General features: G+C 60.2%; 61 protein-coding genes and 1 pseudogene (2 of these 62 running past the window's edge). 29 read left to right on the forward strand and 33 right to left on the reverse strand.

The features are described from left to right. The 4 genes from D8U70_RS21940 to D8U70_RS21960 form a co-directional block, all read right to left on the reverse strand. On the reverse strand, positions 1-346 hold the start of the coding sequence (locus D8U70_RS21940) for a dienelactone hydrolase family protein (protein WP_122508032.1). 371 nt of this gene lie to the left of the window's left edge; the window shows 346 of its 717 coding nt (coding positions 1-346); the start codon lies at positions 344-346; its stop codon lies beyond the left edge, outside the window. Positions 347-528: 182 nt separating this feature from the next. Further along, the gene (locus D8U70_RS21950; protein ID WP_130929710.1) at positions 529-1641 is read right to left on the reverse strand and encodes a succinylglutamate desuccinylase/aspartoacylase family protein; all 1113 of its coding nucleotides are present in this window, start codon (positions 1639-1641) and stop codon (positions 529-531) included. A 200-nt stretch (positions 1642-1841) separates the two neighbouring features. Next, the gene (locus D8U70_RS21955) at positions 1842-2621 is read right to left on the reverse strand and encodes an ABC transporter substrate-binding protein (protein ID WP_071172858.1); all 780 of its coding nucleotides are present in this window, start codon (positions 2619-2621) and stop codon (positions 1842-1844) included. A gap of 304 nt (positions 2622-2925) precedes the next feature. Further along, positions 2926-3354, reverse strand: coding sequence for a rhodanese-like domain-containing protein (locus D8U70_RS21960; protein ID WP_122508034.1), 429 nt, complete (start codon positions 3352-3354; stop codon positions 2926-2928). A 101-nt stretch (positions 3355-3455) separates the two neighbouring features. On the opposite strand from D8U70_RS21960, the gene ftrA reads away from it, so the two are divergent. From ftrA to D8U70_RS21980, 4 genes are all read left to right on the forward strand, one after another. Then, on the forward strand, positions 3456-4430 hold the full coding sequence (ftrA, locus tag D8U70_RS21965) for a transcriptional regulator FtrA (protein WP_130929711.1): 975 nt from the start codon (positions 3456-3458) through the stop codon (positions 4428-4430). Positions 4431-4559: 129 nt separating this feature from the next. Then, entirely contained in the window at positions 4560-5780 is a 1221-nt protein-coding gene (locus D8U70_RS21970) for a colicin E3/pyocin S6 family cytotoxin (protein WP_122703837.1), read from the forward strand. Between the two features lie 14 nt (positions 5781-5794). After that, positions 5795-6034: a pyocin S6 family toxin immunity protein gene (locus D8U70_RS21975; protein WP_073471254.1), complete on the forward strand. Its 240-nt coding sequence runs from the start codon at positions 5795-5797 to the stop codon at positions 6032-6034. An 8-nt stretch (positions 6035-6042) separates the two neighbouring features. Further along, entirely contained in the window at positions 6043-6378 is a 336-nt protein-coding gene (locus D8U70_RS21980) for a hypothetical protein (protein WP_073471255.1), read from the forward strand. 58 nt (positions 6379-6436) lie between these two features. Here the strand turns inward: D8U70_RS21980 and D8U70_RS21985 are convergent, their stop codons facing one another. Then, on the reverse strand, positions 6437-6775 hold the full coding sequence (locus D8U70_RS21985; protein WP_041477007.1) for an FKBP-type peptidyl-prolyl cis-trans isomerase: 339 nt from the start codon (positions 6773-6775) through the stop codon (positions 6437-6439). A 131-nt stretch (positions 6776-6906) separates the two neighbouring features. On the opposite strand from D8U70_RS21985, the gene D8U70_RS21990 reads away from it, so the two are divergent. Next, positions 6907-7953 carry a M4 family metallopeptidase gene (locus tag D8U70_RS21990; protein ID WP_016775215.1) on the forward strand — a complete coding sequence of 349 codons (1047 nt, stop codon included), beginning with the start codon at positions 6907-6909 and terminating at the stop codon, positions 7951-7953. A 14-nt stretch (positions 7954-7967) separates the two neighbouring features. Then, positions 7968-8279, forward strand: a complete 312-nt coding sequence (locus D8U70_RS21995) for a protealysin inhibitor emfourin (protein ID WP_041477010.1) — start codon at positions 7968-7970, stop codon at positions 8277-8279. Position 8280: 1 nt separating this feature from the next. Here the strand turns inward: D8U70_RS21995 and D8U70_RS27805 are convergent, their stop codons facing one another. Continuing rightward, on the reverse strand, positions 8281-8793 hold the full coding sequence (locus tag D8U70_RS27805) for a hypothetical protein (protein ID WP_163032914.1): 513 nt from the start codon (positions 8791-8793) through the stop codon (positions 8281-8283). Positions 8794-8880: 87 nt separating this feature from the next. Beyond that, positions 8881-9189, reverse strand: coding sequence for an RcnB family protein (locus D8U70_RS22005; RefSeq protein WP_122703833.1), 309 nt, complete (start codon positions 9187-9189; stop codon positions 8881-8883). Positions 9190-9673: 484 nt separating this feature from the next. Here D8U70_RS22005 and D8U70_RS22015 point away from each other — a divergent pair, with 484 nt between their 5' ends. Both D8U70_RS22015 and D8U70_RS22020 read left to right on the forward strand, forming a co-directional pair. After that, positions 9674-10966: an MFS transporter gene (locus tag D8U70_RS22015; RefSeq protein WP_016775219.1), complete on the forward strand. Its 1293-nt coding sequence runs from the start codon at positions 9674-9676 to the stop codon at positions 10964-10966. Positions 10967-10978: 12 nt separating this feature from the next. After that, entirely contained in the window at positions 10979-11749 is a 771-nt protein-coding gene (locus D8U70_RS22020; RefSeq protein WP_122612173.1) for a substrate-binding domain-containing protein, read from the forward strand. Here D8U70_RS22020 and D8U70_RS22025 read toward each other — a convergent pair. Then, positions 11739-12653 carry a LysR family transcriptional regulator gene (locus D8U70_RS22025; RefSeq protein ID WP_016775221.1) on the reverse strand — a complete coding sequence of 305 codons (915 nt, stop codon included), beginning with the start codon at positions 12651-12653 and terminating at the stop codon, positions 11739-11741. The genes D8U70_RS22020 and D8U70_RS22025 overlap by 11 nt on opposite strands. 249 nt (positions 12654-12902) lie before the next feature. Between D8U70_RS22025 and D8U70_RS22035 the strand changes: the two genes are divergently transcribed. Continuing rightward, complete coding sequence (locus D8U70_RS22035) at positions 12903-14711, forward strand: monovalent cation:proton antiporter-2 (CPA2) family protein (protein ID WP_125918665.1); 1809 nt, start codon at positions 12903-12905, stop codon at positions 14709-14711. A gap of 121 nt (positions 14712-14832) precedes the next feature. On the opposite strand, the gene hcnC is transcribed toward D8U70_RS22035, so the two are convergent. The 4 genes from hcnC to D8U70_RS22055 form a co-directional block, all read right to left on the reverse strand. Next, entirely contained in the window at positions 14833-16092 is a 1260-nt protein-coding gene (gene hcnC, locus D8U70_RS22040; RefSeq protein ID WP_130929714.1) for a cyanide-forming glycine dehydrogenase subunit HcnC, read from the reverse strand. After that, on the reverse strand, positions 16085-17494 hold the full coding sequence (hcnB, locus tag D8U70_RS22045; protein WP_130929715.1) for a cyanide-forming glycine dehydrogenase subunit HcnB: 1410 nt from the start codon (positions 17492-17494) through the stop codon (positions 16085-16087). Before hcnB ends, hcnC begins: the two co-directional genes overlap by 8 nt. Beyond that, on the reverse strand, positions 17491-17805 hold the full coding sequence (locus D8U70_RS22050; RefSeq protein ID WP_016775225.1) for a (2Fe-2S)-binding protein: 315 nt from the start codon (positions 17803-17805) through the stop codon (positions 17491-17493). Before D8U70_RS22050 ends, hcnB begins: the two co-directional genes overlap by 4 nt. Before the next feature lie 238 nt (positions 17806-18043). Further along, entirely contained in the window at positions 18044-18583 is a 540-nt protein-coding gene (locus D8U70_RS22055; protein WP_130929716.1) for a hypothetical protein, read from the reverse strand. A gap of 490 nt (positions 18584-19073) precedes the next feature. On the opposite strand from D8U70_RS22055, the gene D8U70_RS22060 reads away from it, so the two are divergent. After that, entirely contained in the window at positions 19074-19439 is a 366-nt protein-coding gene (locus D8U70_RS22060; protein WP_130929717.1) for a hypothetical protein, read from the forward strand. Between the two features lie 13 nt (positions 19440-19452). After that, a pseudogene (locus D8U70_RS22065) lies at positions 19453-19811 on the forward strand (DUF6124 family protein). Positions 19812-19990: 179 nt separating this feature from the next. Here D8U70_RS22065 and D8U70_RS22070 read toward each other — a convergent pair. Continuing rightward, the gene (locus D8U70_RS22070) at positions 19991-20920 is read right to left on the reverse strand and encodes a hypothetical protein (protein WP_016775227.1); all 930 of its coding nucleotides are present in this window, start codon (positions 20918-20920) and stop codon (positions 19991-19993) included. Positions 20921-21228: 308 nt separating this feature from the next. Here D8U70_RS22070 and D8U70_RS22075 point away from each other — a divergent pair, with 308 nt between their 5' ends. Beyond that, positions 21229-21912 (forward strand): response regulator transcription factor, encoded by a 684-nt coding sequence (locus D8U70_RS22075; RefSeq protein WP_016775228.1) that lies wholly within the window; start codon positions 21229-21231, stop codon positions 21910-21912. Further along, on the forward strand, positions 21890-23284 hold the full coding sequence (locus tag D8U70_RS22080; protein ID WP_071171796.1) for a HAMP domain-containing sensor histidine kinase: 1395 nt from the start codon (positions 21890-21892) through the stop codon (positions 23282-23284). The genes D8U70_RS22075 and D8U70_RS22080 overlap by 23 nt, the downstream gene beginning before the upstream one ends. Before the next feature lie 131 nt (positions 23285-23415). Here the strand turns inward: D8U70_RS22080 and D8U70_RS22085 are convergent, their stop codons facing one another. The 4 genes from D8U70_RS22085 to D8U70_RS22100 all read right to left on the reverse strand — a co-directional run bounded on the left by D8U70_RS22085 (position 23416) and on the right by D8U70_RS22100 (position 26142). Next, positions 23416-23826, reverse strand: a complete 411-nt coding sequence (locus tag D8U70_RS22085) for an SRPBCC family protein (RefSeq protein WP_130899254.1) — start codon at positions 23824-23826, stop codon at positions 23416-23418. Between the two features lie 21 nt (positions 23827-23847). Next, positions 23848-24645: an SDR family oxidoreductase gene (locus D8U70_RS22090; RefSeq protein ID WP_071171794.1), complete on the reverse strand. Its 798-nt coding sequence runs from the start codon at positions 24643-24645 to the stop codon at positions 23848-23850. A 358-nt stretch (positions 24646-25003) separates the two neighbouring features. Then, a complete protein-coding gene (locus D8U70_RS22095; protein ID WP_071171793.1) occupies positions 25004-25672 on the reverse strand; it encodes an HAD-IA family hydrolase in 669 nt (222 codons plus the stop codon). A 56-nt stretch (positions 25673-25728) separates the two neighbouring features. Beyond that, positions 25729-26142 carry a response regulator gene (locus tag D8U70_RS22100; RefSeq protein WP_071171792.1) on the reverse strand — a complete coding sequence of 138 codons (414 nt, stop codon included), beginning with the start codon at positions 26140-26142 and terminating at the stop codon, positions 25729-25731. A 198-nt stretch (positions 26143-26340) separates the two neighbouring features. On the opposite strand from D8U70_RS22100, the gene D8U70_RS22105 reads away from it, so the two are divergent. Beyond that, positions 26341-27282 (forward strand): class I SAM-dependent methyltransferase, encoded by a 942-nt coding sequence (locus D8U70_RS22105; protein WP_130929718.1) that lies wholly within the window; start codon positions 26341-26343, stop codon positions 27280-27282. A 37-nt stretch (positions 27283-27319) separates the two neighbouring features. Here the strand turns inward: D8U70_RS22105 and D8U70_RS22110 are convergent, their stop codons facing one another. Next, entirely contained in the window at positions 27320-28099 is a 780-nt protein-coding gene (locus tag D8U70_RS22110; protein ID WP_130929719.1) for a helix-turn-helix transcriptional regulator, read from the reverse strand. Positions 28100-28210: 111 nt separating this feature from the next. Between D8U70_RS22110 and D8U70_RS22115 the strand changes: the two genes are divergently transcribed. Together D8U70_RS22115 and D8U70_RS22120 are read left to right on the forward strand one after the other, a co-directional pair. Next, complete coding sequence (locus D8U70_RS22115; protein ID WP_110645520.1) at positions 28211-29314, forward strand: polyamine ABC transporter substrate-binding protein; 1104 nt, start codon at positions 28211-28213, stop codon at positions 29312-29314. A gap of 73 nt (positions 29315-29387) precedes the next feature. Continuing rightward, on the forward strand, positions 29388-30512 hold the full coding sequence (locus tag D8U70_RS22120; protein WP_130929720.1) for a P1 family peptidase: 1125 nt from the start codon (positions 29388-29390) through the stop codon (positions 30510-30512). Between the two features lie 57 nt (positions 30513-30569). Here D8U70_RS22120 and D8U70_RS22125 read toward each other — a convergent pair whose 3' ends face one another. The 3 genes from D8U70_RS22125 to D8U70_RS22135 form a co-directional block, all read right to left on the reverse strand. Beyond that, positions 30570-31256, reverse strand: a complete 687-nt coding sequence (locus D8U70_RS22125; RefSeq protein ID WP_110645518.1) for a GNAT family N-acetyltransferase — start codon at positions 31254-31256, stop codon at positions 30570-30572. Between the two features lie 87 nt (positions 31257-31343). After that, positions 31344-31901, reverse strand: coding sequence for a YceI family protein (locus tag D8U70_RS22130; RefSeq protein WP_130929721.1), 558 nt, complete (start codon positions 31899-31901; stop codon positions 31344-31346). Between the two features lie 74 nt (positions 31902-31975). After that, entirely contained in the window at positions 31976-33334 is a 1359-nt protein-coding gene (locus D8U70_RS22135; protein WP_110645517.1) for an MATE family efflux transporter, read from the reverse strand. A gap of 199 nt (positions 33335-33533) precedes the next feature. Here D8U70_RS22135 and D8U70_RS22140 point away from each other — a divergent pair, with 199 nt between their 5' ends. Both D8U70_RS22140 and D8U70_RS22145 read left to right on the forward strand, forming a co-directional pair. Further along, entirely contained in the window at positions 33534-34103 is a 570-nt protein-coding gene (locus D8U70_RS22140) for a chorismate mutase (protein ID WP_073471275.1), read from the forward strand. 124 nt (positions 34104-34227) lie between these two features. After that, a complete protein-coding gene (locus D8U70_RS22145) occupies positions 34228-34707 on the forward strand; it encodes a phage infection protein (RefSeq protein WP_130929722.1) in 480 nt (159 codons plus the stop codon). 74 nt (positions 34708-34781) lie between these two features. On the opposite strand, the gene D8U70_RS22150 is transcribed toward D8U70_RS22145, so the two are convergent. Then, positions 34782-35117, reverse strand: a complete 336-nt coding sequence (locus tag D8U70_RS22150; RefSeq protein WP_024013386.1) for a hypothetical protein — start codon at positions 35115-35117, stop codon at positions 34782-34784. A 177-nt stretch (positions 35118-35294) separates the two neighbouring features. Here D8U70_RS22150 and D8U70_RS22155 point away from each other — a divergent pair, with 177 nt between their 5' ends. Next, entirely contained in the window at positions 35295-36950 is a 1656-nt protein-coding gene (locus D8U70_RS22155; protein WP_073471277.1) for a diguanylate cyclase, read from the forward strand. A gap of 203 nt (positions 36951-37153) precedes the next feature. Here the strand turns inward: D8U70_RS22155 and D8U70_RS22160 are convergent, their stop codons facing one another. Together D8U70_RS22160 and D8U70_RS22165 are read right to left on the reverse strand one after the other, a co-directional pair. Further along, complete coding sequence (locus tag D8U70_RS22160) at positions 37154-37534, reverse strand: cytochrome c family protein (protein WP_130929723.1); 381 nt, start codon at positions 37532-37534, stop codon at positions 37154-37156. Between the two features lie 40 nt (positions 37535-37574). Then, positions 37575-38906, reverse strand: coding sequence for a PLP-dependent aminotransferase family protein (locus D8U70_RS22165; protein ID WP_130929724.1), 1332 nt, complete (start codon positions 38904-38906; stop codon positions 37575-37577). Positions 38907-38995: 89 nt separating this feature from the next. On the opposite strand from D8U70_RS22165, the gene D8U70_RS22170 reads away from it, so the two are divergent. Next, the gene (locus tag D8U70_RS22170) at positions 38996-39889 is read left to right on the forward strand and encodes a DMT family transporter (protein WP_130929725.1); all 894 of its coding nucleotides are present in this window, start codon (positions 38996-38998) and stop codon (positions 39887-39889) included. Between the two features lie 3 nt (positions 39890-39892). On the opposite strand, the gene D8U70_RS22175 is transcribed toward D8U70_RS22170, so the two are convergent. Then, on the reverse strand, positions 39893-40708 hold the full coding sequence (locus tag D8U70_RS22175) for an AraC family transcriptional regulator (protein WP_130929726.1): 816 nt from the start codon (positions 40706-40708) through the stop codon (positions 39893-39895). Positions 40709-40839: 131 nt separating this feature from the next. Between D8U70_RS22175 and D8U70_RS22180 the strand changes: the two genes are divergently transcribed. Next, the gene (locus D8U70_RS22180; protein ID WP_110645511.1) at positions 40840-41358 is read left to right on the forward strand and encodes a carboxymuconolactone decarboxylase family protein; all 519 of its coding nucleotides are present in this window, start codon (positions 40840-40842) and stop codon (positions 41356-41358) included. A 187-nt stretch (positions 41359-41545) separates the two neighbouring features. Beyond that, on the forward strand, positions 41546-43777 hold the full coding sequence (locus D8U70_RS22185; protein WP_130929727.1) for a response regulator: 2232 nt from the start codon (positions 41546-41548) through the stop codon (positions 43775-43777). Here the strand turns inward: D8U70_RS22185 and D8U70_RS22190 are convergent. Further along, positions 43745-45190: a SulP family inorganic anion transporter gene (locus D8U70_RS22190; RefSeq protein WP_041477048.1), complete on the reverse strand. Its 1446-nt coding sequence runs from the start codon at positions 45188-45190 to the stop codon at positions 43745-43747. The two genes, D8U70_RS22185 and D8U70_RS22190, sit on opposite strands and share 33 nt — an antisense overlap. Positions 45191-45349: 159 nt before the next feature. Between D8U70_RS22190 and D8U70_RS22195 the strand changes: the two genes are divergently transcribed. Next, entirely contained in the window at positions 45350-45694 is a 345-nt protein-coding gene (locus tag D8U70_RS22195) for a hypothetical protein (protein ID WP_130929728.1), read from the forward strand. On the opposite strand, the gene D8U70_RS22200 is transcribed toward D8U70_RS22195, so the two are convergent. The 6 genes from D8U70_RS22200 to D8U70_RS22225 form a co-directional block, all read right to left on the reverse strand. Next, entirely contained in the window at positions 45661-46677 is a 1017-nt protein-coding gene (locus tag D8U70_RS22200; RefSeq protein WP_130929729.1) for a hypothetical protein, read from the reverse strand. The genes D8U70_RS22195 and D8U70_RS22200 overlap by 34 nt on opposite strands. A 99-nt stretch (positions 46678-46776) precedes the next feature. Continuing rightward, positions 46777-47310 (reverse strand): cysteine hydrolase family protein, encoded by a 534-nt coding sequence (locus tag D8U70_RS22205; protein WP_071172880.1) that lies wholly within the window; start codon positions 47308-47310, stop codon positions 46777-46779. A 66-nt stretch (positions 47311-47376) separates the two neighbouring features. Beyond that, positions 47377-49104, reverse strand: coding sequence for a gamma-glutamyltransferase (ggt, locus tag D8U70_RS22210; protein ID WP_130929730.1), 1728 nt, complete (start codon positions 49102-49104; stop codon positions 47377-47379). 148 nt (positions 49105-49252) lie between these two features. Then, positions 49253-49840 (reverse strand): NUDIX domain-containing protein, encoded by a 588-nt coding sequence (locus D8U70_RS22215; RefSeq protein ID WP_024013397.1) that lies wholly within the window; start codon positions 49838-49840, stop codon positions 49253-49255. A 97-nt stretch (positions 49841-49937) separates the two neighbouring features. After that, positions 49938-50573, reverse strand: coding sequence for a lytic polysaccharide monooxygenase auxiliary activity family 9 protein (locus tag D8U70_RS22220; protein WP_130929731.1), 636 nt, complete (start codon positions 50571-50573; stop codon positions 49938-49940). A gap of 207 nt (positions 50574-50780) precedes the next feature. After that, complete coding sequence (locus D8U70_RS22225; protein ID WP_024013399.1) at positions 50781-51221, reverse strand: hemerythrin domain-containing protein; 441 nt, start codon at positions 51219-51221, stop codon at positions 50781-50783. 152 nt (positions 51222-51373) lie between these two features. On the opposite strand from D8U70_RS22225, the gene D8U70_RS22230 reads away from it, so the two are divergent. Beyond that, the gene (locus D8U70_RS22230; protein WP_073471289.1) at positions 51374-51799 is read left to right on the forward strand and encodes a GNAT family N-acetyltransferase; all 426 of its coding nucleotides are present in this window, start codon (positions 51374-51376) and stop codon (positions 51797-51799) included. 104 nt (positions 51800-51903) lie between these two features. Here D8U70_RS22230 and D8U70_RS22235 read toward each other — a convergent pair whose 3' ends face one another. Beyond that, positions 51904-52254 (reverse strand): hypothetical protein, encoded by a 351-nt coding sequence (locus tag D8U70_RS22235; RefSeq protein ID WP_024013401.1) that lies wholly within the window; start codon positions 52252-52254, stop codon positions 51904-51906. A gap of 133 nt (positions 52255-52387) precedes the next feature. Here D8U70_RS22235 and D8U70_RS22240 point away from each other — a divergent pair, with 133 nt between their 5' ends. The 5 genes from D8U70_RS22240 to D8U70_RS22260 all read left to right on the forward strand — a co-directional run. After that, positions 52388-52717 (forward strand): DUF6388 family protein, encoded by a 330-nt coding sequence (locus D8U70_RS22240; protein ID WP_073471290.1) that lies wholly within the window; start codon positions 52388-52390, stop codon positions 52715-52717. Between the two features lie 189 nt (positions 52718-52906). Continuing rightward, positions 52907-53299 (forward strand): sulfurtransferase complex subunit TusD, encoded by a 393-nt coding sequence (gene tusD, locus D8U70_RS22245; protein WP_130929732.1) that lies wholly within the window; start codon positions 52907-52909, stop codon positions 53297-53299. 2 nt (positions 53300-53301) lie between these two features. After that, the gene (gene tusC, locus D8U70_RS22250) at positions 53302-53658 is read left to right on the forward strand and encodes a sulfurtransferase complex subunit TusC (protein ID WP_071172887.1); all 357 of its coding nucleotides are present in this window, start codon (positions 53302-53304) and stop codon (positions 53656-53658) included. Beyond that, positions 53658-53951: a sulfurtransferase complex subunit TusB gene (gene tusB / locus D8U70_RS22255; RefSeq protein ID WP_056788919.1), complete on the forward strand. Its 294-nt coding sequence runs from the start codon at positions 53658-53660 to the stop codon at positions 53949-53951. The genes tusC and tusB overlap by 1 nt, the downstream gene beginning before the upstream one ends. Further along, positions 53948-54099, forward strand: the 5' end (the start) of a protein-coding gene (locus tag D8U70_RS22260) for a TusE/DsrC/DsvC family sulfur relay protein (protein WP_016770652.1). The gene runs 184 nt beyond the window's last position; only the first 152 of its 336 coding nucleotides appear in the window; the start codon lies at positions 53948-53950; its stop codon lies beyond the right edge, outside the window. The genes tusB and D8U70_RS22260 overlap by 4 nt, the downstream gene beginning before the upstream one ends.

Consider the following 54099-nt stretch of genomic DNA (forward strand, 5'->3'; position numbering starts at 1 on the left):
CCTGGGCGATAAAGTCGCGCAGCTTCTGGCCGCTGGCCTTCAGATCATCGGTTTCGCCGTTGTAGGCGCCTTCACCCTTCTTGCGAAACCACTGGAAACGTCCTTCACCCAACGTCATCGGTGCCCGCACCGATAGGTAGTTGTACTGCGGCGGCAGCTGAAATTTCATGCCGATCAGATCGGCCTCGTTACTGCCGTAACCGTGCAGGAAAATCACCAGCGGACGTGGTTCGGCGTCGGCATGGACCTGTTCGAGGTATTTGAGCGGCAGGTCGGATTGCAGGGTGGTTTGCGCGTGGACGGCGGTGGATGCGAGCAGGGTCAGCAGGGCGAACAATTTCAGCATTGCAGCGTTCCTTCACAGAGTGTCGGGTTCGCGGGGGAGCCTAACATTCTCGGCTGAGGATCCAAATTTTGTGGCGTGGCTGATGGCCCTTTCGCGAGCAGGCTCGCTCCCACCGTTGAAATGCGTTCCCCCTGTGGGAGCGAGCCTGCTCGCGAAGAGGCCCGCACCTTCACCGCAACCTGTCAGTCGTTCGTCAGCTTGCCGGTACGAAACGGCACTCGCCCCGCCACTTTCGCCTGCCAGATCCCCGGCTCGGTATAACGCCCGCGATCAATCGCAAACAGCACCCCGCTGGTGCCGGCGCGCACGATGGTCACGCGATCCTGCAACGGATCAACCACTTCGAACAGCGCATCGCCCTGCTCTACCCACTCGCCGGCATTGCGCAAGAAACTGACCACGCCGTGGTGCGGGGCGAACAGGTATTCGGTGCCTTCGAACGGCAGACCTTCACAACATTCGTTCGGCGCCGCCGGCCAGTCGCCGCTGATGAAACCCTGCTCGGCGAGAAAGCCCAGAATCGCTTCGCAATTGGCCTGAGCCTGATCGACGCGGGTGTCGCCCATGCTGCCCAGCTCCAGCGTCGTCGCCAGATTCGCCGCCGGAATCGCCGCGTTCGGGAATGCTTTGGCCAGACGCAGCCACGGCGTCGAGCAGGATTCATCGAATGAGCTGCCGCCGGAGTCCTCGCAGAGCAATGCCACACCCGCCTTCAGCCGCGCCGCCAGCGATTGCCATTGCGGCCAGTGTTGCGGCAGCGCGTAGAGGTGAATCGCAGCGTCGAAGTCGCAGTGCAGATCAAGGGTGATGTCGGCGTCGCAGGCGTGGCGCAGCAACAAGCGGTGCAAGGCTTCCAATTGCGAGGCTGGCGCTGGCAATTCCTCGAAGACCTGAGCCATGGCCTGGCGGATCAGGGCGACGTTGGCCTCGGCATCCGCGCCCAGACGCTCGCCAACCAGCGCTGCGACCGGGGCGCTGAGTTCGACGAATGCGCGGTTGAAATTCTTGCCGCTGCCCAGTTCGAAGCGGCCCATGTGATTGCCTTGCAGATGCTGATCCAGGCCGATCGGATTCGCCACCGGCACCAGCTCGATAACGCCCTGCAAACGGCCCTGCCGTTCCAGTTCGTTCAAGCGCAGCTTGAGTTCCCACGCTGTACGCATGCCCGGCAGTTCATCGGCGTGCAGGCTGGCCTGGATATACACCTTGCGGCTGCCGGCGCCGTAGCGGAACACGCTGAGGGAGCGCTCGCTGCCCAAATGGCTCCAGGGCAGAACGTGGTCGATGCGTTGCATGAAAAACTCCTGATTAGCTGGATTACGCAAATCCTTGTGGGAGCGAGCCTGCTCGCGAATGCGTCAGGTCAGACGATGACGATGTCGAATGTCAGACCGCTTTCGCGAGCAGGCTCGCTCCCACAGATAATTCCCATCAATAAAAGAACATAAAAAAAGTGGCCACCGCGCAAACGGGGCCACTTTTTTTTCACGGCGTATTAATGGCCGTATACGTCAAAGTCGAAGTACTTGTCCTGGACTTTCTTGTACTCGCCATTGGCGCGGATTTCGGTGATGGCTTTGTTGAACTGCTCGGCCAGTGCGGTATCGCCCTTGCGCACCGCGATGCCAGCGCCGCCGCCGAAGTACTTGGCGTCTTCGTAGGTCGGGCCGACGAATTCGAAGCCTTTGCCGGCGTCGGTTTTCAGGAAACCGTCGCTGAGGTTGACCGAGTCAGCGAGCATCGCGTCGATACGCCCGGACACCATGTCGAGGTTGGCTTCCTGCTGCGAGCCGTAGCGCGTCAGTTCGATCCCGGCCGGAACCAGCACTTCGGTCGCGTAACGGTCGTGAGTACTGGCGCGCAGCACGCCGACTTTCTTGCCCTTGAGTTCGGTCAGCGGGTCTTTCACGCCCGAGCCTTCCTTCATCACGAAACGTGCCGGGGTGTGGTAGTACTTGATAGTGAAATCGACGTTTTTCTTGCGATCGTCAGTGATGGTCATCGACGACAGGATCGCGTCGATCTTCTTCACTTTCAGCGCCGGGATCAGGCCATCGAACTCTTGCTCGACCCACGTGCATTTAACCTTCATCTGCGCGCACAGTGCGTCACCGATGTCCACGTCAAAACCAGTGAGTTTGCCGTCAGGGGTTTTCATCGAGAATGGCGGGTACCCGGCTTCGATACCGATGCGGATCGGCTTGGCGTCTTCGGCCACGGCGGTCAGGGACAACATCGACAGTGCCAGGGCACCGAACATCACTAGCTTTTTCATTTATTACTCCCGTGCGGAGGCTTTTATTGGCAGCTTTCGAGTCAGCGTTCGGTCATGGCTTTCTAACGGCAAAAACCGACGTGGCCGGCAGTCTATGGCGGCGCGCACGGAGGCAATTGTCTTTAAGCGACAATTACTTACAGAACATCGGCGCACGCATTGACGAGGGTCAACGCGTGCGCCGTGGTGGTGCGAAGGCTGTAGGACACTGCCCTTTTCAGGTCATAAATATGCGTTTTTTTGTTTGGGACTCTCTATGTCCCGACACGAGATGCGGAGAGCCCATGGCGGCGAGATCGAAGCGTCAGCAGGCGCAGCTGATCGCGGTGTTGGCTGCTGAAACCGGGTTCAATTCGAAACCCTCATCGAGCCATCCGGTGACACCGCCGATCATCTCCTTGACCGGATAGCCCAATGCAGCCAGCTTCACCGCCGCCTTGTTCGCGCCGTTGCAATGCGGCCCGGCGCAATAGACCACGAACAAAGTGTGTTTCGGGTAATCGGCCAAGCGCTCCGCCGTGAGCAAGCGGGTCGGGATATTGATCGCGCCGGGCACATGGCCGCGCTCGAACGCCAATGGGCCGCGCACATCCACCAGAACAAAATCGACCTCCCCGGCCTCGTGGCTACTGAACACGTCGGAACAATCGGTTTCGAAGGTCAGACGATTGCTGAAATGCATCAGGGCAATCGCCGAAGGGGCGGCGGGAATTTCGCGAACCAGGCTGGTCATGCTGTGTTGCTCCTTTGTCTGTGGGGGATGAACAGACTTTATCGAGACGGCGCTTGCCGCTACAGTGGCGCGCAAGACACCGACCGGGAGATTTCCGCCAAATGCCCACTCAGCCCAATCTGGTTGCCATTCTGGCCTACGATGGCCTCTGCACATTCGAGTTCGGCATTGCCGTCGAGATCTTCGGCCTGGCCCGGCCAGAGTTCGACTTCCCTTGGTACGAACACGTGATTGCCGCGGTCGATAAAGGCCCGATGCGCGCCATGGGCGGGATTCAGGTGCTGGCCGATGGCGGCCTGGAACTGCTCGCCGCAGCGCGCACCATCGTCATTCCGGGCTGGCGCGACCGCAACGCCCCGGTACCGCCTGCGCTGATCGACGCGTTGCGTCAGGCCCATGACCGAGGCGCGCGTTTGCTGTCGATCTGCTCGGGCGTGTTCGTCCTCGCCGCCAGCGGCCTGCTCGACGGCCACCGCGCCACCACGCACTGGCGCTACACCGGTGAACTGGCGCAACGCTTCCCGGCAATCGAGGTCGATCCGGACGTGCTCTACGTCGACGCCGGTCAGCTGATCACCTCCGCCGGCAGCGCCGCCGGCATCGACGCCTGCCTGCACCTGGTAACCCGCGACTTCGGCACGCAGGTCGCCAACGCCGTCGCGCGGCGCCTGGTCATGTCGCCACAACGCACCGGCGGCCAGGCCCAATTCATCCCCACCCCGGTCAGCCCGACACCCCGCAGCGACCTGTCGCGCGTCATGCAATGGGCCCGCGAACGCCTGCACGAACCACTGGAAGTCCGCGATCTGGCCAGTGAAGCGGCGATGAGCGAGCGCACCTTTCTACGGCGTTTCACCGAAGCCAGCGGGCAAACGCCCAAGGCCTGGCTGCAACATGAACGCCTGGCGCGAGCGCGGGAGCTGCTCGAGAGCACCCATCAACACACCGAGCAGATCGCCCAACGCTGCGGCTATCGCTCGGTGGAGAGTTTTCGTGTGGCGTTTCGCAGCGTGGTGGGCGTACCGCCGTCGGTTTATCGGGAGCGGTTTGGGCGGTCGGGTAAGGCGATTTGTTGACCTGTCTGGTCATGGATTTGATCTTTTTGCAGTTGTAACAACTGCAACACTTTCAGACGCGTCCTACATCCATCACTCCTTCGTTGCTTTAGCGTCCGCTTCGTTTTTAAACAGCGGACAAGGACGCTCATGGCTCGCAAGAAAGACATCCCCCGGGTCCAGAACCCGCCAGAGGGAGACGGACACCACATCACCAGCCGCTACATGACTGCCAGCGAACTTGCTGCGCGCGAGGCCGCACAAGGCGCTTATGAAGACATTCTGGCTCGGCAGCAGGCCCACGAAGATCGACTTGGCCACCAGGTCATACATGAACAGCAAAATATAAGCGGCTGTGTTTTCGTGAAAAGTTGCAAGCTGCCGAACGGCGTCATCAATGATGCCAATCCATCTGGATTTATACCGGTTGGGAAAATTTCGGATTATGGAACGCTGTCCTTGCTAGCGGGGCATGAACGCGACTCGGCCGGGAATATCGCACTCAAGACAATTGGCGCGACCAGTTTGCAAGCGTCGATCGGAGCTTTTGCTCTCGGCAGCTCTGGCAGTCTGAGCACCAGCACTGCCGCCGCAAGTACCACAAGCCTGGCCACCGGCGGTGTCGTCGCAGGCGGGTTGCTTGGGTTGGTTGCGCTGCTGTGGCCATCGAGTCTCGCCGATAGTGCTCTCTACACAGAAGAGCAACTACAGTCGCTCGAGACAGCTCGGACTCGGGTTCGATTGCATGTGGAACAGCAGCCCGATGGGACGTTGAAAGGATACGGATACAACACTCAAACGCGCAGCGACTGGGAAATGATTCCAGTCGTGCAGTTCGTCAAGCAAGGCGCCTCCCACGTCGCAGATTTTGGGAATGGGTCAACCCTACTCTGGACTCCCTCTGTAGACTCATCACGCGGATCGGCAATTCCGCCGTTGGAGGGTGCGCCGCAGGTTCCACACATCTGGATATACCCGCCGACCGAGCAGGCGGACAAAATCATCGTCAATCCGGTTTACCCGCCTGAATACCAGGACTTTATTCTGGTCTTTCCGGCGGACTCTGGAGTACAGCCTCTATACGTTGTGCTTTCAAGACCTACTCTTGGCGGTGACATCAAATATCACCGGCCTCCCGTAACTCTCCCAGCATTCCCGGATACCTATCCCGTCAAATCCAAAAGCAGTGTTCAAGGTGGTGGCGGTAAGCGCAGCAGATGGAAAGACAAGAAAGGTCGAATCTACGAATGGGATAGCAAAACAGGGGCTATAGAACTCTATAACAAGCAAGGCAAACATCTAGGTGAGTTTAATCACGAAACGGGCGAGCAAATCGATCCTGCCGATCCCGAGCGATGGACTCCAAAGTGAAGAGGAATAAAAATATGTATTTATGGATTAGTGGTTTTTTACCAGACGAAAGCGAGGACGATACGCTGAAATTCGAGCTGTCGGTCCACTCGAAATCTGAGCGTCCGATATTGGCCGTAATGGGCTGGCCAGAACTCAGTCTAAGTCCCGACGGAGAATGGCTGCTGACTGCGGACCAAACTCAACGAATCAGCGAAATACTTGGAGAGCAATTGCCGAAGGAGCTGGACTTATTCATCGGCGTCAGGGGCTAGCGTCGACGATGAGCCTCATCTATCAAGATTCATCTATTTCCCGCGACGTGGCGATGAGACTTATTGCAAGTGGTGTCGCCGAAAATATGGCAGCAGGATTAGTATCCATCGGTATGAGCGAGGAAGACCCAATGTGGGCCCAGTCTTTCTGCCTCCAATATCTCTCCAGCGAAACCGAAGCGATCGCTGCCTCTGCCATCACCGCCCTGGGCCATATCGCTCGTCGACATGGAAGACTGGATACCGAAACCGTTTTGCCGGCGCTCGAAAACGTAAGGCGTCGGATGCCCTCGTTGCAGGGCGTCATTGAGGACACGATTGACGATATAGAGATGTTCACCTGAGCATCCGAAGTTGCAAGCGTCTGGATGAGGGTTGCTTCATTCAGACGCACGTCAGACCTCAATCCTCCCGCGTCAAAACCTCCAGCAACTCAATCTCAAACACCAGATTCGAATTCGGCGGGATCTTGCCCATGGTCCGTTCGCCGTATCCCAGATGCGCCGGTACCAGCAATTTGCGTTTGCCGCCGACCTGCATGCCCATCAGGCCCTGATCCCAGCCTTTGATCACCCGGCCAGTGCCGATCACGCACTGAAACGGTTTGCCCCGGCTCCAGGACGAATCGAATTCAGTGCCGTCTTCCAGCCAGCCGGTGTATTGGGTGGTGATCAGCGCGCCTTTCACCGCGGCTTTGCCGTCGCCCGGTTGCAGGTCGATGATTTGCAGTTCGTCTGTCATGTCGTTGGCTCTTGAGATGTTCGCAGGCGGCGTTTTTCGCAGAATCCGGCGTCGATGGCAATCCATGGAACCGAAAACACGCCTTGCCGCTCACATGTGTATCGACATCGTATGACGACAAGGATGCTTAGATGACCGACTCTCGATTGCTGCGCAGTTTCATCCCACCCTACATTCTCAACCGCATCATTGCCCACGGTTCCGAGCCGCAGCGCAACGCCGCGATGCAGACGCTCAATCATGTGCGCAGCCTGCTGCCCAACCCCGGCCGTCCTTCGCAGCCGCCGGCGCGGGCGATTCTGCCGGAGGCGAGCAAGCCTGGTCTGGCACGGCGCAGCGTGCATGATGCGCAGAACAAAATGCTCTTGCCGGGCATGCCGGTGCGTCTCGAGGGCCAGCCGGCGTCCGGGGATCCGGCGGTCGATGAGGCGTACGATGCGCTGGGCGCCAGCTATGATTTCTTCTGGAAAGTGCTCGGTCGCGACTCGATCGACAATCAGGGATTCGCGCTGATCGGCAGCGTGCATTACGGGCAAGCCTACGAAAACGCGTTCTGGAATGGCGCGCAGATGGTTTTCGGTGACGGCGATGGCGAGATCTTCCAGCGCTTCACCCGCTCGCTCGACGTCATCGGCCATGAACTGGCCCACGGCGTCACCGAAAGCGAAGCTGGGCTGATTTATGCCAACCAGTCCGGCGCGTTGAACGAGTCGCTGTCAGACGTGTTCGGCGTGTTGACCAAGCAGTACACCCTCGGCGAGACCGCCGAGCAGGCAGACTGGTTGATCGGGGCCGACCTGCTGATGCCACAGATCCAAGGCAAGGGCCTGCGCTCGATGTCGCACCCCGGCACGGCATACGATGACCCGATGCTGGGCAAGGATCCGCAACCGGATCACATGCGCAAGTTCGTCATCACCAGCGAAGACAATGGCGGCGTACACATCAACTCCGGCATTCCCAACCGCGCGTTTTACCTGGCAGCCCGAGCGTTTGGCGGCTTCGCCTGGGAAAAAGCCGGACGCATCTGGTACGACACACTGTGCGACGACCGTTTGAAACAGGACGCAACGTTCGACGCGTTCGCAAAACTGACGATCAACCACGCCGGCGAGCGCTTCGGCGCCGAAGCAGCCGACGCAGTGCAGCAAGCCTGGGCACAGGTCGGTATCGAATAATCCGAGGAGACCGTATGAAAACGCTACCCGAGCTGGATAAAGATTCCGTTTTGCGCGTATCTCGCCAGGGTGGCGTTGCAGCGATTCACAGCCTGAGCCGCCCACGGGAAATCGAATTTGCCCAGTGCGATATCAGTCAGCGTTCAAGGATCTGCTCGGTGCTTGAGGGTTGCCTGCCACTCGATAGCAGCGAATCGGGCCGTGGGGATCAGCGCTTCTACCAGATTGAAGTGCGCTACCCGTCAGGGGAAATGGTGTTGAAGGTGCCAGAGGATCGTGCGCCTGGGGAGCTGGTGCAGCTTTGGGACAAGGGGGAGCTGCTCTGATTCATGCTGCCGGCTCTTCTGCGTCGACAACTGACGATGTGCGTGGGCCAAAGCCTGCGGCTTGGCCGAATACGACACCGTTGAATGTGTGCGTACAGCACTCGCAGCGCGGCGTCATGTCCTGCGCCTGCAGCTTCGGATTGACCATTTGCAGGAGATTTTTCTCGTCGACATACAGCCCGTTGAAATAACTGGACTCACCCAGTCGCACGACTTCTTCGCGATCCTTCTCATGGATGGCAACCATCCAGAAAACCGGCGCTGATTGATCCAGTCGGGCCACAGCTTCGCTGAAAATGGCATCCCAAGAACCGCCAACCCGAGACAGCAGGAAGCGAAACAACGGCGTGTAATCTCGCCCGTATTGTTTGCCTGCGTGCATCGAACTTCGCATGCCTTCGTCACGGCTTGCAGCTTTGCTGTTGCGCTGATCGCGATAATGCGCAACTGATTCGTGGCGACGAACACCCCACGTACGAGTGTTCACTTTGCGATAGAGCGGTTTCTTGTCCAATCCCTTGTTCCTCATCCAGACATCCGCTGTTTTACTGGAACGGCGTTCGAATGCAATCAGCCATCCGTGGCCAATTGTAAACCTGATCTATCGCTCGACGGGTTGCATCTCGACAATCGTACCGTTGGTGATCATCACCATCACGTACTTGTCGTTGATCTGCACCCACTGCGCCTGCTCGATCGGTGCTTTCAGACCTTTGGCTTTCCAGTTCTTCAAAGCCTTGTCGTCGCGCTGGTACATTTCCGGTGCGCGGTCGTTGACCTTCAGCTGGCGGTCGCTGGTCGGCGATTGCACGGCGGGTTCGCTGGAGGTTTGCGCCGCTTGAACAATGGGTGTGATTCCGGCAATGCCCGCAACAAGGGCCAGGCTGGCGATTAGGGTTTTGCTGTTCATCGGTGAACCTCTTTCGGATAGGTAGTACCTGAACTCCGACTGCGCGGCGCGGGAAACATTCCTTGTTTTTTGCTGGAGGTGGCCGTAAGAGGCCTTGGACATCAGACCGCCATCGCTGGCAACTCGAATCGTCGCACCGCAGCTCCCAAAGGGTTGATGTTACACCACAGTTTTTGACCTGAGCTCCACTCCCACAAGTCTTGGCGAACGCTGATTCTTTGATCACCACCAATCCCCTGTGGGAGCGAGCCCGCTCGCGAATACGCCGGCACATCCGCCATCGTTGCCATCTGACGGAAAGCCTTCGCGAGCAGGCTCGCTCCCACAAATGCGCCAAACCCGAAACCATTGATCCGCCCCACGCATCAATCCATGCCAACAATGCAATTAACAGATTGTTACATCTGCGCCACCATCCACCTCAATAAAAACCGTGCGCCGCTTCTCCGTAGCGCACGTCATAAAAGCGGTGGAGTACTTTTCAATGACAGCCTCAATTCCTACCAACGGCTCGCGGGCCGGTGCCATCTTCCGGGTGACCTCGGGCAACTTCCTCGAACAGTTCGACTTCTTTCTGTTCGGCTTCTACGCCACGCAGATCGCGGCGGTGTTTTTCCCGGCGAGCAGCGAGTTCGCCTCCCTGATGATGACGTTCGCAGTATTCGGCGCAGGCTTCCTGATGCGTCCGCTCGGCGCCATCGTGCTCGGCGCGTACATCGATGATGTCGGCCGGCGCAAAGGTCTGATCGTCACCCTGTCGATCATGGCCAGCGGCACGATATTGATTGTGCTGGTGCCCGGATACGAAACCATAGGCCTGTTCGCCCCGGCGCTGGTACTGATTGGGCGACTGCTGCAAGGCTTCTCGGCCGGCGCGGAACTCGGTGGTGTTTCGGTGTATCTGTCCGAGATCGCCACGCCGGGTCGCAAGGGCTTTTTCACTGCTTGGCAGTCGGCCAGTCAGCAAGTGGCGATCATCGTTGCTGCCGCGCTGGGCTACGGTCTGAACCAGTGGATGGAACCGCAAGCCGTAGCCGCCTGGGGCTGGCGCATTCCGTTTTTCGTCGGCTGCATGATCGTCCCGTTCATCTTCTTCCTGCGCCGCAATCTGGCGGAAACCGAAGAGTTCGCCGCGCGTAAACATCGCCCGAGCATGCGCGAAGTGTTCCGCACCCTTGGCCAGAACTGGGGCGTGGTGCTCGGCGGGATGTTGATGGTCGCGCTGACCACTACCGCGTTCTACCTGATCACCGTGTACGCGCCGACCTTCGGTAAAACCGTGCTGCACCTGAGCACTTCCGACGCGCTGCTGGTGACGCTGCTGGTGGGTGTGTCGAACTTCTTCTGGCTGCCGATTGGTGGTGCGTTGTCCGACCGTATCGGTCGTCGCCCAGTGCTCATAGGCATGGCCCTGCTGGCGCTGGCCACGACTTATCCAGCGCTGTCGTTCCTGGTGCAGGCGCCGAGCTTCACCAACATGCTGCTGTCGCTGCTGTGGTTGTCGTTCATCTACGGCTTGTACAACGGCGCGATGATTCCGGCGCTGACCGAAATCATGCCGGTGGAAGTGCGCGTCGCCGGTTTCTCCCTGGCTTACAGCCTGGCCACGGCGATCTTTGGCGGTTTCACCCCGGCGATGTCGACCTTTCTGATCCAGTACACCGGCGACAAAGCCGCGCCAGGCTACTGGATGAGCATCGGTGCCCTATGCGCCCTGTGCGCCACTCTTTACTTGTACCGCCGTGCCGGTGGTCGTCTGCAACCTGTCGCGGCCTGAGGAATACTCGCCATGAAAAAACTCTTTACTGTCACCGCCCTGCTCGCCGGTCTCGCGTTCAACTTCGCGGCCCAGGCCGAAGAACTCAGCGTGATGACCTCCGGTGGTTTCACTGCCGCCTACAAGATCCTCGGGCCGAAGTTCGCCGCCGCAACGGGCAACACGCTCACCACCAGTCTCGGCCCGTCGATGGGCAAGGCGCCGGAAGCCATTCCCAATCGTCTGGCACGCGGTGAGCACGCCGACGTGGTGATCATGGTCGGTTACGCCCTCGATGAGCTGATCAAACAAGGCAAGGTCGACCCGGCCTCCCGCGTTGAACTGGCGGATTCGCGAATCGGCATGGTGGTGCGTGAAGGCGCGGCGAAACCGGACATCAGCAGCGTCGACGGCCTGAAGAAAACCCTGCTTGATGCGCAGTCGGTGGCCTACTCCGACAGCGCCAGCGGCGTGTACATCGAGCAGCAGCTGTTCAAGAAGCTCGGCATCGAAGATCAGTTGAAACCGAAAGCCAAGATGATCGCCAGGATACCGGTCGGCTCGGTGGTTGCCACTGGCGACTATCAGCTGGGCTTCCAGCAGGTCAGCGAGTTGCTGCCGGTGCCGGGCGTGAGCTTCGTCGCGAAGATTCCGGAATCGGTGCAGTCGGTGACGCGTTTCGCCGCTGGCATTCCGGTCAAGGCCGAGCATCCGGAAGAGGCCAAAGCCCTGCTCGCCTACCTCGCTGCACCGGCCGCTCAGGCTGACGTGCAGGCCACCGGGCTGGATTCGGTCAAGCGTTGATCGTTGGCGGCTGGACGCGCATTTCCACGACCAGCCGCTCCAGTTCCAGTGCCGCCGGGGTCAACGTGCGATCCCGGCGCTTGATGATGCCGACACTGCGCATCACTTGCGGCTCAATCAGCGGCACCCGCGTCAGGATCGGATGATCCGGCCCGGGCATCGCCATCAACGGCACCGCTGCCACGCCCAGACCCGCCTCTACCAGACCGATCATCGTCGTCACATGCCGCGTCTCGCAGATGCTCTGACGCTGCGGAACTACCCCGCCCAAGGCCTGATCGAGCAGAAAGCGATTGCCCGAAGTCTTGTCCAGCGCGATGTAATCCTGTTGATAGAACTCGTCCCAGCTGACGCTGCTGCGCCCGGCCAGCGGATGATCGCGACGACAGGCGACAACGTAGCACTCCTGCACAAGCGGTTCGAACTCGACTTTGGCATCCTGCGTGCCGAGAAAACTCAGACCGAAATCCGCCTCGCCATTGACCACCGCACTCAACACATCGTGAGCGCTGGAATCGAGGACTTTGACCTTGATCCGCGGAAACTGCTGGTGATAGCGCGCGACCACGCGGGGCATGAAGTAGTAGGCCGCCGAGGGCACGCAGGCGACGGTGACATGGCCCAAGCGCGTCGAGGCGACTTCGCTGATGCCGAGCAAGGCAATGTCGAGATCATCGAGCAAGCGCTCGACGCTGGGCATGAAGCCGCGCCCGGCCTGGGTCAGGCTGACCTTGCGCGTGGTGCGCTCGAACAGTTTCACGCCAAGGGCATCTTCGAGCTTTTCGATGCGCCGGCTCAGCGCCGGTTGTGACAGGCGCACGGTGTCGGCAGCCTTGCGAAAACTGCCCTGCTCGACCACCGCACGAAAGGCTTGCAGGTCGTTGAGGTCGAAGTTGATGGCCATGGCGTTTCCGGAAATTGATGCGCAGGGGTTATAAATGTAACCAGTTGATGCAAATTATTACAGGCCTGATGGAAGCTGCCCTCGTGGGAGCGAGCCTGCTCGCGAACGCGGGGCATCAGTCAATGCATAGTTGGCTGACCCAGCGCATTCGCGAGCAGGCTCGCTCCCACATTGGATCTCGAATGGTCTGGAGACCGCGTAACCCTTATCCTTGTCACCCTCGCCGTACCCGTAGTCAGGAGTCGTTCCATGCCCCATGAAGGCAATCTGTTGCAAGCCGCTGTCGTGTTTCTGTTCGCGGCCGTGCTCACCGTGCCTTTGGCCAAACGTCTGCAACTGGGCGCGGTGCTCGGTTATCTGTTTGCCGGGGTAATCATCGGCCCGTCGGTGCTGGGTTTGATCGGCAACCCGCAAAGCGTTGCGCATATTTCCGAGCTGGGCGTGGTGTTGCTGCTGTTCATCATCGGCCTGGAGCTGTCGCCGCGCCGCTTGTGGGTGATGCGCAAATCGGTGTTCGGCGTCGGTCTGGCGCAGGTGCTGTTGACCGCATCGGTGATCGGCGTGCTGGCACTGTCGGTGTTCGGCCAGCCGCTGAACAGCGCCATTGTGCTGGGCCTCGGTCTGGCGCTCTCCTCCACGGCGTTCGGCCTGCAAAGCCTTGCCGAACGCAAGGAACTGACCAGCCCCCACGGGCGTCTCGCGTTTGCGATTCTGCTGTTCCAGGACATCGCCGCGATTCCGCTGATTGCCTTGGTGCCGATGCTCGCCGGCGTCGATCACCACACCAGCACCGCCGACGATATTCGTCACAGCTTGCAGGTGCTCGGCGGCATTGCCGTGGTGGTGATCGGCGGGCGGTATCTGCTGCGTCCGGTATTTCGCGTGGTGGCGAAAACCGGGCTGCCGGAAGTGTCCACCGCCACCGCGTTGCTGGTGGTGATCGGCACCGCGTGGCTAATGGATCTGGTCGGTGTGTCGATGGCGCTGGGCGCGTTTCTCGCCGGTCTACTGCTGGCGGACTCGGAATATCGCCACGAGCTGGAAGCGCAGATCGAACCGTTCAAGGGCCTGCTGCTCGGGCTGTTTTTCATCAGTGTCGGCATGGGTGCCAATCTCAGCCTGTTGTTGAGCGCGCCGATCACCGTATTAGGCCTGACCTTGTTGCTGATCGGTCTGAAATTGCCGCTGCTGTTCGTGGTTGGGCGCTTGGCAGGAGGATTGAACAAGATCAGCGCAATCCGCCTCGGCATCGTCCTCGCTGCCGGCGGTGAGTTTGCCTTCGTGGTGTTCAAGATCGGTCGCGATCAGGGCCTGTTCGAGCCGCGTCTGTACGACCTGCTGGTGCTGACCATTACCCTGTCGATGGCGCTGACGCCGCTGCTGCTGTTGATCTGCGCGCGTCTGGTCAGCCCGAAAGTGCAGCCGGTGGAAGTGCCGGAGAAATTCCGCGAAATCGACACCGAAGCGCCGCGCGTGGTGATTGCCGGCATGGGCCGGATGGGCCAGATCGTGGCGCGGATCCTGCGCGCGCAGAACATCAAGTTCGTCGCACTGGACACCTCGGTGGAAACCATCGAACTGTCACGCAGCTTCGGCGGCGTACCGGTGTTCTACGGCGACCCGATGCGCCCGGAAATCCTTCACGCGGCGAAGGTTGGCGAGGCGGAATATTTCGTCATTGCCACGGACGATCCGGAGACCAACATCAAGACTGCCGAAGTGGTGCACAAGCACTATCCGCACATGAAAATCATCGCCCGCGCGCGTAACCGTCAGCACGTGCATCGCCTGGTGGATGTCGGCGCGGAAGCGATTCGTGAGACCTATTATTCGAGCCTGGAAATGAGCCGGCGCACGCTGGTCGGCCTCGGTCTGACCCAAGCCCAGGCCGATGCGCGGATCAAGCGTTTCAAGCATCACGACGAACAGGTGCTGGAGGCGCAACACGCCGTCTACGACGACGCCGCCAAAGTCCTGCAGACCGCCCAGGAAGCCCGGGCGGAACTGGCCAAATTGTTTGAATCGGATCAGCTCGAAGAGGAAGCGCGCAAATCCTGATCGTGCCTTGCGCAGATCCAACTGTGGGAGCGAGCCTGCTCGCGAAAGCGTCGTGTCAGTCACCCAATACTTCACTGACAGATTGCATTCGCGAGCAGGCTCGCTCCCACAGGGGATTGGGTCAGGCCCGTTCCAGCGCGGGGGCGGGCTCGACCGGCGCGACTGCAAACCGATCCGCCAGAAACGGCGTGATATCCAGCGGCAGCGGTTCGTCATTCACCAATTTATCCAGCAACACCCCGGTAATCGCCGACGTCAGAATCCCGGTGCGGAAGTGCCCGCAAGCATTCAGATAACCCTCGACCCCACGCATCGGCCCGAGGATCGGCAACTCATCCGGCGAGCCCGGACGCAGCCCCGCCCAGGTGCGCTTCAGATTGACGTCCACAAGCTCCGGCAGACAGCGCACCGCGCCCTGCACCAGCCCGGCGATTTCCGGGTAGGTGGTGGTGACGTCGAAGCCTTTGTCTTCGGTGGTGCTGCCGATAAGGATTTCGCCGTTGTCCTTTTGCGCCACGTAGCAATCGCTGGTAGTCAGGCAGCCGTTGAGGATTTTCGGCATGCGCTCGGTCAGCAGGATCTGCCCTTTCACCGGTTTCACCGGAATGCGGATACCCGTCGCCCACTCGCTCAGATCCGCCGCCCAGGCACCGGCGGCGTTGATCAGCGTCTTGCAGTGGAACACCCCCGCCTCCGCCGTCTGCACGCCGGTCACGCGAGTGCCGTGATGCAGCACGCCGGTGACGTTGGTGTTGACGAAGATATCGACGCCGTTCTGCCGCGCGCCTTCCATGTAGGCATCCGCGAGGCGGAACGGGCTGACCTGATGGTCGCAGAGAAACTCCAGCGCCCCACGCGCCTCATGGCTGACGCTCGGTTCGGCCGCGCGCAACGCCGCTTGATCGAGCCAGCGCACCTGATCGGCCAGATGCGGAATGCAGCCGACGATGTGCTCGGCGTAGAGCCGGTCTTCGTCGTCATAGATCACGAATTTCAGCCCGGTCTTCTCGAACTTGCAATCCATGCCGTGATTGTCTTTCAGCTCGCGGTGTAACGCCGGATAGAGCGCGTTGGATTGCAAGGCAAAATCGAAAAACGACTGCGGCAGAATATGCGGCGTACTGGCGTCCACCGCGACTGCGGCGCCCTGGGTTTCGCGCTTGCGGTTGGCCGACATCATGCGAAAGAAAATCACCCCGCAGCCGAGGCCGACCGACTCACCGATCGCCCATAAACCACCCGCCGAAGCACGGGTTGCGTTGCCGGGGCGCTTGGCGTCGATCAGTGCCACCTTGAGATCTTTGCGCTTGGACAATTGGTAGGCGCAGGAGGCGCCGATCACGCCGCCACCGGCAATGACCACGTCGTAGAACTTACTCATGGCAAGCGCCCTCCGTGCCGAGAGACTGGAACGCGGAAAACGGTACCGGATCAATCGGGAAGCGTGGGCGCAGCCAACCGACATCCTGACGTCCGGTGACCTGGCGCAGGCGATCGCTGCAATAGCCGACGCACATCCGCCCCTGACAATCGCCCATGCTCACGCGGGTGCGCATTTTCAGGCTGGCGATATCTTGCACACCCTGCTCCAGGGCCAGATCGATGTCGGCGCGGGTCGCATGTTCGCAGCGGCAAATCACCGTGTCGGCTGTGGGCAAAGCGATCTGACCGACGCCGCGCTCAGTGTAGCGATCTACCGCCGCACGAAAGCGCACGATGGCTCTGAGTTTGCTTGCGTAGCGATCACGGCGCACCCGGGCGAGCTCGGCGTCGAGCACACCGCGCTGCAGGAGGATCGAAGTGGCGGCGATCTTGCCGGCGAGCATCGCCGCTTCGCCGCCGCGGATCCCGCCCATGTCGCCGGCCAGATGCACATGCGCCACGCTGCTTTGCTGCCAGACATTGGCGTTGGCACGCAGGTAGCCATCGTCGCTGAAGCCGTGATCAAGGCCCATCTGCTGGCTCAATTGCGTGCGCGGAATAAAACCGTAACCGACCGCCAGCGTCTGCGCTTCGAAACGCTCGACCCGCGACAGATCCGCCTCCCACGCCGACGAATACGGCGCGACGCTGACGCTTTTCAACTCGCCGTCGCCGTGGGCTTCGACCACGCCCCAGCCGTAGTTCATCGGGATGCCGTGCAACTTGAGGTAAGCGAGCATGCTCAAGCCGTCGAGGAATAGCTGCGGCTTGTTCAGCAGCGCCAGACTCTCGCGGGCGATCTTGCCGAACGCACAAGCCTCGTAGACGCCGGCGACGCGCACGCCAGAGGCATGCAACTGGGTCGCAACCAGCGGCAGCAACGGCCCGGTGCCGGCGATGATCACCGGCCCTTGCGGCTTGACCACGCCACTCTTGATCTGCAACTGCAGACCGCCGAGCAGGATCACTCCCGGCAACGTCCAGCCGGGAAACGGTACGCTGCGTTCATGGCAACCGGCGGCCAGCAGCAGTTGCGAGTAAGCCATCTCGTGCAGCTGTTCATCGCCATCGAGCACCACCAGAGCGCGAGTGCCTTCAGCGCCGACCACGCGATGGCTGAGGCGTACGTCGATCAGCCCTGACTGCTGCTGAAATTCACCGTGCAGTTTGTCCAGTGCTTCGGAATAACGCGGCCCGAGATAATCCAGCTGCACGCCATCACGCAGCGGCCCGCGATAGACCACGCCGCCGAGGCGCGAAGCCTCTTCGAGCAAGGTGCAGCGCACGCCGTGGCGCGCCAGTTCGATGGCCGCCGCCATCCCCGCCGGCCCGCCGCCGACGATCAACGGTTGCAGGCTCATACGACCTCCTGCGCGACGACGCGGTTGACTCGGGTTTCGATCTGCATGCCGTCGCGCACCACCGTCTGGCAGGCGCGGCGCTTGTGCCGACCGTTGATTTTCACCAGACAGCACTGGCACACGCCCATGCCGCAATAGGCGCCGCTGATCTGATCGTGGTCATTGCGTGCGATCTGGCGCACGCCGAGGGACTGAATGACGCTGAGAACGGTTTCGCCAATGGCGGCGCTGACCGCTTGGCCGTTGATGTGCACGGTCATGTCCGCCTGCACCAAGGGCTGGATATCGAAGGTTCTTTCTAGGCAGTTCATTTACGGTGTTCGTCCGTGAAGATTCAGTTGAGGTTGTGTCAGCTCCTTGCTGCACTACGCCTCGTCGACGCTTTTCTTGCTGTGTTTTCAACGTCGACGCGGATACTTCGTCAGCGCAACGAGGTGCGCGACAAGCACTGTAGCTCATACCTCAGCAAAGGCCTGGATCATTTACGGTAGGCGATATCGCCAGGCGAAATATTGATCCAGGCCAGTGAAAATGGCGGGATGGAAACGTTTAGTTGGAGAAGACGTACTGGCCTTTGATCTTCTTTGCGCCGATCAACGCAAGGTCCGGGAACAGCAGGTTTTTCAGCCAAGCGACGTAGAAGATCATCGCCAGCGTGATCGCCACGCCGACCACCGTACCGATCGGGTCATCCGCATATTCCTTGAACATGCGCGGCATCTGGCTGATCGAGAGCATCACGTACACCGTATAGGCATGGGCCGCGTTGCGATAAAAACCCCAGGCAAAAAGCAAAGGCACGCCACCGGCGAACAAACCAAGTCCGATGGCGAAACCGCTGCTGATGGTCAGCCCGAGGAGATAGCCGCCCACCAGACCGATCAGCGCCTGAACGTAAGTCAGTCCGATAAGGATCTTGATCTTGCCGGCGTGTCGTTCAGTCAGATTAGGATCGGGGCGTGAGCCGATCAGGTACGCCAGCGCCTTGTCTTTCAGCGCACCACCGGAGAATGCCTTGAAAGTCTCGGTTTTCGAGCGCCCCCCATCGAGCATTTCGCTGACCTGGCGTTTGGTTTCCTTCTTGTCCAACGTGTTCTTCCTTAATTTAAAAATCGGGGGAGTGAAGCTAGGGCACTTCGGGAACCGATTGTCGCTTTGTTGAGTTGCCGAAAGCAAAAGGCTCAGGCATGCCGGCCCTTGCGCGGTGGATAAACGAAATTTTTCGATCATGTTTAAATCACACGCGCTGTTACGGCATCGGACCTACAACGCCTTGCGTCGCTGCCTACGGGTGCATCAGAATCCGCCGGCTTACACGGCTATCGGTAGGGCTATATCGTTTCCCTGTCACTGCAAAACAGTGATCGGGTTTGGTAGCCCGTTTCTTGATAGTTGTATCGCGTCCCTTTAAGCGGCCCCTCCTTTGAGGGTCAGCTCTTCATGGTGACCATGCGTGGGGCTCATTCGTGAGCGCCGGGGTTAACTATCTTGACCGGTCTACCAACCTGCGCGTGGCCGCCACCCTTCGTTTGGTAGCGATAGTGACGGCTCTTCATTCCTTCAAGATAGAGAGTCATCCATGTTCAAAGTAACGCCAAACCCGCCAGAAGCCGATTCGATCCCGTACGACCCCGCTCTGGAGCCTCAGCGCATAAAAGACGCCGCCGCTCGCGCCATCAACTTTTATCTCGATCCGCAAACCGTGAAGACTACGATTCCCACTCGTCAACCGGGCCGGATCTTTCTCGTCGACCCAACGGTGGACGAGGAAACCTTGCTCCTCGAAGCCTGTGAATCGCTGGCTGCGGCGAACGACATGGCCCGCGAAATAAGCAACGTCATCGAGCCTGCACAGCGCCGTTCGCTGCTGATGTTGCAGCAGGTGATCATGCTGAGTGAGCTGGTCGTCAATCGCGTGCTCGACAGCCGACGCGTGTCGAACTAGCCGCAACCGAGGTATGAGGGGGCGTGCTCCCTCACTGCCAGCGTGCACGTCACCCCGTGGCGTTCTCTCTCACACCAAGCGGCTCTCATTGGAGTTTCAGCTGATGTCACACACACCTTCCACTCCGCCGGCCAGGATCAACGCCACGCCGTACAGCCCCAATACTCTGTTCATGGTCAACCCGCAATCCGACACCGAATCCTTGCTGGTCAACGCGTGCGAATCCCTGGCGTCCGCCACGGTGATGCTCGGTGACTTTGCCGGGATGCTCGAAGGCTCACGGCGCAATACCCTGTGGGCATTGCGCAAGTGGTGATGTTGGGAGAACTGGCCGTGAACAAAGCGCTGGATAATGTCGTGCCGACCGAGTAATTCACCAAGCTTGCGTTTGCAGTTCCCAAACGCAAAAAAGCCGCTTTCACCCGAAGATGAAAGCGGCAGAGGCATCCTGCCTCAGAGGGATCAGTGCACGAACAGGGCGATCAGGATGATGATCGGGATCGGTACGCCGAGGAAAAACAGCAGTAATGAGCGCATGGTGACTCTCCTTTTTAACGGACCGGAGTGGTTGTGGTGTAGGTGTCGACTTCAACGTACTCGACTGCATCGCGACGACGACCGCCGAAGGTGGCTGCCAGGCTGGCGAAGAACGCACCGGCCAGCAGCGCGACGAACATCCACAGCGAGGTGTAGGCAGCGACTTTCGCGGCGGTGTCGGCAGCTTGCTGGGCTTTCAGTTTCGCGTCAGCGATGGCTTTCTGGGTGTTGGCGTAGATCTCGTCAACGCGACGTTCAGCATCGGCCTGGCTCAGGTTGGTACGTTGCGACACCAGTTGTGCGAGGTAGGTGCGGTCTTCGGCGCTGAGCTGACCGTTGGCCAAGCTCTGGGCGAAGATGCGGGTCACGGTGCCGCGTGCGGCGTCATCGCTGACGGCAGCCGGACGGTCGTCACGGAACAGGCTGTCGACGAAGTAGCCGTACTGATCGCTGTCAGTATTGGCTGCGGCAGAACCGGCGGCCTGGCTCATGGCACCGGCAGCACCGCCGACGACGTTAGCCCCAGCCTGCACACCGCCGCTGACGACGCTGCTGACCGAACCGACCACCAGCACAGCGGTGACCAGCGTGGCGACGCACCAGGCGAGGAAGCCGTGGGCGGTGTCGCGGAAGTAGACTTCGTCACCGTGCATGTTCGCCCATTTCACCCGCAGACGACCGGCAATGTAGCCGCCCATGCCGGAAGCAATGATCTGCGTCACAGCCAGCCAGACAATCGTCGAAATGCCCAGGCCCTTGGCGCTCACGCCCTCTCCGGCCCACGGTGAAACCGCCGAAAAGCCCAGACCGAAACCGAGCAGCACGAGAATCATCGACAGCGCAGCGGCCGCCGCAGCACCGGCAAAGATCGCGCCCCAGGACACGCCTGAGACGCTGCTCGACTCTTCCACGGCAGGATAATAGCCATCAGGGGATCTATTCATTGTTGTACTGCTCCAGGCATGAAAAATGGTGTTACAACTCGTCAGGTGAGGAATTGCAGTGACCGTGCCAGTTACAGAAACTAAATAAACTCTTTATTTTCAATAGGTTAGAAAGTTTGAACTTCGCTGATCCGTGCAATTTGCAATAAATGGTCAGAGCCTGCGGGTTTTCTGCATTGATGACTGACTGGCAAATCCGATCAGTTCCGATTCACCGTCGCGACGAAGATGAAAGTTAATTTAAAGCGTCACGGTAAATTCTTGGCAAAATGCTGCCATTCCGTTTGAACCGATCAGCAGGCCTGCCTATGACTCGTATCTTGACCATCGAAGACGACGCCGTGACCGCGCGGGAAATCGTTGCCGAACTGAGCAGCCACGGGCTGGATGTCGACTGGGTCGACAATGGCCGCGAAGGCCTCGACCGCGCCGTGAGCGGCAACTACGACCTGATCACCCTCGACCGCATGCTGCCCGAGCTGGATGGTCTGGCCATCGTCACCACCCTGCGCACCATGGGCGTGGCGACGCCGATTCTGATGATCAGCGCCCTCTCCGATGTCGATGAGCGCGTGCGCGGTTTGCGCGCCGGTGGCGATGACTACCTGACCAAACCGTTCGCCACCGATGAAATGGCCGCGCGGGTCGAAGTGTTGCTGCGCCGACAGAACAGTGTCGCCACCCAGGCCACGACATTGAACGTCGCCGACCTCGAGCTCGACCTGATCAGCCATGAAGCCCGCCGCGCCGGCCAGGTGCTGACGCTGCTGCCGACCGAATACAAACTGCTTGAGTTTCTGATGCGCAACAGCGGCCAGATTCTCTCGCGGATGATGATTTTCGAAGAGGTCTGGGGCTATCACTTCGACCCGGGCACCAACCTGATCGACGTGCACATCGGCCGTCTGCGCAAGAAGATCGACGCAGCCGGCAACGTTCCGCTGATCCGCACGGTACGGGGCTCCGGCTATGTCATTGCCGAACCCGTCTGACGGCTGGCGCTCCTCCAGCAGCCGCTTGCTGGCGCTGTACAGCTCGCTGTTCGTGGCGTGGAGCGCGATCCTCATGGGGGTCATGTATTACGAGGTATCCGGCTACCTCGACAAACTGGCCAAACATTCGTTGATGCAACGTCAGCATCTGTTTTCGCACTTTCGCGGCGAGCAACTCGAAGACGCCCTCGCCGCCAGCATGACCTTCGATATTCGTGGTATCGACGCCTATGGTCTGTTCAGCGCTGACGGCGTTTACCTGGGCGGCGCACTTCAGCAAATTCCCGAAGGACTGCCGCTCGACGGCAAGATCCATATGCTCGCCGAGTGCGCCGATTCCGATGACCCGACCCTGCCGAACGACAGCTGCGATGCTGTGGCCACCCAGACTCGCGACGGGCGCTGGCTGGTGCTGCTGCGTGACAATGGCTCGCTGTTTGCGGTGACGCGGATCATTTTGCACGCGTTGTTCTGGGGCGTGTCGTTGACGATTATTCCCGGGGTCGCCGGTTGGCATCTGCTGCGGCGTCGACCGTTGCAGCGCATCCGCGCAATCCAGAACAGCGCGCAGGCCATCGTTGCCGGCGACCTGACGCACCGCTTGCCGCTGTCCAATCGCCGCGATGAACTGGACATGCTCGCCGCCATCGTCAACGCCATGCTCGAGCGCATCGAGCGCTTGATGAACGAGGTCAAGGGCGTCTGCGACAACATCGCCCACGATTTGCGCACGCCGCTGACCCGTTTGCGCGCGCAGTTGTATCGCATGCAGCAACAGGCGGGTGAAGGTTCGCAAGAAGCGGCGCAACTGGATCTGGTGCTGGCTGAGGCGGACACGCTGATGGCGCGCTTTCGCGGTTTGTTGCGGATTTCCGAGCTGGAGGATCGCCAGCGCCGTTCAGGTTTCGTCGAACTTGATCCGGTGCGTTTGCTGGAGGAGTTGCACGAGTTCTATCTGCCGCTGGCCGAGGAAGGCGATCTGCGCTTTCAACTGAACATGCCGGAGACGCTGCCGCCGCTCAATGGCGACCGCGCGTTGCTGTTCGAAGCGCTGGCGAACCTGCTGAGCAACTCGATCAAATTCACCCCGCCCGGCGGCACGGTGATGTTGCGTGGGGTCAATGCAGGTGGCCAGACGCGGATCGAGGTGCACGATTCAGGCCCGGGGATTCCCGAGGCGGAACGTGAGGCGGTGTTCCAGCGGTTTTACCGCACCGAGGGTGGCCAGCCGCAAAGCGGTTTTGGTCTGGGACTGTCGATTGTCGCGGCGATTGTCAGCCTGCACGGCTTCAGTCTTGAAGTCGGCAGCAGCGATCTGGGCGGGGCGAAACTGGTGCTGGATTGTCGGCAGAGTTTGATCAGCCAGGCCTGACGTCTCGCGCCGATCGTTCCCACGCTCCGCGTGGGAATGCCTCAAGGGACGCTCCGCGTTCCGGCTTTCGAAATGGGACGCAGAGCGTCCCGGGCTGCATTCCCACGCAGAGCGTGGGAACGATCTGCGTCTCAGGTCGGGTAATTCGCCCGCAAGGCCTCGAGCCCGCCCTGATAGATGCCGTTGAACAACGCCACCACTTCTTCATCGCTCACGCCGACCGCATTAAATCGCCCCGACCACGTCACCCGAGCGCCCTGCCCTTGGGCTTCAACCTTGATCGTCGCGAGATAATCGCTGGCCGGGAACGGTGCCTGTTCAATCGAATAGCTATAGGTTTTTGCGGCGTTATCGAAGGTCTGCAGACGTTCGACGACCACGCCGCCGTCAGCGGTTTGCAGGGTGCGCACTCGCCCGCCTTCGCTCAGTTCGCTGTTGGTGATCAACGGCAGCCAGTCCGGCAGCGTGTTGAAGCCGCCGATCAATTGCCAGACCTGATCGGCCGAGGCCGGGATGTCGATGGTTGCGGATGCAGTTGGCATAAAATCTCTCTTTTGGAAAATTCAGATCGTCAGGCTGTCGACTACACCGCCATCGACGCGCAAGGCTGCGCCCGTGGTGGCCGAGGACAGCGGTGAAGCAATGTACGTGACCAGATGCGCCACCTCCGAAACATCCGCCACACGCTGGATGATCGACGTCGGACGGGCCTTGCGCACAAAGGCGTCGGCTTCGTCGCGCAGGTCGCGCCCGGATTCGGCGGCCGCGTCTCTGAGCATGTCCTGCAGGCCGTCGGTGAAAGTCGGCCCCGGCAGGATCGCATTGACCGTGACCCCGGTGCCAGCCAGACGCTTGGCCAAGCCGTGGGACACCGCGAGGTTGGCGCTTTTGGTCACGCCGTAATTGAGCATGTCAGCCGGCGTCGCTACCCCGGATTCCGATGACAGAAAGATCACCCGGCCCCAACCCTGCTCAACCATCGCCGGCACATAATGCCGCGCCAGGCGCACGCCGGAAATCACGTTGACTTCATAGAAGCGCGTCCACTCGCTGTCGGGAGTCTCGAAGAAATCGACGTCGTTGAAGATGCCAAGGTTGTTCACCAGAATGTCCGCGCGCGGTTCGGCGGCGAACAGCTTTTCCGCGCCCTCGGCCGTGCCCAGATCGGCGGTCAGACCACGCAACTGCGCGCTGGGCACCGCGTGGCGTATGCTCGCCAGCGCCTGCTCGACCTTGGCCGTGTCGCGACCGATGACCACCACCGTCGCCCCGGCTTCGGCCAGCGACTGGCTGATGCCCAGACCGATGCCGCCGGTACTGCCGCTGACGATGGCCAGTTTTCCACTCAGATCGATCTTCATGCGTTTACCTCATTAGCAAGGAGTTCCACCGCGCTCGACTTTGGCGACGATTTCACGAGCATGGATCAGCGTAGTTGCGATATTGCCGGCATGGTTGAGCTGCCGACCGGTGACGGGGATGTTGTTTGATCGACGATCCCCTGTGTCTGGCAGACCGTAGCCCCTCACCCTAGCCCTCTCCCGGGGGAGAGGGAACCGATCGAGTTGTGCTGAATTTGACGTCGACCTGAAAGACCATAGCGATTATGGATTCAGAGAAGACTTTTCAAGTCGGCGTATTACCTGTTACCTGAATATCCCCCGGTCAGTCCCCTCTCCCTCCGGGAGAGGGCTAGGGTGAGGGGCATTTCGGAACAGATCAGATTTCCGTCAGACGAAGCAGACCATCGGCGCCGACGCTGACGCTGATCGCATCGTAACTGGCCAACGTCGCATGCGCCGTTTCGATCGGGTGCTGGTGCGTGGCGGTGATGATCATCAGTGCAGCGCCCGCCGCTTCCGCAGCCTGAATGCCGACGGCAGCGTCCTCGAAAATCAGGCAATCCGCTGGCTCGACACCGAGCTTTTTCGCCGCCAGCAGATACCCCGCAGGATCAGGCTTGCCAGCCTTTACATCTTCCGCCGTGATCATCACCGCCGGCTCGGGGATACCCGCCGCCGCCATCCGCCGCAACGCCAGATCGCGAGGCGCCGACGTCACCATCGCCCAACGATTTTTCGGCAGCGCGTTGAGAAAGGCTGCCGCCGCAGGAATCTCGACAATGCCTTCAACGTCATTGATTTCCGCTGCGGTGATGAAAGCTGCCTGTTGCTCGGCATCCACGCCCGGCAGATTCAGCCGGGTGATGGTGTCGATCGCCCGCGCGCCATGGATGGTCGGCAGGAACGTCTCGACATCAACGCCATGGCGCACCGCCCACGCTGACCAGATGCGCTCGGCGGCGGCGATGGAGTTGAGGACGGTGCCGTCCATGTCGAACAGGAACGCGCCGAACGCGCGATCAAAAACCGATGCTTGTGCAGACAAGAGAGCAAATCCTCTGACAGTTGGCCGGGCAGCCTGGCCCGGCAATGTAGCACTTGTCAGTGCAACTGCGGCGCCTTGGATTTGAACGCGCTTTCCACACAGTCGAGCAACTGTCCGATCGCCCACGGCTTCTTGATGAACGCCACCGAATGCTTGACCCCGGAGGTCTCAGGCGTTTCATAGCCGGACATGACCATCACCGGTTTCTCCGGCCAGCGGTCGCCGAACAGATTGGCCAGGTCGGCGCCGTTAAGCGTGCCGGGCATGGTGATGTCGGTCAGCAGCAGCGCAACGTCCGCCGCGTGCTTTTCCAGATACAGCGACGCAGCGTCGGCGCTGGTTTTCGGTTCGACCTTGAACCCTTCCTCCTGGAGAATTTCGCAAAGAAACTCCAGAATCAACGGATCGTCCTCGACAATCAGAATCAACCCGCCAGGAAGGTGCGCGCTCGACGTAGGTGTAGGGCACATGAACAGCACTCCCCCGAATTACATTTTTGATAAGCGGTTTTGAATCCGCTGCTTATCAGGTATGAGCAGCGCGCCCTGTAGAAATTCATTTTTGATACAGAGGATTTCGCCAAGGTGTTGTTTTTCGAAGCGCAGCGCCCATCGAATCCCCTCATTTGTGGTTAAAATGCCGGCCCTTTGACTGGCCGATCCTGATCCATGACCCCTGAAGCGCTCGCGACCCTCCACGCTCATTTGCTGCCCGCACTGGCAACGGCGCCCAGCGAAACCCGCCGTTTTTTTCACGGCCGCGGGCGCTGCTGGCCGGGGCTGGAGCAGCTGACCGTGGACTGGTTGCAGGGCGTGGTACTGGTGTCGCTTTTCAAGGAACCGGCGCCTGAGCAACTGCAGGATCTGCGGGATTTACTGCTGCAACTCGCCGCCTCGCCCGAATGGCAGCAGTCCGGCGCGCACACTTTGCTGATCCAGCACCGTTATCTGCCGCAGAGCACGGCTGAATGGCTGATCGGTGAGGAAATCGAAGAAATGACCATCGTCGAGGGTGGCTTGCAGTACCGCGTCGACCTGGGACGCAAGCAGAACACCGGGCTGTTTCTCGACATGCGCTACGGCCGCAACTGGGTGCGCGAACAGGCGGCGGGTAAGCGGGTGTTGAACCTGTTCGCCTACACCTGCGGTTTTTCCGTAGCGGCAATCGAGGGTGGCGCCAGCCATGTGGTCAACCTCGATATGTCCCGCGCCGCGCTGAGCCGAGGTCGCGACAATCACCGCCTGAACGGCCACGACCTGAGCAAGGTCAGCTTTCTCGGTCACGACCTGTTCAAATCCTGGGGCAAGGTGATCAACAGCGGCCCGTACGATCTGGTGATCATCGACCCGCCGTCGTTTCAGAAAGGCAGCTTTTTGCTGACCAAGGACTATCAACGCGTATTGCGCCGCTTGCCGGAACTGCTGATCGCGCAAGGTACGGTGCTGGCGTGCATGAACGACCCGTCGTTCGGTTCCGACTTTCTGATTGATGGCGTGACCCAGGAAGCGCCCAGCCTGCGCTTCGATCATCGGCTGGACAACCCGCCAGAGTTTCCCGATATCGATTCAGAGAGCGGCCTGAAAGCCCTGGTCTTCCAGCGCATCAGCTGAAACACCAAGGCTCGCCCCCACACAAGTTCTGTGTGGATCAAAAAACCGTCGGCCGCAGCACCAGTGCAAACAACTCACCATGCCCGGTGACATTGAGCTTGTGATAGAGATTGCGCCGATGCACCTTCACGGTCTCCGGCGAAATCCCCATCTGCTGGGCCATCGCCTTGCTGGAAAAGCCCTGCAGGATCAGGCGCGCCGTGTCGATCTCGCGCGCTGTCAGCCGGGCATCGAAACGGTCCAGCAACGTCGCCAGATCACCCACCACCGCTTCAGCCACCGGCCCTTGCGGCGGCAGCAACTGCATGTGGCGACGCATCGCCGCCAATACCCAGTCACGAACGCACAACAGCCGGCCCTGCTCGGCCATGTCAAACGCGGTCGAGCGGCCCAGGGACAAGCCGAGTACCGCGCCTTCGACGTTGATCAGAAACTGCAATTCATCCTCGCCCACCACGGCACGAAAGTAGCTCTGGTAGTACTCGCTGTGCAGAAACTGATCCGGCGCAACGGACGCCAGGCTGTGCAGGCCGTCGCTGATCCCGCTGACGGCGGCTTGATAAAACGGATCGAGCAGGTACATGCCGGCGGTATAACCGGCCAGCTCCTGCTGGTCGTCCACGCACCCCTTGCTGTCGAAATCGATCAGCAAACGCGGCGGCTGGCCGGGCTGCATCAGGGCGACGAGGGCATTGTCCAGCGGCACCAGCAGGCGCAGGGTGTCGACCAGCGCGCGCCAGAAACCGTCCTGCCCGAGGTGAGAAAATACCCGCGCCAGACTCTGATGCACCGGCAATTCCTGCAACAACGCGTCCACGCACTACCCCTTTCGAGTAACCCATGATGGGAATGGGGCTCGTGTGACCGGCCCGTTAGCCTGACCACTCCAGTTCATCACCGGCCTGCGACAGGCCAGGAGTGCCGCATCATGCGTCGTCACCGTGGATCTATCAACCCGGGCCTGCTGGCCTGTTTTTGTCTCTCCTCGGCCGCCATGGCAGCCGACGTGCCGAGCGTGCACGTCTACAACTGGTACGACTACATCGGGCCGAACACCCTGCATGATTTCCAGCGCGACAGCGGCATCCGGCCGGTGTACGACACCTTCGACAGCGCCGAAGTGCTCGAAGGCAAACTGATGACCAGCCGCAGCGGCTACGACGTTGTCGTGGCGAGCAACTTCAGCCTGCCGACCCTGATCAAGGCCGGCGCCCTCGCCCCATTGCCTCGCGATCAACTGCCAGGCTGGCAAAACCTCGACCCCGATCTGCTGAAAAAACTCGCGGTCAACGATCCGGGCAATCAGTACGCCGTGCCTTACCTGTGGGGTACCAACGGCATCGGCTACAACGTCGAAAAAGTCCGCGCCGTGTTGGGTGACAAAGCGCCGGTGGATTCCTGGGAGTTGCTGTTCAACGAAGCCAATCTGGCCAAACTGGGCGAGTGCGGCGTGGCGATGCTCGATTCGCCGTCGGAAATGCTGCCGGTCGCCCTGCATTATCTGGGCTTGCCGCCCAACAGCACCAACCCCGAAGACTACAAAAAAGCCGAAGCACTGCTGCTCAAGCTGCGCCCGCACATCGCCTACTTCAACTCCTCGAAGTTCATCAGCGATCTGTCCAACGGCAATATCTGCGTGGCGGTTGGCTGGTCCGGGGCGATGCTCGAAGCCAAGACCAACGCCGAACAGGCCAATAACGGCGTAAAGATCGCCTACAGCCTGCCCAAGGAAGGCGCGCCGGTGTGGTTCGACACTCTGGTGCTGCTCAAGGACGCCCCCAATCGCGCCCAAGGCCTGGCGTTTATCGATTACCTGCTGCGACCGGAAGTGATCGCACCGGTCAGTGATCACCTGTCGTACCCGAATGGCAATCGCGCCGCGACAACGCTGGTGGCAGCAACCACTCGCGACAACCCGGCGGTGTACCCGTCCCCTGCCGCCATGGCCACGCTTTACACCCTCGAACCCTTGCCCAAAGCCGCCGAACGCGTGCGCACGCGGGTGTGGAGCAAGGTCAAGAACGGCCAGTAACCCGCGCAAGAAATCTGCCTGCCTCATCCGAGCGGTAAGCCGCCCGACCTTTTCAATGAAGAGACTGAATCTTATGAATCCGCGTGCCCGTGATCTCGATATCCTGATTGGCCAGATGCAACCCGGCCCGCTCAACGCCATTACCGATGTGCCGGGGGTGCGCGTCGGTCACAGCAATGTACGCGGTCGCAGCAGCAGCGGCCGTGACATCTGCACCGGCGTCACGCTGATCGAGCCGCGCCTCGGCTCGACCAGCCAGCAACCGTGCTTCGCCGGCGTGCATGTACTCAATGGCAACGGTGATGCGACCGGCCTGGAATGGATTCGCGAGGCCGGTCTGCTGACCAGTCCGATTGCCTTTACCAACACCCACAGCCTCGGTGTGGTGCGTGATGCGCTGATTGTGCTGGACCGAGAGCAGCAGCCGGATGACGGGCGGCTTTACTGGAATATGCCGGTGGTGCTGGAGACCTTCGATGGACTGCTCAATGACATCAATGGCTTTCACGTCAAACCCGAGCATGTCGCCGAGGCACTGAACGGCGCCGTGGACGGGCCGGTGCGCGAAGGTGCAGTGGGTGGTGGCAGCGGCATGATCTGCCACGAATTCAAAGGTGGCATCGGCACCGCATCGCGCCGTTTGAGTGCTGCCCAGGGAGGCTGGACCGTCGGCGCGATCGTGCAGGCCAACCACGGCATTCGCAGTGAATTACGCGTCGATGGTTACCCGGTCGGGCGCTATATGGAACAGAAGGATTCACCGTTTCTGCGGGCAGCGCTGCCGCACCCGGGCATGGGCTCGATCGTCGTCTGCCTGGCGACTGATGCGCCGCTGCTGCCCCATCAATGCACGCGTCTGGCACAGCGTGCCAGCCTGGGCCTGGCGCGCACCGGCGGCGGTAACGAAGACCACAGCGGCGACATCTTCATTGCTTTCGCCACCGGCAATGATCACGTCCCGCCCGCCGCTTACGAGGCTAAACGCGCAGCCACCTGTGACGGTTTGCGCATGGTCAACAACGACCACATCAGCGAGCTGTTTCTGGCCGCGACCGAAGCCGTTGAAGAAGCGATCATCAATGCCCTGCTCGCCAGCAACAGCAGCGAGGGCAACGGTCATTCGGTGCCGGGCCTGGATGCTCAAACGCTTCTGGCGGCGCTGAAAAAATCCGGTTGGCCGGGATCGCGTCCGGCATGAACCGGCATTGTGCAGGGACGACTGGCGGTACTTGAGTCGTCCATTGCACGCTCCCGGTCAATGCAGAGTCAGGCGCTGACGGACAAATTCTTCTACGTGGCGGCTGGTCTGGTCCAGATGGCGGTCGCGTTGTTTTTCCGCATCGAGCATCGCGCGCTTGCCGTTCTTCTGCAGCAGATAGGTGTGAATCTGCTGCACTTCCAGCGAGCGATAGATCGGCGTGGTGTCGATGAACCCGCGCAGGCCGTTGCTGCGGTAATGCCGCGTGCTCATCAGCACCTGGGTTTCGCGCTGGCCGATCACTTCAAAACCCAGTGCCTCGAAATACGGCACCTTGCCAATGCTGCAGGCCAGTTCCGCATGCGGATAGCGCCCGACCATGTCCGCGAGCATCGCCCGCGCCACACCCTGACGCCGATGGCCTTCACGCACCGCCATGTACGCGACGCTGCACGCCTCCCAATCGCCCTGCACCGGCAGACAGATGAGAAATCCGATGACTTGCTCCGGGTTTTCATCGTTAGTGGCCACCAGCAATTCCACCTCGGTGCCCTTCTGGCCGTTCAACGCCTCAAGGTAGAGATGCACCTCATAACCCACCGCGTACTGATAAACGTTGTACAGCAGATTGCTCGGGCCGAGGCCGACCGCACTGATGTCGGTCAGGTAATCGACGACCATTTGCAGGATCTGGCTGTTGACGCTTTCCGGGCATGGGGAGGTGTAGTGGGTGATGCGTGGCATGGGCAAACTCCGGCGATAAAAAACGTTGCCGATGATCAGAGCCGTCGACGAACCGCGACATCATACCGTGCCGGATCTATTGAACCGTCACTGTTGTGGCGCCACCACCCCGAATTTGATGTTGATGTCCCTCGACACCACGCTGTCAGCCCACTCCCCTGCGCCGAGGCCGAACTCCTCTCGATTGAGCACCAGCTCACCGTCGAAGATGCCGATGGCGTTGTCCGGTTTCAACTCCACCGGCACCTCGACCTCGCGAGTGATGCCCTTGAGCGTGAGCTGACCGGCGACTTGATAACGATGCTCGTCCACTTGAGTAAAACGGCTGGACTTGAACACCGCGAGCGGGAATTTCCCGGTGTCGAACCACGCCGGTTTCACCAGTTCGGTATTGGCGTCTTCACTGCCGGCATCGATGCTGGCGAGATCGATATGCAGCGTGGTCTGGGCTTTGCCGAGGTCGTCGGTATCGAAGTCCAGCGTCGCCTCGAATCTGCCGAAGGTGCCGTACATTCGCGAGCCCATCTGGTTGTAGGTGAAACTGATCTGGCTGGCGCTGGTGTTGACCCGGTTGTATTCAGCCGCCTGCGCACCGACCATGACGCACGATGTAAACGCGGCAACCAGCAGCAATCGCAACGTCATGACATTCTCCGGGCGGCGTGTGTCGTCGAGGGCCTTGGTTGACTTAAGCAAACAACCCGTTGTTATGCCAGCGCCTATATCAACCGCTCTATCTTCTGATGCTTCCACACCAATTTGTAATACAGGGTCTGCAAAATCAGCATCCCCAAATAGGCAACCGGAAACGCCATCCACACACCCTGCAAACCGAACTGCCCGTCGAGCCAGTAAGCCGTCGGCAACTGCACGCCGACCACACAGATAATCGAAATGACCACCGGCACCAGGACAGTGCCGCTGGCACGCATGATCCCGCCGATGATGGCCTGGAAGCCGAACACCAACAGGCTCCAGAGCATGATATGCAGCAGGTGCTCGGCCATCGCCCGGGTCGAGTCCTCGGTCAGGAACAGGCCCAGCAACCAGTGCGATAGCAGATAACCCAGCACAATCAGGCCACCGGTCAGGCACACATTGATCAACAGCCCGGTGCGCAGGATCGGCCCCATGCGTTGCAGATGCCCGGCGCCGATTGCCTGGGCACCGAGAATCGACGCGGTGATCGCAATCGACAGCGCCGGAAACTGCACATAGTTGACGATCTGCGTTACTGCGCCATACGCCGCCGTCGCTTGCGAGCCGTGCTGATTGACCAGTGCCAGGATCACCAGCTCCGATAACGACAGGACGATCATCTGTACCCCGGTGGGCAGGCCGATGCGCAGGACCTTGCCGAGAATCACCCGATCCAGTCGCAATGCGGCAAAGAACTCTCGATCCGGCGCCAGCGGATGGCCCTTGCGGATCAGCCGCCAGGCCAGCCACGCCATTGCCGACAGATTCCCCGCCAGCCCGGCATACGCCGCGCTCTGAATGCCCAATGGCGGCAAACCCAGCCAGCCGCGAATCAACGCTGGCGTCAGCGCCAGCCCCACGGCGGTGGAGACGATCAGCGCGAGCAGTGGCGACAGCGTATCGCTGACCCCACGCAGCAATTGGGTGAACAGCACGAATACCAGTAGCGATGGCAGAATCCACAACATGACGTGGGCATAGTCCACCGCATCGTCGAGCACATCCGCCGGCGTGCCCAACCCCGTCAGTGCCTGTCGCGCAAACACCGTGCCCAGCACCGCCGCGACCAAACCGATCAACACACCCAGCAGCAGCGTCGCTCCGGCAATCGCCTTGACCATGTGCGTTTCGCGCGCGCCCCACGCCTGACCGATCAACACGCCCGCGCCAGCGCCGAGGCCGATGACCAAGGCGATGAAAAAGAATACGACAGGAAACATGCCGGATACGGCCGCCAGCGCCTGGGTGCCGAGCATCTGGCCTATGTAGATGCTGTTGACCGTCCCGGACATCGATTGCAGGAAGTTCGACAGCACCATCGGCGCGAGAAACAGCAGATAGGTTTGCCAGAGCGGTTTGGCGAAGGTGGCGCTTTGCATTGAATGGAGGTCCATCTCGACGGCGGCAGGCCTGATTGACGATAGCTTCGGTGAGTTGCGTGCAGCGTGCAATCAACATTTCCAGACGGTGTTGATTGTCTGTTTTGCATTTGTGTAAATGCCGTGCATCGCTTTGTGTCAGTGTTGCGGCTGTGGTAAATCAGCGACTCTGTCGACACGTACTATTGAGGCTCGGTTCATGCGTAACGTTGCAAATTTTCTGCTTGGCTCCCTCCTCGCTCTGTCGGCCGCCTACACTCAGGCAGCCGCACCCGCAGCGGCGCCTGCTTCGTTGAAACCGCTACTGGCCACTTTGAGTGAACGCCTGAGCATCGGTGATCTGGTTGCGTTGACCAAATGGGACAGCGGCAAGCCTATTCAGGACAGCCCGCGCGAGGCGCAGGTCATCGCCAATGCCCGAACTCTGGCCACCGAACACAAACTCGATCCGGACGACGTCGCGCAACTGATCGCCGCACAGATGGAAGCGAACAAACTGGTGCAATACGGTCTGCTCGCGCAATGGCAAGCGGCAGGTGCTGCACCGGACACACCGCGTCCGGATCTGGGCAAACAGATCCGCCCGCGCCTGGATGAACTGCAAAAGCGCTTGTTGCAGCAGTACGCCGCCTTCGCGCCCTATCGCCAGGATCCGAATTGCCCGGCATGGCTGGCCGATGTCCGCGGCACTCTGGCCGCCGATGCGCTGCACGACCTGGCGCTGATTCGTGCCAGCGGCGAGTTGTGCATCCGGGCGAAAGCGCTCTGAATCAACGCTCCTGGCAAACATCATCGGCGTCGATGTTCACCATCACGTCAATGAAGTTCTCATAAAAACTGCGCGGCGTAACATCGGCTCCAGACAAACAAACAACTTTCTGGAGCACACGATCATGAAACGCCAAACCCTTCTCGGCATCGCTTTCTCGGTTTTCGCAGTTAACGCTTTTGCAGTAACGCCTGCTCACACCCTGGTCGCTGAAGGCGGCTCGGACAAGCTGATCGAAAGCCGTCTGGCTGAAGGCGGTTCGGATCGTCTGATCGAACGCCGTGTTGCCGAAGGCGGTTCGGATCGTCTGCTCGAGCGCCGCGTTGCCGAAGGTGGTTCGGATCGTCTGATCGAGCGCCGCGTTGCCGAAGGTGGTTCGGATCGTCTGCTCGAACGCCGCGTTGCTGAAGGTGGCTCTGATCGTCTGCTCGAACGCCGCGTTGCTGAAGGTGGCTCTGATCGTCTGATCGAGCGCCGCGTTGCTGAAGGTGGTTCGGATCGTCTGATCGAACGCCGCGTCGCTGAAGGTGGCTCTGATCGTCTGATCGAACGCCGCGTTGCCGAAGGTGGTTCGGATCGTCTGATCGAACGCCGCGTTGCATGAATCTACTGCATGACCGCAACACCCATGAAAAAGCCCGGCCTGATCAGCCGGGCTTTTTTGCATTCAGCCGTCGCTTATTGCGCGGTTTTCAGCTTGACCACGTCACCGGAGATGGTGGTGGTGTAGCCGGTCAGAACCCAGGCCCAGAACCAGTTTTCCTGAACCTGCGTGTTGATCATTGCATCGCCGCCCTTGGCTTGGATGGCCGCGTTTTGTGCGCGCACAAATCGGCTGTTCTGGCGGATAGGGATGATGCCAAACAGCAGCAGGCCGGTGGCCGATGCTTCGCTGTGGCCAACCACGGTGTATTGGTTGCTGTCGTAATGGGCGGTTTTCATCGGGGCGCCGGTGCAACCTGCCAGAACCACACCGAACAGTGCGGCGGCGACTACTTTGCTGAGGTATTTCACAGTAAAACTCCATGGGGAAACGCCCGGGATCCGTCTCTCGGGCGGCGCGCATTCTAAACAAAATGATGGCTCATTGGCATCAATCTTCTTTGTATTTACTTGAACCCGTTCGCTGGCCCGCCGTCGGCGATGTCGCATACCATGGCGCCACTTCAATAAAGACAGACACCCGCCTCCATGTTCAAAGCCAGTCTGCGTAGCCATCTCACCCTGTGGTTCGGCGGTTTGTCCCTGCTGACGTTATTGAGCGTCGGCTTTTATGTCGGTCATATCGCCACCGAACAAATGAAACAGGCCAGCGGCAACGCGTTGCTGAACACGGCGCGCTCGGCGGCGACGTTGTTGGGTGAGCAACTGCGCGAGCGGCAACTGGAGGTCTATCTGCTCAGTCGCGCACCGCATCTGGAGCGCGGAGATCTGGACAACCCAGCCATCCTCAAGTCGATGCAGTTGCGCACCCAGGCGCGCGCCGAATATGCGTGGATGGGCGTCACCGACGCCGAGGGCAACGTCCGCCAGGCGGTCAATGATCTGCTGGTCGGTCAATCGGTGCAGAAACGCCCGTGGTTCCAGATCGGCTTGCGCCGGCAATACACCGGCGATCCCCACGAAGCAGTGTTGCTGGCCAAGTTGTTGCCGGGCCTGCCCAATGGCGAGCCGTTGCGCTTCATCGATTTTGCCGCGCCAATCCACAATGCCGAAGGACAGGTGATTGGCGTGCTGGGCGCACATGCACACTGGAGTTGGGTGACGCGCATCGTCGAGTCGGCGGCGTTTTCCCACAAGAACTCGGCGCCGGATATTCAGGCGCTGATCGTCGACCACGATGGCAAGGTGCTCTACCCCGAAGCGCTGATGGGCCAACAACTGGCGATCGGCGATTCGGTATTGCCGGGCTGGACAGCGGCCAACGGTTACCTGACCAGCATGGTCACCGTGCCGACGCCATCGGGCACGGCGCTATCATGGTCGATCGCCATTCGCCAGCCATTGGAGACTGCGCTGCAACCGGCGCGAACGCTGCAATATGAACTGTTGATACTCGGCGTTTTCGCCGCCATCGTTTTCGGTCTCGTGGCTTATTACTTGGCGCTGTACCTGAGCCGCCCAATCGAACAACTCGCGCACTCGGCCAAACAGGTGCAGAACAACCAGTCCGGCGCGCAGTTTCAGCTCCAGCATCCGGTGCTGGAAATCGCCCAGCTCGGCCAGTCCATCGACGCAATGACGCAGTCACTGCTCGGCAAGGAGCGCGAACTGCAAGAAGCCAACGCCTCGCTGGAAGCCACCGTGGCGCAACGCACCGCCGCACTCACCGAGGCCAACGCCGAGCTGCTGAGTCTGGCCACACACGACGGCTTGACCGGCGTTTACAACCGTCGCCGGTTTGACGAAAAAATCACTGAGTATTCGCTGCTGTCCCGACGCACCGGGCGCCCTTTTGCCCTGCTGCTGATCGATGCCGACCACTTCAAACGCATCAATGACAGCCATGGCCACGCGGTCGGTGATGAGGTCCTGCAACAACTGGCGACCTTGATCCAGAACAGCGTACGCAGCACCGATTTCGTCGCCCGCTACGGCGGCGAAGAGTTCGCCGTACTGCTGCCGGAAGTCGCGCAACCCGACACCCCGGAAGTCGTCGCCGAAAAGATTCGCGCAGCGGTGGCCGAAGCGCAGTTTCCCGGCGTCGGCAACGTCACCGTGAGTATCGGCCTCGGCCTGGCAGATCCGGCAGACAACAACCACACGGCCCTGATCAAACGAGCCGATCAGCAGCTGTATCAGGCGAAAGCTGCGGGGCGCAATCAGGTTGCGTTTCATGCCCACTGAAACCGGCGTATAGCAACCAGAGACAGGTCGCCATCGCTGGCAAGCCAGCTCCCACAGGGATTGGGTAAATGCGGAAATATGGGTCGGCTGGAGAACCGCTTTCGCGAGCAGGCTCGCTCCCACAGAAAAGCAAAAAAGGTGACCCGCCGTAAGGGCGGAACCCTAAGCAGCCATTACCGCAGCAATGGATATGTACTCCGCTCCTACCTTGATTCAGGGCTGAACTTCTGCAGATAAGCCAACAGATTCTCCAGCTTCTCCTCATCACTCAGCCCCCAGAAAATCATCCGCGTCCCCGGCACCACCCCTTTCGGATCCTCGAGATAAGCCTTCAACGTCGCCCGATCCCAGGTAATCCCCGAGTTCTTCATCGCATCGGAATAAACATAATTGGCCGAAGTCCCCGCAGCCCGGCCAATGATGCCGTTCAACTGCGGACCAAACCCCGAACGAGCCGACTTGCCAACCTGATGGCAACCGCCGCACAGGCGCGGGAAGATTTTCGCGCCGGCTTCAGGATCGCCCTCAGCCTGTGCGCTGGCGCTGAAGATCAAGGCGAGAAGCAGTGTTGTGGTGAATTTCATTGAACAGTCCAAACCTGGCTTTTCATGGCGTGAACGCAGTTTACAGATAAGCGCCGACAATCGTTCTGACAGTGAACAACGCCTGACGCAACACCTTCATGTCCACCGAACCCAACGCCAGACGAATCGCATGGGGCGTATTGGCCGACAGCGAAAACGGCTCGGCGCTGGTGACCGAAATCTGCTGGTGCATCAACTCGACCACGATCTGATCGGCACGCACATCTTCGGGCAACGGCAACCACAGAAAATACGAGGCCGGATGAGCAATGTAGCGCAGCCCTTTCAGCACCTCGGCCGCCAACGTCTGCCGGGCCATGGCATCACTACGCTTCTGCTCCTCAAGCACGGTGACGGTGCCGTCGTCGAGCCAACCGCACGCAATGGCGGTCATCACCCCGGGCGTGTTCCATGTCGTCGCGCGAATGATTCGCTCCAGTGCGGACACTTGAGGAAGCGGCGCGGCAATGAAGCCGACCCGCAAACCGGTGGCGATGTTTTTCGACAGGCCCGATACGTAAAACGTCCGTTCCGGTGCCAGTTCAATCAACGGACATGGCGGGTTTTCCACCAGAAACGCGTAGGCAGCATCTTCGATAAGTGTCAGATCATAGCGGCGGGCAATCGCCACCAATCGTTCGCGCTGTTCCAGTGGCATGACCCAGCCCAGCGGATTGTGCAGCGTCGGCATGCTGTATACGGCGCGCACCGCACGCTGGCGACAGAGTCTGTCCAGTGCCGGCAAATCCGGGCCGTGCTCCGTCATCGGGATCGCCAGCACCTCCAGATGCAGCGCGTCGGCCAGCACCTTGAATCCCGAATAGGTCAGCGCATCGGCGGCGATCACATCGCCGGGTTTGAGCAGGGCCATCAGCGTCACCGCCAAACCTTGCTGAGCGCCATTGACGATCAGCACCTGGTCGGCTTCAACGGTCACGCCGCGTGTCGACAAATGTCGCGCGACCGAGGCGCGTTCGTGGGCACGTCCGGCGTGGGGTTGATAACGCAGCAGTGCTTCGAGATCGCCGGACAACGCCAGTTGCCGCAACGCCGTGCGCAACAGTTCAGCCTGACCTGGCAACGAGGGATAGTTGAAATTCAGGTCGATCATGCCGACCGCCACGTCTTTCTGATCGATGCCCTGCCACGGCGCCAGCGACGTTTCCCGAACAAACGTGCCGCGCCCGGCTTCGCCACTGACCAGGCCCATCGCCTCAAGCTCGGCATAGACACGGGAAGCGGTAACCAGCGCCAGTCCTTCCTGGCTCGCCAGCTGCCGATGCGTTGGCAGTCGCGTGCCCGGCGCCAATCGTCCTCCACGAATGTCTGCCGCATAGCGGTCAACCAGGGTCTTGTAACGGGAACGCGGCATGTCGGCTGTATCCATGACAATTTTTTGATTGTGCTGATTCTCGGCTCTAGGATCACGGCGACACAAGCCACTTTTTGAGCGCGACCGACATGCACACAACATCGACTGCGGCCAACCCGGCACTGGAAAAAACCAGTGGCTGGATCAACGGTTTTATCGGCGTGCTGATTTTCAGCGGTTCGCTGCCGGCCACACGTTTGGCGGTGCTGGAATTCGATCCGGTGTTTCTGACCGTGGTGCGAGCAGCGATTGCCGGCGCACTGGCCGTCGGACTTCTGCTGTTGTTCAAGCAACCGCGACCGTCGCGTCATCAGTGGCTGTCGCTGGTGATTGTGGCGCTTGGCGTGGTGTTGGGTTTTCCGCTGCTGACCGCGTTTGCATTGCAGCACGTAACGTCAGCGCATTCGATCGTGTTTGTAGGATTGCTGCCGCTGGCCACGGCGATGTTTGGTGTCTTGCGTGGCGGTGAGCGGCCACGGCCGGTGTTCTGGATCTTTTCGGTGCTGGGCAGCTCATTGGTGGTGGGCTTTGCCCTGTCCCAAGGCTTGAGCGCCTCGCCCACCGGCGATCTGCTGATGCTCGCGGCGATTCTCGCCTGCGGCCTCGGTTACGCCGAAGGCGCGAAACTGTCGCGCAGCCTCGGCGGCTGGCAGGTGATCTGCTGGGCGCTGGTGTTGTCGTTACCGCTGATGGCAGTGCTGAGCCTGTGGCTGGCGCCCGGCTCGTTCGCCGACATCAGCTTGCCTGCGTGGATGTGCCTGGGCTACGTGTCGCTGTTCAGCATGCTGATCGGCTTCGTGTTCTGGTATCGCGGTCTGGCCCAGGGCGGAATCGCAGCGGTCGGGCAGTTGCAGTTGCTGCAGCCGTTTTTTGGTCTGGCACTGGCGGCGACGTTGCTGCATGAGCAGGTCAGTGTCGGCATGCTCGGCGTCACGCTGGGGGTGATTCTTTGCGTGGCCGGAGCGAAGAAATTCGCCAGGTAATGTTCAGTGTTCGGCTTTCCATTGCCGTGGACTGAGACCGGTCTTGCGCCGAAACGCCCGGGCCAGCGCCGACGGACTTTCGTATCCAACCTCCTCGGCAATCAGTGCAATCGGCCGACCCTCGCGCAGGCGTTTCTGCGCGAGGCTGACGCGCCAGCTCAACAGGTAATCGGCCGGTGTCTGCCCGACCACCCGGCGAAACTGCTCGGCAAAACCGGCGCGGGACTGGTTCGCCGCCGCAGCGAGATCAGCGACACTCCAAGGCTTGTGCGGCTGCTCGTGGATCAGGTTCAAGGCGCGAGACACGCGCGGATCAGCCAGTCCGGCCATCATGCCCGGTTGCTGATCTCGACTGCCGATGAGATGGCGCAGCAGCAGAATCACCAGCAATTCAAACAGACGATCCATCACCGCCACGCGCCCGCAATGCCCTTCAAAAGCTTCGTTGAACAGCCAGTCAAGGGTGCTGCGCAATTCCGGGATGTCGGTGAGTTTCAATACCAGATAGTCCGGTAACGCGGCGGCCAGGGCATTGCCCGAGCCACCGTCGAAGGTCAGCGAGGCGCACACCACCTGGCTGGCCATGGCTTCGTCGGCAGACATCCGATGGGTAAACGGCCGGGGAAAGAAAATCAGCGACGGTTCTTCCAGGCGAATTTCCCGCTCGTTGCCCGGTTTGAGCAGCAACGCCCCGGCTTGCAGAACATGCACATGGCCGACGGGTTCGCCTGCGTGAACGCTCACGCCGCAAAACGCGCCGCTATGAAAGGTGCCGGCGTTCACACCGAAATGACTAAGTAATGTGGAAAGGCGATCCATGGCTGACTCCCGAAGGCATATCTGGACGATCTGCCGCATATCCTCGACGATTTGCCGCCAAAGCGCCATTGGCAGCCCCTAAAATCTCTCCATCGCCGCTGCACTTCGCTGCGGAATTTCGGAGAATCACCATGAGCCGCATCCCTGCAATCAGCCTCGACACCGCCACCGATGCCACCCGTCCTGCACTGGAAGGCGTGAAGAAAAAAATCGGCTTTCTGCCCAACGTCTTCACCACCCTCGCCCAGGCGCCGGTTGCATTCGACACTTACCTGCAAGCCTCGGCCATCCTCGGCAAGACCTCATTGAGCGGCAAAGAGAAAGAAGCCATCTACCTCGCCACTTCGCAGGTCAACGGTTGCGACTATTGCCTGTCCGCACACACCGTGTTCGCCGGCAAGGCCGGGCTGTCGGCGCAGGACATCATCGCAGCACGTCACGGCGAACTGAATGCCTACGCCGCCCTCGCCCGCCAACTGACCGAAACACGTGGCCACTTGAGCGATGAACAATTGGCCGCTGCCCGCGCTGCCGGTATCGATGACCGCAAGATCATCGAAGTGATTGCCCTGGTGGCCGTGCAGACATTGACCAACTACCTGAACAACACGGCGCTGACCGACATTGATTTCCCGGCCGTCGAGGCCTGAGCAGTCGCTCACGATCCGAAGATAAAACCGGTGGCGAAAAGACGCTCTTTTCGCCACCGCTGTTTTTTGCTGCCATGATGTACGTCAGAATAATTCGCAGCGCAAACAGTGTCTGGTGCGCTGAAACCAAACAGCCTGTGCGCAGGTCTTTGTTCTCAGACAAATGCCCCGGAAAGACACGAACCCCATGACAGACTGGTTGCAAGACAACGGCGAGATGGCCGGACAGATCCGCCGTCACGACTGGGCAAATTCGCCCCTCGGCCCGTTGGAACACTGGCCCGATGTACTCAAGACCACTGTCTCGCTCAGTCTCGCCTCGCATTTCCCTCAGGCGATCGTCTGGGGCCCGCAACTCATCACTCTCTACAACGACGCTTTCGTGCCGATTCTCGGCGACAAGCCGCATGCGCTGGGACGTCCTTTCAGCGACATCTGGAAAGAAGCCTGGCATGAGATCAGCCCGATAGCCGAGGCGGCCTATGCCGGCCAAGCCACCTACATCGAAAACTTTGCCCTGAAGATCGAACGCGGCAACGGCCCGGAGCAGGCGTTCTTCACTTTCTGTTACAGCCCGATTCGTGACTCCCACGGCAATGTCGTCGGCATGCTCGACACGGTCACCGAGACCACCCAGACCGTTTATCTCAACCAACGCCTGGCCGTCCTCGACGCCATCGGCGAAGCGGTGACCAATGCCACGGATGCGCAAGCAATCCTGGCGGCAAGCACGCGGCTGATGGTCGAGCAGTTGCAATTGTCCAACTGCGCCTACGCAGACATGGATGCCGACGAGGATGGCTTCACCATTCGCGGCGACTATGCAGCGCCGGGTTCGCCGAGCATCGTCGGCCACTACCGTTTGCGCGATTTCGGCGAGAAAGCAGTACGTCTTCTGCGCGCGGGTCAACCTTTGGTGATCCACGACAACCGCAGCGAATTGCCGCCGGAAGAATCAGCGACCTTTCAGGGCATAGGCATCACCGCCACCATTTGCGTGCCGCTGATCAAGCAAGGTCGCCTTACCGCGTTAATGGCCATTCACGACAAAATGCCGCGTGTCTGGTCGAGCTTCGAACAGGCGCTGCTCAGCGAAGTCACCGAACGTTGCTGGGCGCACATCGAACGGGTGCGCGCCGATGCCAACGTGCGCGAGGGCCTGCTTGCACTGGCTGAACTCAATGCCACGCTGGAGCAACGGGTCGAAGAGCGCAGCCTGCGTCTGGCCCAGGCCGAGTCGGCGTTGCGCCAGTCGCAGAAGCTCGAAGCCATCGGCCAACTAACCGGCGGCGTCGCCCACGACTTCAATAATCTGCTGACGATCATTCGTTCGTCGGTGGACTTTCTGCGCCAGCCCAACCTGCCGGAAGAACGCCGCCAGCGCTACATGCGCGCGGTGTCCGACACCGTCGAGCGCGCTTCCAAGCTGACCAGCCAGTTGCTCGCCTTCGCTCGCCGTCAGCCGCTCAATCCGCAGGTGGTCGATGCCGGCGAACGGCTGGCCAATATTGGCGAAATGCTCGAATCGGTCACCGGCGCGCAGATTCACGTGTGCGTCGAGCGCCCGGATCACCCCTGCTACATCCGCGTCGATCTCAGTCAGTTTGAAACCGCGTTGATCAACATCGCCCTGAACGCTCGCGACGCCATGAATGGTCAGGGTGAGCTGAAATTGCGCCTGGAGTGCCATAAAGCGCTGCCGCCGATTCGCGGCCACGCTGGGTCCAGCAGCCATTTCGTGTCGATTGCCCTGGCCGACACCGGTGCCGGCATCGACGCACACACCCTCGAACACATCTTCGAGCCGTTCTTTACCACCAAGGCTGTCGGCAAAGGCACGGGGCTGGGGCTGTCGCAGGTGTTCGGCTTCGCCAAGCAATCGGGCGGCAACGTCGATGTTTCCAGCGTCCTTGGTCAAGGCACCGAATTCACCTTGTATTTGCCGCAAGTGCCGGCGATCGAGGCAGAAATGGACGAGGCAGAGGACGATGGCGAGGTGCAGCCGGCCTGCGAAAAACGCCGGGTGCTGGTGGTCGAAGACAATCTCGATGTCGGCCGTTTCGCCAACCAGATCCTCCAGGATCTGGGCTATGAAACCGCATGGGCAACCAACGCTGAAGAAGCCCTGCAGTTGGCGGGCAGCGATGCCAGCGCGTTCGATGCGGTGTTTTCCGACGTAGTCATGCCGGGCATCACCGGTGTCGCGTTGGCCAAGGAACTGCGCCAGCGCCGCCCCGATCTGCCGGTGATTCTGACCTCCGGCTACAGCGAAGAACTGGCGCGCAGCGGGTACGAAGGTTTTGAATTTCTCGCCAAGCCCTACTCCGCCGAACAGGTCTCGCGGATTCTCGGCAAGACCTGGCTCAAGGACGCAAAACCAGCGGCGTCAGTCGTGATCGACGCCGGCGCGCTTGAGTAATTTCTTGCAGCGTTCCGACAGGTGAAACACCTGTAGATGCTTGCCCGCCTTGGCGTAGCGTTCACGCAGGGTTTTCAATGCGGCGATCGCCGAGTAATCGACAAAGCTCAGGTGTCGGCAGTCGAGAGTGACTTTGGCCGGGTCGTTGGCCGGGTCGAACTGATTGAGAAACGGCGTGGTCGAGGCAAAGAACAGCGTGCCGTGCAGGCGATAGAGCTTGCTGCCGTCGGCCTCCAGATGTTCATCGGCATACAGCTCGCGGGCCTGCTGCCAGGCGAAGTTGAGCGCAGCGATGATGATCCCGCACAGCACGGCCGTGGCCAGATCGGTGAACACGGTGATGGTGGTCACGGCGATGATCACCAGCACATCGTGCAGCGGCACCTTGTTGATCACCCGCAACGACGCCCAGGCGAAGGTCTGCTGCGACACCACGAACATCACCCCGACCAGCGCGGCGAGCGGAATACGCTCGATCAGCGGTGACAGAAACAGAATGAACAAAAGAATCAGCACACCGGCAACCACGCCGGACAAGCGCCCGCGCCCGCCGGAGCTGAGATTGATCACGGTCTGGCCGATCATCGCGCAACCGCCCATGCCACCGAACGCCCCGGACACCATGTTGGCCGCGCCAAGCGCTACGCACTCACGGTCCGGATAGCCACGGGTTTCGGTGATTTCGTCGGTCAGGTTCAGTGTCAGCAAGGTTTCCAGCAGGCCGACCATCGCCATCAGGATCGCGTACGGAGCGATGATGCGCAGCGTTTCCAGGCTCCACGGAATGTCCGGCATGGCGAAAGTCGGCAGACCGCCGGCAATGTGCGCCATGTCGCCGAGGGTGCGGGTCGGCAGCCCGAACAGGTAGACCAGCAGGCCGACACCCAGGATCGCCACCAGGGCCGGCGGCACCGCTTTGGTCAGGCGCGGCAGGATGTAAACGATGGCCATGGTCAGTAGCACCAGCCCGGTCATCAGATACAGCGGGGTACCGCTGAGCCAGTGCTCGCCGCTTTTGAAGTGCTCCAATTGCGCAAGGGCAATGATGATCGCCAGGCCGTTGACGAAACCGAGCATCACCGGATGCGGCACCATGCGCACCAGTTTGCCCAAGCGCAACAGCCCGAACGCCATCATGATCAGACCGCCGAGCAGCACCGTTGCCAGCAAATATTGCACGCCGTGTTGCACCACCAGCGCGACGATCACCACCGCCATCGAACCCGCCGCACCGGAAACCATGCCCGGTCGACCGCCAAACAACGCCGTCAGCGTGCAAATGATGAACGCGCCGTACAGGCCCATCAGCGGATTGAGATGCGCGACCAGCGCGAAAGCAATGCATTCGGGCAACAGCGCGAACGAGGTGGTGAGTCCGGCGAGGACATCGGCGCGCAGACGAATCGGTTTCATGGCTTACCTGACTGAGCGGCCGTCGGGCACGGCTGCTGTTTTCGAAAAAAAGAGGGAGGCGAATGTTACGGAATTGTTCAGCCTCGGGCCAGTGAAACACTGACACTGGCCGGCTCGGGGCTTATCCTTGCTGACTTGTCCATTGAATCGAGTCGCAGCATGTCAGCGTTTTTGTCCGCCCGTGATGTGTGTCAGCGCCTGCGCGAAGCTGCGCTGGGCGTGCTTGGGTTCGAAGTCTGCCAGGTAATGTCCGAGTCCGGGCTGATTGCCGTTGATATCGACGGCTGGCATCTGCGGTTGGACTTCGCCGAGGGACACTTGCATCACTGTGAATACGCGCGCAACTGCGCCGGGGATGAAGCGACGCTGGACACTTGGCAGCGTTATGGCACGGACCCGGTGAGTCTGCTCAGCACGTGGGAATTGGCGCAGATCGAGCGGTTATTGCGTGAGGCGGATGGAGTTGTGGCTCAGGGCATCATTTCCAGAACCAGAGACGACTGACTTTCTTGCATGCGGTCATACCAGCCCTGCAGCACATCGGGCAGCCGCTTCTTCCACTTCGCCACGTTGGTGTAGTACCGCAGATGTTCGTGGCCCTGGTCATCGTAGCTTTTGAAGATCAGCCAGATCTGTGCGTCGGCGGCACTCATCAGAATGCCGATGCCGCCGAGACCGCGCATCCACATTTCTACAACCTGAGCATCGGGCACATCTTTTGAGTCTTCGCCGACCTGCAAGGAACCGGAGGTCTCTACCAGTTTTTGGTAGTCGGTCTTGAGCAGCGAACGCAGTACCTGATCTTCTGCGGGCGTGCGAGCCAGACCCAGGCTGAGCAGATCGTAATCCAGCTTCAGCGGTTGTTCGGAGGCGACATACCGACCGGCGTAATACACGCCCATGCCACCGCCGCAGTCGGAATCCGCACCGGTTTGTACTACGTTCAGTACGCCATTGATTGGCGTGATGGTGAGTTTGCAGGCGTCCTCGGCATACACGGCTATTCCATCCTTGAGTACGGCAACGCCGGTCAAGTCTCCGGAATTGGCGCCCTCGCCTGCCGAGATATCGATGGCGATATGCGTGGCATCACGACGTTGGGTGACAAGGGTCGCCGAGGTCGAGGTGCCGGGCGGAATCAGTTGCCAGGTGGCATCCCAACTGAAGGGCTGAACCGCGTTTTCGAGCTCAGTGAGGCGCATCAGGTATTCGCGCCGCAGACACGCGCTCAGGGCACCGCAGGCGTTGCGGTTTTTCAGCCACTGACGCTGGTCGGTTTTCAGCATTTTGGGATCGGCAACTTTGCCCAGCGTGGTCCGCCATTGCTCGGCGAGTTTGTCGTCGAGGGTTGAGAGGTAGGGATCAGTGCAGATGGCTTTTTCGGTTTTGCTGGTGGCATGGGTGCAATCGAAACTGCTGGCGTGGCCGGTGCAGGCGAGGACGAGAGATGTCAGCGCCACGGCGTGACGCAGGTAGATAGCGAACATCTAGAGATTCCATTCTTCGGGCGGCGGGGATTATGCCAGTGCTGCTGCCGTAAATCGCCGTTGTCGTAGAGCCTGCTCCCACAGGGGTTTTGTGTGAGTTCAGAAACTGATTTTGGCTGCCGGTTTGACGTCGATTCGTGCCACGGAACTGGTCAGGGCGGCGAAGTCCTTGTTGTGTTCGGCAATGATGTCCTCGGCGCTCATGTTGCCGTTATCGACCGTCGAATGCGCATCCCGCGCGACGACGATGTCGTAGCCCAGTGAATGCGCGCTGCGCACCGTGGCGTTGACGCAGTAATCGGTTTGCAGGCCGCAGATGATCAGGCGTTCGAAGTCCTCGCTGGGCAGCAGCTTGCCGAGATCGGTCTGGTAGAAAGAGTCCCCGGTAGTTTTGCCTACACGCAGGTCTTTCGTCGAAGTCAGCAGACCGTTAGCCAGTTGCCAACCGTCCGCCCCATGCACGAATGGACCGTCCTTTTCTTCATGCTGAATCAACACCACTGGAACGCCAGCGTCGCGGGCGCGTTGGCTCAGATCATTGATCGTGGCGATTACGCGGTCGATTTCAAAGCACTGATATTCACCAGCACACAGCGCCTGCTGGACGTCGATGATCAGTAATGCGGTGGTCATGTCGAGCCTTCCTTGATCAGTCCTTGAGAATGGGGCGGACCTGCGCCCGCCCCTCTTTTACTCCGCTCAGTAACCCAAAGACAAGCCGGTATTGCGCCGTGGATCATTGGCGCCGTAGAAGCGGTTCTTGCCAACCGGTTTGCCGTCCAGTGACGGCGCGCCGACCAGAATCGCGGCGATGTGGTTGGCATCCTGCGGGCCGGCAAACTTGTGGCCCCAGCTTTCCAGGATTTTTTTCGTATCCGGGCTGGCGGCGAAGTCTTCGAGGTTGGTTTCCTCCGGCATCCACTGCTGATGGAAGCGCGGCGCGTCGACCGCTTCCTGCAGGCCCATGCCGTAATCGATGACGTTGAGCATGGTCAGCAAGGTCGCGGTGATGATCCGGCTACCACCCGGCGTGCCGACCACCATCACCACTTTGCCATTCTTGGTGACGATGGTCGGACTCATCGACGACAGCGGCGCCTTGCCCGGTGCGATGGCATTGGCCTCCCCCTGGACCAGCCCGTACATGTTCGGCACGCCGACCTTGGAAGTGAAGTCGTCCATTTCATCGTTGAGAATCACCCCGGTCTTGCTCGCCATGACGCCCGCGCCGAACCAGTCGTTGAGGGTGTAGGTGACCGAGACGGCATTGCCCCACTTGTCGACGATCGAATAGTGCGTGGTGTTGCTGCCTTCATGCGGCGCTACACCGGGCTTGAGCTCAGCCGACACGCCGGCCTTCTGCGGCTGGATGGCGTTGCGCAGTTTGGTCGCGTAATTCTTGTCCAGCAGGTGCTCGATCGGATTCTTCACGAAATCCGGATCGCCGAGGTAGCTGTTGCGATCAACGTACGCGTGGCGCATCGCTTCGATCTGGTAGTGCATGCCCTGGGCGGAATGGAAGCCCAGGTCCTTCATCGGATAACCTTCGAGAATGTTCATGATCTGGCAGATCACCACCCCGCCGGAGCTTGGCGGTGGCGCCGAGACCACGTGATAGCCGCGATAATCGCACTCCACCGGGGCCAGCTCGCGAGTCTTGTATTTGTCCAGGTCGGCTTGGGTGATGATGCCTTTGTTGGCCTGGCTGGAGGTGACGATGGCATCGGCGACCCAGCCTTTGTAGAAGCCGTCGGCGCCCTTGTCGGAAATCGTCCGAAGGGTTTTCGCCAGATCCTTTTGCACCAGTTTCTGCCCGACCTGCATCGGCTCGCCGTTGCTGAGGAAGATCGAGCCGGAATCGCGCATGTCCTTCTTGAACACATCCGTCGCGTATTCGAGCAGCTCGACATCGCCCTGCTGCAATTCGAAACCGTCTTCGGCCAGTTTGATCGCCGGGGCAATCATCTCCTTGCGCTGTTTGGTGCCGTATTTGCTCAGCGCCAGCTCCATGCCGGACACGGTGCCCGGTACGCCGACCGCCAGATGGCCGCGCGTGCTCAGTTCCGGGATGACGTTACCGTCCTTGTCCAGATACATGTTGGCGGTCGCTGCCAGCGGCGCTTTTTCGCGGAAATCGAGAAAGGTCTTGCGCCCGTCCGCCAGTTGAATGGTCATGAACCCGCCGCCGCCAAGGTTGCCCGCAGCCGGGTAGACCACCGCCAGCGCATAGCCCACGGCCACTGCCGCATCCACGGCATTGCCGCCGTTTTTCAAAACGTCGACGCCGACATGAGTCGCCAGATGTTGCGCAGTGACCACCATGCCGTTTTCCGCCGCCACCGGCGCCACCGATGCCGCGTGAGCCATGAGACAGCTGAGCGCCAGAGAGGCCGCAATGAGCGATCTGGCCAAAGGTTCGTACTTCATGAGTCGATCTCTTTTTGTTTTTGGGGACTGCGCAAAACGCAGGGCCACGCTTCAGGAGCAACAAGCAGTATGGCCGGCTTTGCGTATTGCGCCTCCCCGTTCAGCCAGTATGCTGAGCCATCGCAGCCGTTGGCAGCTCCTGCCCGAATCAAGCGAAGAGGTTGTTCATCGCCGCGTACTGCAACAGCATGATGGTCTTGGCATCGCAGATCTCGCCGCGTTGAAACGCTGCCAGTGCCTCATCGAAGCCCCATTCGAGCACTTCCAGCTCTTCGGTTTCCTCTTCCAGGCCGCCACCGTCGCTGACTTTGGACGCGGCGTCGTATTCAGCGATAAAGAAGTGCAGTTTCTCCGTCACCGAACCGGGGCTCATGTACGCCTCGAATACTTTTTTCACGTCGTGCACGCGGTAACCGGTTTCCTCCTCGGCTTCGTCACGAATGCGTTGCTCGGGCGCGGCACCTTCCAGCAACCCGGCGGCCACCTCGATCAACAATCCATCGTGGCCGTTGACGAACACCGGCAAACGGAACTGGCGGGTCAGCACCACCGTGCGCTTTTCGCGGTTGAACAGCAGAATCGCCGCGCCGTTGCCCCGGTCGTAGACCTCCCGGGTCTGGCGCTGCCATTCACCGTTGTTGCGGTGGTAGTCGAAAGTGATTTTCTTCAGCAGATACCAGTCGTGGGACAACACCTGAGTGTCGACGATGTTGACCCGTTCGGCTGTGTTGGACATCGCGTCTGATCCTGTCTTCATGGGGACTGCCATGGTCGATCAATTGCGCCGACAAAAAAAGCCCGGCAGCGCTACCGGGCTCGTTCAGCCTGCGCGGTTACTGAAAGTCGAGGTCGAAGGCCTGGTAGAAGGCGTTGCCGGTGTTGGCGACGATCCACATCAGCACAATGACGTGATGACCCTGCTTGTTCGCAGGCAGCTTCACTTGATGATCGACCTTGGCCTTCAATTCATCAGCATGGCTGTAATACGGCACTTGCGGGTAGAAGTCTTCGAAGAACGGCTGGGTTTCCAGCTGCGCACGGCTGATGCGTTGCTGGGGATCCCAGCCGTCTTTGGTGATCAGCCAGCGATAACCACGGGTGGTGTGCGGCGCGGTGTACGCCCAGCTGACCTCGAGAATCTGGCCCGGATCGACGTTGAGCAGCGGCCAGCTGAAGGAACGACCGAGCTTCTTGCTCATCTCGTCGGCGGTGTAATTGACGCAATCGCGGGCATCGGTCTTGCCGCCGCTGAGAATGTAGCCATCGGCCGGCCGCGCGACGCTGTCCGAGTCGGTCTCGAAAGGTTGCGGGAAAGGTCCGGCGTCTACGGCCGGAAAGTTCTTGCCACCTTCCATTTCATTGACTTGCCAGGCGCCTAGCAAGCCGAGGTCGATGGCCACTGCGCCGCGACTCGCTGGCGAGATGACACGACCGTGTTTGAGTTGGGTTTGTGGGATTGCCTGATTCATCGTCTTCACTCCGTTGATTTGAGAACTCTCCTTCCCGAGGAGAGGCCTTCAAGCTAACGGAGGTGAATTTTTTGTCCATCGGCGCTTTTGTCACAGTCCCAGTGTGCAAGACGTAAAAAGCCAGGAAACACTGGATGCATAACCAGTGCTCGACGACGCATCGCACTCAACGTGTAGCTGAACACCTACACGCCGAGTCGCCTTTGGTCATTCAGACAGTTGCGCCTGATACTCCTTTTCGTACTGCCCGGCGAGTTGGCTTTTCTGTTTATCGTCGAGCAGCTTGCCGGCCATCTGGAAGAATTTGTGCTCTTCTTCCTCGAGGTGGTGATGAACCTTGTCGGAAAGCTTTTTGGCCGTGGCCAGCCAGGCCGGACTGGACATTTCGGTCTCGTCGAGCTCTTCCATCATCTCGTCCATTTCGTGGTGTTCGGCGATGGCGTGGCGGCTCAGGTCCACGCCTTCGTCGATTTCCATCAACGGAATGTAGAAGTGCCGCTCTTCAGCGGTTTCATGCGCTTGCAGTTCTGCTTTGAGCTGCTTGTAGGCCTCGACCCGCTCAGGGCTGTCGCCGCTGGTCGCGATCAGAGCCTTGGCGTAAGTGCGCTGGCGCTCGTGGCTTTCGCGCAGGGCTTCAAAAATATTCACGGGATTTCCTCATCAATCGCGCTCAGGGAAAGACGCGATAAAAGCCTAGACCGCAACGCTGGTTTGACGGTTCCGCTTGTTCGATCGAAGGGCTTGGAGGCGTTTGCCCGGACGGGTTAGGCTGGGCGTTCAATTACACAAGGAAGTCATGCATGAATTTGCGTATCGAGTTGACGGACAGTCCTACCGAGGAACAGCGTCAGGCCATTCTGCAGCCGCTGATCGAGTACAACGATGCTCAAACCGGCGGTTCGAAATCCGAGCCGTTCGCCTTGATGGTCAAAGACGAAAATGGCGCGATATTGGGCGGCCTGTATGGGCGAATGATTTTTCGCTGGATGTTCATCGAACTGCTGTCAGTGCCGGAACAAGGTCGCGGACAGGGTATCGGCTCGAAATTGATGGCTCAGGCGGAAGCCCTGGCCAGGGAAAAGAATTGCTACGGCCTCTGGCTCGACACCTTCGATTTTCAGGCGCCGGAGTTCTACAGGAAGCTCGGTTTCAGCCAGTTTGGGGAAATCGTTGACTATCCACCGGGGCACAAGCGGCACTACTTTCAGAAGCGCCTGATCGACTGAATGTGCCGCCGCCTTCGCGAACAGGCTCGCTCCCACAAAGTTGTCATGCGTTCCAATGTGGGAGCGAGCCTGCTCGCGAAAGCATCAACTGCTTCACAGCATAATCAGAGGCAGGTCGCCATCGCCGCCATCCGCCGCATCGCGACAAAATCACTCTTCTGTGCGTAGTAATTCAAAGTCGTACCCGAGGCTTCGGTAATCACATCGACAAACGACTCTGCCGAACGCGTATAAACCGTAGTGCCGCCGGACTCGCGCGGTTCCAGATAGGCCGCCGCGTCGACGCCAAACACCGCTTCGTCCTGCCAGGCGAATTGCACGCACCGGGCGACGTCTTTCTCCGGCTTGTCCGAGGTCAGGACCTTGTCCGGGCTCTTGCTGCGAGCATCGTTCATCACCGAACCGGCGCACCCGGCCAACAGGGCCGCCGCCAGCACTACCATCAGCATTCGCATTGCATTTGCTCATCGAGAAAAAAGCGGACTGTAGCACTGCGACGCGGCAAATCGTTCTGCTTTACTGTTTTTATGCGCGACATGCGCAAGCAGGTGCGGCACCCTATGGTCATCAGTCACACAAGGAAATTACATGGCGCCTAGCGACCAGCGACATGAACAGGCTTTGAAACTGTTTCTCGATGCGCGACCCGAACTACGTGAAACCCTCGACCATCTCAACCCGCTGCTGGCTCAGGCCAAGGGCGAAACCCAGGCGCAGTATCGCGAAGAACGCTTGCATGAGGCGTTTGAGGAAGAAGCGGAGAGACAGAGGTTGTTCGCCTGGGAGCTGACGTTGCAGTTGACCGCTGCTTCGCCCGAGGAATATCAGGCGCAACGGCTGGAAGTGCATCGGGAAGTGGCGGAAATGGCGGGGATGGGCTGGATCGAGTATTGCGAGCTTTACGGCATTACCCCGTAATCCAGCCGCCGCAAATCTCCCGTGGGAGCGAGCCTGCTCGCGAAGGCGGTGTGACTGCCGAAACTGATCTCGAACGAGACGACGCTTTCGCGAGCAGGCTCGCTCCCACAGTGAACCGCGTATTACCAGATTTCGCGGCACGCGCAATAAAGCTTTATCATGGCCGCAGTTTCGCTGATCGAGTCCATCATGAAGTTCGCCATCGCGCTGTTTTCCGCCGCCCATGCGCCCTCCTCGCGCCGTGCCTTGCTGTTTGCCCAGGCCGCGCTGGCCGGCGGCCATGAGATTGTTCGGCTGTTCTTCTATCAGGACGGCGTGTTCAACGCCTCCGATGCGGTGGTGACGCCGCAGGATGAACTGGACTTGCCCAAGCAATGGCGCGCCTTTATCAACGACAAGCAACTTGACGGCGTGGTCTGCATCGCCGCCGCTTTGCGCCGTGGTGTATTGAACGAAGAAGAAGCCAAGCGTTACCAGCGTGAAGCGATTTCGCTCAGCACGCCGTGGGAATTGTCCGGTCTGGGTCAGTTGCACGACGCCGTGCAGGACGCTGATCGGCTCATCTGTTTCGGAGGCGCTTGAACATGGCCAAATCGCTGTTGATCATCAGCCGCCAATCGCCGTGGTCCGGCCCCGGTGCGCGGGAAGCGCTGGATATCGTGCTCGCCGGTGGCGCCTTCGATCTGCCGATCGGTTTGCTGTTTCTCGATGACGGCGTGCTGCAACTGGCCGCCGGGCAGAACGCCAGGGCCTTGCAGCAGAAGGACCTCAGCGCCAATCTGCAGGCGCTGCCGATGTTTGGTGTCGAAGAGCTGTTCTATTGCGCCGAAAGCGCCAATGCTCGCGGTCTTGGCAACCTGTCGCTGGACGAAGCGCAGCCGCTTGCTGCTGAACACATCACCGCCCTTATTGACCGTTACGATCAGGTAATCACCCTCTGATGTCGACTTTGCATGTGTTGTCTCATTCCCCGTTCGGCGACGATCGCCTGAGCAGTTGCCTGCGCCTGCTCGGCAGCGCCGATGCCGTGTTGTTGTCCGGCGATGCGGTGTATGCGCTGCAACCGGACACTGTGCCGTTCTCAACCCTTCAAGAGCGAGCAATCAGACTGTTTGTATTGATTGAGGACGCACAGGCGCGTGCGATCGAGATTCCAGACTGGGCCGAGGCCATCGACTACCCGGCGTTTGTCGAACTGTCGATCCATCACGCCAAGGTCAACAGCTGGCTATGAATTCAATGACCGTCGGCGCCCGCGCCATCGAACTGGACAAGGATGGCTTTCTCGTTGACCTCAGCGACTGGTCGGCTGAAGTCGCCAGCGCCCTCGCCGCCGCCGAGGACATCGAGTTGACGCCCGAACACTGGGAAGTCCTTGAGCT

This window comes from Pseudomonas sp. Sample_20, from assembly GCF_004307585.1.
GTDB classification, from domain to species: domain Bacteria; phylum Pseudomonadota; class Gammaproteobacteria; order Pseudomonadales; family Pseudomonadaceae; genus Aquipseudomonas; species Aquipseudomonas atacamensis.

What these genes read in the sequence shown, in the direction of transcription:
- D8U70_RS21950 (WP_130929710.1), bottom strand. Translation starts at nt 1,641, where the DNA reads ATGCAACGCATCGACCACGTTCTGCCCTGGAGCCATTTGGGCAGCGAG.
- D8U70_RS21955 (WP_071172858.1), bottom strand. Translation starts at nt 2,621, where the DNA reads ATGAAAAAGCTAGTGATGTTCGGTGCCCTGGCACTGTCGATGTTGTCC.
- D8U70_RS21960 (WP_122508034.1), bottom strand. Translation starts at nt 3,354, where the DNA reads ATGACCAGCCTGGTTCGCGAAATTCCCGCCGCCCCTTCGGCGATTGCC.
- ftrA (WP_130929711.1), top strand. Translation starts at nt 3,456, where the DNA reads ATGCCCACTCAGCCCAATCTGGTTGCCATTCTGGCCTACGATGGCCTC.
- D8U70_RS21970 (WP_122703837.1), top strand. Translation starts at nt 4,560, where the DNA reads ATGGCTCGCAAGAAAGACATCCCCCGGGTCCAGAACCCGCCAGAGGGA.
- D8U70_RS21975 (WP_073471254.1), top strand. Translation starts at nt 5,795, where the DNA reads ATGTATTTATGGATTAGTGGTTTTTTACCAGACGAAAGCGAGGACGAT.
- D8U70_RS21980 (WP_073471255.1), top strand. Translation starts at nt 6,043, where the DNA reads ATGAGCCTCATCTATCAAGATTCATCTATTTCCCGCGACGTGGCGATG.
- D8U70_RS21985 (WP_041477007.1), bottom strand. Translation starts at nt 6,775, where the DNA reads ATGACAGACGAACTGCAAATCATCGACCTGCAACCGGGCGACGGCAAA.
- D8U70_RS21990 (WP_016775215.1), top strand. Translation starts at nt 6,907, where the DNA reads ATGACCGACTCTCGATTGCTGCGCAGTTTCATCCCACCCTACATTCTC.
- D8U70_RS21995 (WP_041477010.1), top strand. Translation starts at nt 7,968, where the DNA reads ATGAAAACGCTACCCGAGCTGGATAAAGATTCCGTTTTGCGCGTATCT.
- D8U70_RS22005 (WP_122703833.1), bottom strand. Translation starts at nt 9,189, where the DNA reads ATGAACAGCAAAACCCTAATCGCCAGCCTGGCCCTTGTTGCGGGCATT.
- D8U70_RS22015 (WP_016775219.1), top strand. Translation starts at nt 9,674, where the DNA reads ATGACAGCCTCAATTCCTACCAACGGCTCGCGGGCCGGTGCCATCTTC.
- D8U70_RS22020 (WP_122612173.1), top strand. Translation starts at nt 10,979, where the DNA reads ATGAAAAAACTCTTTACTGTCACCGCCCTGCTCGCCGGTCTCGCGTTC.
- D8U70_RS22025 (WP_016775221.1), bottom strand. Translation starts at nt 12,653, where the DNA reads ATGGCCATCAACTTCGACCTCAACGACCTGCAAGCCTTTCGTGCGGTG.
- D8U70_RS22035 (WP_125918665.1), top strand. Translation starts at nt 12,903, where the DNA reads ATGCCCCATGAAGGCAATCTGTTGCAAGCCGCTGTCGTGTTTCTGTTC.
- hcnC (WP_130929714.1), bottom strand. Translation starts at nt 16,092, where the DNA reads ATGAGTAAGTTCTACGACGTGGTCATTGCCGGTGGCGGCGTGATCGGC.
- hcnB (WP_130929715.1), bottom strand. Translation starts at nt 17,494, where the DNA reads ATGAGCCTGCAACCGTTGATCGTCGGCGGCGGGCCGGCGGGGATGGCG.
- D8U70_RS22050 (WP_016775225.1), bottom strand. Translation starts at nt 17,805, where the DNA reads ATGAACTGCCTAGAAAGAACCTTCGATATCCAGCCCTTGGTGCAGGCG.
- D8U70_RS22060 (WP_130929717.1), top strand. Translation starts at nt 19,074, where the DNA reads ATGTTCAAAGTAACGCCAAACCCGCCAGAAGCCGATTCGATCCCGTAC.
- D8U70_RS22070 (WP_016775227.1), bottom strand. Translation starts at nt 20,920, where the DNA reads ATGAATAGATCCCCTGATGGCTATTATCCTGCCGTGGAAGAGTCGAGC.
- D8U70_RS22075 (WP_016775228.1), top strand. Translation starts at nt 21,229, where the DNA reads ATGACTCGTATCTTGACCATCGAAGACGACGCCGTGACCGCGCGGGAA.
- D8U70_RS22080 (WP_071171796.1), top strand. Translation starts at nt 21,890, where the DNA reads ATGTCATTGCCGAACCCGTCTGACGGCTGGCGCTCCTCCAGCAGCCGC.
- D8U70_RS22085 (WP_130899254.1), bottom strand. Translation starts at nt 23,826, where the DNA reads ATGCCAACTGCATCCGCAACCATCGACATCCCGGCCTCGGCCGATCAG.
- D8U70_RS22090 (WP_071171794.1), bottom strand. Translation starts at nt 24,645, where the DNA reads ATGAAGATCGATCTGAGTGGAAAACTGGCCATCGTCAGCGGCAGTACC.
- D8U70_RS22100 (WP_071171792.1), bottom strand. Translation starts at nt 26,142, where the DNA reads ATGTGCCCTACACCTACGTCGAGCGCGCACCTTCCTGGCGGGTTGATT.
- D8U70_RS22105 (WP_130929718.1), top strand. Translation starts at nt 26,341, where the DNA reads ATGACCCCTGAAGCGCTCGCGACCCTCCACGCTCATTTGCTGCCCGCA.
- D8U70_RS22115 (WP_110645520.1), top strand. Translation starts at nt 28,211, where the DNA reads ATGCGTCGTCACCGTGGATCTATCAACCCGGGCCTGCTGGCCTGTTTT.
- D8U70_RS22120 (WP_130929720.1), top strand. Translation starts at nt 29,388, where the DNA reads ATGAATCCGCGTGCCCGTGATCTCGATATCCTGATTGGCCAGATGCAA.
- D8U70_RS22125 (WP_110645518.1), bottom strand. Translation starts at nt 31,256, where the DNA reads ATGCCACGCATCACCCACTACACCTCCCCATGCCCGGAAAGCGTCAAC.
- D8U70_RS22130 (WP_130929721.1), bottom strand. Translation starts at nt 31,901, where the DNA reads ATGACGTTGCGATTGCTGCTGGTTGCCGCGTTTACATCGTGCGTCATG.
- D8U70_RS22135 (WP_110645517.1), bottom strand. Translation starts at nt 33,334, where the DNA reads ATGCAAAGCGCCACCTTCGCCAAACCGCTCTGGCAAACCTATCTGCTG.
- D8U70_RS22140 (WP_073471275.1), top strand. Translation starts at nt 33,534, where the DNA reads ATGCGTAACGTTGCAAATTTTCTGCTTGGCTCCCTCCTCGCTCTGTCG.
- D8U70_RS22145 (WP_130929722.1), top strand. Translation starts at nt 34,228, where the DNA reads ATGAAACGCCAAACCCTTCTCGGCATCGCTTTCTCGGTTTTCGCAGTT.
- D8U70_RS22155 (WP_073471277.1), top strand. Translation starts at nt 35,295, where the DNA reads ATGTTCAAAGCCAGTCTGCGTAGCCATCTCACCCTGTGGTTCGGCGGT.
- D8U70_RS22160 (WP_130929723.1), bottom strand. Translation starts at nt 37,534, where the DNA reads ATGAAATTCACCACAACACTGCTTCTCGCCTTGATCTTCAGCGCCAGC.
- D8U70_RS22165 (WP_130929724.1), bottom strand. Translation starts at nt 38,906, where the DNA reads ATGCCGCGTTCCCGTTACAAGACCCTGGTTGACCGCTATGCGGCAGAC.
- D8U70_RS22170 (WP_130929725.1), top strand. Translation starts at nt 38,996, where the DNA reads ATGCACACAACATCGACTGCGGCCAACCCGGCACTGGAAAAAACCAGT.
- D8U70_RS22175 (WP_130929726.1), bottom strand. Translation starts at nt 40,708, where the DNA reads ATGGATCGCCTTTCCACATTACTTAGTCATTTCGGTGTGAACGCCGGC.
- D8U70_RS22180 (WP_110645511.1), top strand. Translation starts at nt 40,840, where the DNA reads ATGAGCCGCATCCCTGCAATCAGCCTCGACACCGCCACCGATGCCACC.
- D8U70_RS22185 (WP_130929727.1), top strand. Translation starts at nt 41,546, where the DNA reads ATGACAGACTGGTTGCAAGACAACGGCGAGATGGCCGGACAGATCCGC.
- D8U70_RS22190 (WP_041477048.1), bottom strand. Translation starts at nt 45,190, where the DNA reads ATGAAACCGATTCGTCTGCGCGCCGATGTCCTCGCCGGACTCACCACC.
- D8U70_RS22195 (WP_130929728.1), top strand. Translation starts at nt 45,350, where the DNA reads ATGTCAGCGTTTTTGTCCGCCCGTGATGTGTGTCAGCGCCTGCGCGAA.
- D8U70_RS22200 (WP_130929729.1), bottom strand. Translation starts at nt 46,677, where the DNA reads ATGTTCGCTATCTACCTGCGTCACGCCGTGGCGCTGACATCTCTCGTC.
- D8U70_RS22205 (WP_071172880.1), bottom strand. Translation starts at nt 47,310, where the DNA reads ATGACCACCGCATTACTGATCATCGACGTCCAGCAGGCGCTGTGTGCT.
- ggt (WP_130929730.1), bottom strand. Translation starts at nt 49,104, where the DNA reads ATGAAGTACGAACCTTTGGCCAGATCGCTCATTGCGGCCTCTCTGGCG.
- D8U70_RS22215 (WP_024013397.1), bottom strand. Translation starts at nt 49,840, where the DNA reads ATGTCCAACACAGCCGAACGGGTCAACATCGTCGACACTCAGGTGTTG.
- D8U70_RS22220 (WP_130929731.1), bottom strand. Translation starts at nt 50,573, where the DNA reads ATGAATCAGGCAATCCCACAAACCCAACTCAAACACGGTCGTGTCATC.
- D8U70_RS22230 (WP_073471289.1), top strand. Translation starts at nt 51,374, where the DNA reads ATGAATTTGCGTATCGAGTTGACGGACAGTCCTACCGAGGAACAGCGT.
- D8U70_RS22235 (WP_024013401.1), bottom strand. Translation starts at nt 52,254, where the DNA reads ATGCGAATGCTGATGGTAGTGCTGGCGGCGGCCCTGTTGGCCGGGTGC.
- D8U70_RS22240 (WP_073471290.1), top strand. Translation starts at nt 52,388, where the DNA reads ATGGCGCCTAGCGACCAGCGACATGAACAGGCTTTGAAACTGTTTCTC.
- tusD (WP_130929732.1), top strand. Translation starts at nt 52,907, where the DNA reads ATGAAGTTCGCCATCGCGCTGTTTTCCGCCGCCCATGCGCCCTCCTCG.
- tusC (WP_071172887.1), top strand. Translation starts at nt 53,302, where the DNA reads ATGGCCAAATCGCTGTTGATCATCAGCCGCCAATCGCCGTGGTCCGGC.
- tusB (WP_056788919.1), top strand. Translation starts at nt 53,658, where the DNA reads ATGTCGACTTTGCATGTGTTGTCTCATTCCCCGTTCGGCGACGATCGC.